26 protein-coding genes and 1 riboswitch are annotated in these 53,284 nt (G+C 28.9%); of the genes, 1 reads left to right on the top strand and 25 read right to left on the bottom strand.

Annotated features, from left to right (window positions below; genetic code table 11):
- Positions 1-592 precede the first annotated feature (592 nt).
- From ACYUE0_RS13040 to ACYUE0_RS13135, 20 genes are all read right to left on the bottom strand, one after another.
- Positions 593-1,444 (bottom strand): 3-hydroxybutyryl-CoA dehydrogenase, encoded by an 852-nt coding sequence (locus tag ACYUE0_RS13040; protein ID WP_061996741.1) that lies wholly within the window; start codon positions 1,442-1,444, stop codon positions 593-595.
- 506 nt (positions 1,445-1,950) lie between these two features.
- Positions 1,951-2,952: an electron transfer flavoprotein subunit alpha/FixB family protein gene (locus ACYUE0_RS13045; protein WP_460270921.1), complete on the bottom strand. Its 1,002-nt coding sequence runs from the start codon at positions 2,950-2,952 to the stop codon at positions 1,951-1,953.
- A 25-nt stretch (positions 2,953-2,977) separates the two neighbouring features.
- Positions 2,978-3,757 (bottom strand): electron transfer flavoprotein subunit beta/FixA family protein, encoded by a 780-nt coding sequence (locus ACYUE0_RS13050; protein ID WP_061996737.1) that lies wholly within the window; start codon positions 3,755-3,757, stop codon positions 2,978-2,980.
- Between the two features lie 13 nt (positions 3,758-3,770).
- A complete protein-coding gene (locus ACYUE0_RS13055) occupies positions 3,771-4,910 on the bottom strand; it encodes an acyl-CoA dehydrogenase (protein ID WP_460270923.1) in 1,140 nt (379 codons plus the stop codon).
- 105 nt (positions 4,911-5,015) lie between these two features.
- The gene (locus ACYUE0_RS13060) at positions 5,016-5,795 is read right to left on the bottom strand and encodes a short-chain-enoyl-CoA hydratase (protein ID WP_061996733.1); all 780 of its coding nucleotides are present in this window, start codon (positions 5,793-5,795) and stop codon (positions 5,016-5,018) included.
- A 496-nt stretch (positions 5,796-6,291) separates the two neighbouring features.
- Positions 6,292-6,933 carry a redox-sensing transcriptional repressor Rex gene (locus tag ACYUE0_RS13065; protein ID WP_061996731.1) on the bottom strand — a complete coding sequence of 214 codons (642 nt, stop codon included), beginning with the start codon at positions 6,931-6,933 and terminating at the stop codon, positions 6,292-6,294.
- 1,232 nt (positions 6,934-8,165) lie between these two features.
- Positions 8,166-10,079 (bottom strand): ribosomal protection-like ABC-F family protein, encoded by a 1,914-nt coding sequence (gene abc-f / locus ACYUE0_RS13070; protein ID WP_061996730.1) that lies wholly within the window; start codon positions 10,077-10,079, stop codon positions 8,166-8,168.
- 1,323 nt (positions 10,080-11,402) lie between these two features.
- Positions 11,403-15,206 carry a S8 family serine peptidase gene (locus ACYUE0_RS13075; RefSeq protein ID WP_460270925.1) on the bottom strand — a complete coding sequence of 1,268 codons (3,804 nt, stop codon included), beginning with the start codon at positions 15,204-15,206 and terminating at the stop codon, positions 11,403-11,405.
- 103 nt (positions 15,207-15,309) lie between these two features.
- Entirely contained in the window at positions 15,310-15,834 is a 525-nt protein-coding gene (locus ACYUE0_RS13080; RefSeq protein WP_460270926.1) for a hypothetical protein, read from the bottom strand.
- A 457-nt stretch (positions 15,835-16,291) separates the two neighbouring features.
- A complete protein-coding gene (locus ACYUE0_RS13085; protein WP_460270927.1) occupies positions 16,292-19,846 on the bottom strand; it encodes a S8 family serine peptidase in 3,555 nt (1,184 codons plus the stop codon).
- Positions 19,847-22,203: 2,357 nt separating this feature from the next.
- A complete protein-coding gene (gene kamE, locus ACYUE0_RS13090; protein ID WP_061995461.1) occupies positions 22,204-22,992 on the bottom strand; it encodes a lysine 5,6-aminomutase subunit beta in 789 nt (262 codons plus the stop codon).
- Entirely contained in the window at positions 22,992-24,548 is a 1,557-nt protein-coding gene (gene kamD, locus ACYUE0_RS13095) for a lysine 5,6-aminomutase subunit alpha (protein ID WP_061995460.1), read from the bottom strand. Before kamD ends, kamE begins: the two co-directional genes overlap by 1 nt.
- A 130-nt stretch (positions 24,549-24,678) precedes the next feature.
- Complete coding sequence (gene kamC, locus ACYUE0_RS13100) at positions 24,679-26,151, bottom strand: lysine 5,6-aminomutase reactivase ATPase KamC (protein ID WP_199870320.1); 1,473 nt, start codon at positions 26,149-26,151, stop codon at positions 24,679-24,681.
- Between the two features lie 2 nt (positions 26,152-26,153).
- Entirely contained in the window at positions 26,154-27,176 is a 1,023-nt protein-coding gene (gene kamB, locus ACYUE0_RS13105) for a lysine 5,6-aminomutase reactivase subunit KamB (RefSeq protein ID WP_460270928.1), read from the bottom strand.
- A 73-nt stretch (positions 27,177-27,249) separates the two neighbouring features.
- Positions 27,250-28,539: a lysine 2,3-aminomutase gene (kamA, locus tag ACYUE0_RS13110; protein WP_061995458.1), complete on the bottom strand. Its 1,290-nt coding sequence runs from the start codon at positions 28,537-28,539 to the stop codon at positions 27,250-27,252.
- 146 nt (positions 28,540-28,685) lie between these two features.
- Entirely contained in the window at positions 28,686-29,729 is a 1,044-nt protein-coding gene (kdd, locus tag ACYUE0_RS13115) for an L-erythro-3,5-diaminohexanoate dehydrogenase (RefSeq protein ID WP_460270929.1), read from the bottom strand.
- 126 nt (positions 29,730-29,855) lie between these two features.
- Positions 29,856-30,686, bottom strand: a complete 831-nt coding sequence (gene kce / locus ACYUE0_RS13120; protein WP_460270930.1) for a 3-keto-5-aminohexanoate cleavage enzyme — start codon at positions 30,684-30,686, stop codon at positions 29,856-29,858.
- Positions 30,687-30,974: 288 nt separating this feature from the next.
- A complete protein-coding gene (gene kal / locus ACYUE0_RS13125) occupies positions 30,975-31,355 on the bottom strand; it encodes a 3-aminobutyryl-CoA ammonia lyase (protein WP_010293644.1) in 381 nt (126 codons plus the stop codon).
- Between the two features lie 175 nt (positions 31,356-31,530).
- Positions 31,531-31,708, bottom strand: a riboswitch (Lysine riboswitch).
- Positions 31,709-32,388: 680 nt separating this feature from the next.
- Positions 32,389-33,876 (bottom strand): cell wall-binding repeat-containing protein, encoded by a 1,488-nt coding sequence (locus tag ACYUE0_RS13130; RefSeq protein WP_460270931.1) that lies wholly within the window; start codon positions 33,874-33,876, stop codon positions 32,389-32,391.
- Between the two features lie 1,581 nt (positions 33,877-35,457).
- A complete protein-coding gene (locus ACYUE0_RS13135) occupies positions 35,458-36,588 on the bottom strand; it encodes a complement C1q domain-containing protein (protein ID WP_460270932.1) in 1,131 nt (376 codons plus the stop codon).
- A gap of 364 nt (positions 36,589-36,952) precedes the next feature.
- Here ACYUE0_RS13135 and ACYUE0_RS13140 point away from each other — a divergent pair, with 364 nt between their 5' ends.
- Complete coding sequence (locus ACYUE0_RS13140) at positions 36,953-37,108, top strand: hypothetical protein (RefSeq protein WP_460270933.1); 156 nt, start codon at positions 36,953-36,955, stop codon at positions 37,106-37,108.
- 42 nt (positions 37,109-37,150) lie between these two features.
- On the opposite strand, the gene ACYUE0_RS13145 is transcribed toward ACYUE0_RS13140, so the two are convergent.
- The 5 genes from ACYUE0_RS13145 to ACYUE0_RS13165 all read right to left on the bottom strand — a co-directional run bounded on the left by ACYUE0_RS13145 (position 37,151) and on the right by ACYUE0_RS13165 (position 52,783).
- The gene (locus tag ACYUE0_RS13145; protein WP_460270934.1) at positions 37,151-40,120 is read right to left on the bottom strand and encodes a cell wall-binding repeat-containing protein; all 2,970 of its coding nucleotides are present in this window, start codon (positions 40,118-40,120) and stop codon (positions 37,151-37,153) included.
- 119 nt (positions 40,121-40,239) lie between these two features.
- Entirely contained in the window at positions 40,240-40,452 is a 213-nt protein-coding gene (locus ACYUE0_RS13150) for a hypothetical protein (protein WP_460270935.1), read from the bottom strand.
- An 882-nt stretch (positions 40,453-41,334) separates the two neighbouring features.
- Positions 41,335-43,605: a cell wall-binding repeat-containing protein gene (locus tag ACYUE0_RS13155; protein ID WP_460270936.1), complete on the bottom strand. Its 2,271-nt coding sequence runs from the start codon at positions 43,603-43,605 to the stop codon at positions 41,335-41,337.
- Between the two features lie 1,765 nt (positions 43,606-45,370).
- A complete protein-coding gene (locus tag ACYUE0_RS13160; RefSeq protein WP_460270937.1) occupies positions 45,371-49,546 on the bottom strand; it encodes a cell wall-binding repeat-containing protein in 4,176 nt (1,391 codons plus the stop codon).
- Between the two features lie 1,872 nt (positions 49,547-51,418).
- Complete coding sequence (locus tag ACYUE0_RS13165) at positions 51,419-52,783, bottom strand: Ig-like domain-containing domain (RefSeq protein ID WP_460270938.1); 1,365 nt, start codon at positions 52,781-52,783, stop codon at positions 51,419-51,421.
- Positions 52,784-53,284 lie beyond the last annotated feature (501 nt).

Consider the following 53,284-nt stretch of genomic DNA (forward strand, 5'->3'; position numbering starts at 1 on the left):
AATTTTATTGATAAGCTTTCGGTTTCACTGTGAAAATAACTTAAGGAAATTATACTTCGGTACGCCTGTCCTTCTTGTTATGGCTGCACATTTTGAATTTAGCTTTAGTTAGATTTATATCTTCAATTCAACATTTATGCCCTTAAATTGAAAAGAAACTGGAATCCAGTTTCAACCTTAACTCTTAACTATTAATTCTTAACTCTTAACTATTTATAAGGGACTGGCTAACTTCTCTTACTTATTGTAACTAAATTTAAATAGCTACTATCTATTTTATGGGTATACACCATTCGCGCCTGTCCCATTTGTTACGGCTGCAAAACTGAATTTTAGCTTTTCTTAGTTTTATCTCTCAAACTCAAATTTTACTCTATTAAATTGAAATAAACTAGACTAAAATCCAGTTTCCTCCTTAACTGTTAACTGTTAACTCTTAACTAACTAAACTCCAGTTTCTTCCATCATTGTCAATTGTCCTTTGTCAAATGTCAATTCCTAATTAATTGTCCTTAACCATATTTGCAATGAATATTTTTTACATAAAAAAAGAACTTGAGATGTTCTCAAGCTCTTTATATTTATATCAATTTTATTTGTGATAATCATAGAAACCTTTTTTAGTTTTTCTTCCAAGGTATCCAGCTCTAACATATTTTCTTAATAAACTGTTTGCTCTGTATTTAGAGTCTCCAGTTTCTTTATACATAACTTCCATTATTGCAAGACATATATCAAGTCCTATTAAGTCACCTAATGCTAAAGGTCCCATTGGATGGTTTGCTCCAAGCATCATTGCTTTGTCTATATCTTCTACAGTTGCTATACCTTGGTCTAATATTCCAACTGCTTCATTTATCATTGGGATTAATATTCTATTTACTACAAATCCTGGACCTTCTTTTACTTCTACAGGGTCTTTTCCTATATTTTGTGTTAATTCTTTAACTGCGCTAAATGTTTCATCTGAAGTTGCCATACCTCTTATGATTTCAACTAATTTCATTATAGCTGCTGGGTTAAAGAAGTGCATTCCTATAACTCTATCAGGTCTGTTTGTACAGCTAGCTACTTCTGTTATTGAAAGTGAAGAAGTATTTGTAGCAAATATTGTTTCTGGCTTACAGATTTCATCTAACTTACTGAAATAATGTCTTTTTGTTTCCATATTTTCAGCTATTGCTTCAATAATTAAATCAACATCTTTAACATCATTCATATCTAATGTTCCGTTGATTCTTCCTAAAATTTCACCTTTTACGTCTTCTGTAATTTTACCTTTAGTCACTAATTTAGTTAAAGTTTTATTTATACCTGCTAAATTTACATTTTGGAATTTATCCATATTTCTTACAAGCATTGTAACTTCATAACCTTTTGTAGCAAGTACTTGAGCTATTCCAGCTCCCATAGTTCCGGCACCGATTATACATATTTTTTTCATAACAAAACCCCCCAATTTTTAGTTGAAGCTGTTTAAATATATGACCCACTTAAAAATCCAATAGCTTATAAGTGCCCGATATACAAAACAACTAACTTAAACCTTATTTTTTTAAGTTTGTATTATTTTTAACTATCATAGATAAAACTTAATGATAATTAATAATCGATAATCAAAAATAAAATTTTTGATATTTTTTAAATAATTTTTATATTATTAACTTATTAATTATCTATTATTAACTACCATGTTCATTACTATTTATATAATCTTTTGAGCATATTATTACAACTCTTTATAAGAATTGTATATTTAACCTAATGTTTATTCTTTATTTTTTAACTAATTTATAAAAATTTTATGTGTTTTTTAGATTTTAAAGTGAGTCTTTATTTAAATCCATTTAATTATTTTTCATATGCTTAATTTTTAAAGATGGAATTTAGGAATAATTCCTAAATTCACATCTTATTTGGTTATTATAAAAGTGTTATATTAACCACTTATTATTTCATAGCTTTTAATTGTTGAACTAATTCTGGAACGATTTTTTGATAGTCTCCAACTAATCCAACGTCAGCAACTTGCATTATTGGCGCATCAGCATCTTTATTGATTGCTATTATATAGTTACTATCTTGCATTCCAGCTAAATGTTGGATAGCTCCAGATATACCACAAGCTATATATATTTGAGGTCTTACTGTTTTACCAGTTTGTCCAACTTGTAGTGCTTTATCTATCCAGCCATTATCAACAGCTGCTCTTGATCCTGATAAAGTTCCGCCGATTTCATCAGCAAGTTCTTTTAATATATCAAAGTTTTCTTTGCAGCCTACTCCTCTACCACCAGATACTAATATATCAGCTTCGATTATGTCAGCTACTTCTTTTAATATTTTCTTAACTTCTAAAACTTGAGTTCTGATATCAGATTTTTCTAATTTGAAAACAGCTTTTTCTATTTTAACTTCTTTGTTTGTATCTTTTTCAAGTTTTTCGAAAACTCCAGGTCTAACAGTAGACATTTGTGGTCTATTGTCTCCACACATGATAGTAGCCATTAAGTTACCACCAAATGCAGGTCTAGTCATTAATAAGTTTTTGTTTTCAGGATCTATATCAAGTGCTGTACAGTCAGCAGTTAATCCTGTTGATAATCTAGCAGCAACTCTTGGACCTAAGTCTCTACCTATAAATGTTGCTCCTATGAATATTACTTCTGGTTTATGACTATTAGCTAAATCAGTTATAACTTTTGCATATCCATCAGTAGTATAATGTGCAAGTTCTTCTTTATCAGCTAATAAAACTTTATCTGCTCCATAAGCAGTTAATTCTTTAGCCATACCTTCAACATTATGTCCTATTAATAAAGCTGTAAGTTCAACTCCTAATTTGTCAGCTATTTCTCTACCTTTTCCTAAAAGTTCTAATGAAACTTTTTGTAATTCTCCGTCTCTTTGTTCTGCAAATACCCAAACACCTTTGTAATCTGCTATATTCATGGTTTTACCCCTCCTATTTTTCCTACTAAATTAAGTGTTTCTCTTTTAGTTTACCTATTGCAATTGAAGCTGCTTCTTTTGGTGAAACTGTAAATATTTCACCTTCTCCTTTAGCTTCTTTAGCCCAAGATTTTTTAACCTTTGTAGGTGAACCTTTTAATCCTAGAAGGGCTACATCTACATCTATATCTTTAGCAGTCCATACTTTTATTTCTTTATTTCCTAATTCGAATATATTTCTTATATTCATATATCTTGGTTCATTTAAAGTTTCTATTGCTGTTAATAGAACTGGTGTTTTAACTTTGATGTATTCATATCCATCTTCCCAAGCTCTTCTAACTTTTAATCCCTCTTCTAAAACGTCAACTTCTTCAACGTATGTTATTTGTGGTAAATCTAAATGTTCTGCAATTTCAGGTCCAACTTGTGCAGTATCTCCATCAATTGCTTGTCTTCCAGCAAATATTACATCATATTCTAATTTTTTGATTACTCCAGCTAATGCATGTGATGTAGCTAAAGTATCAGCACCAGCGAAAGCTCTGTCTGTTACTAATATTGCTTCATCAGCTCCCATTGCTAAAGCTTCTTCTAAAGCTTTTTGAGCTTGTGGAGGTCCCATTGTAACAACAGTTACATGAGCACCGTGTGAATCTTTTAATCTTAATGCTTCTTCTAATGCACTTTTATCATCTGGATTTATTATTGAAGGAACACCATCTCTTATTAGAGTTCCTGTTTTTGGATCTATTCTAACTTCAGTTGTATCTGGAACTTGTTTTATACAAACAACTATTTTCATCGTTAATTACCCCCTATTTTACAAGACTTCCTGCAATAACCATTTTTTGAACTTGAGAAGTACCTTCATAAATTTCAGTTATTTTAGCATCTCTCATCATTCTTTCTACAGGATAGTCTTTAGTATATCCGTATCCACCAAAGATTTGAACAGCTTTAGTTGTAACATCCATAGCTGTATTAGCAGCAAATAATTTAGCTCTTGCAGCTTCTACTGTGTATGGTAGCTTACTATCTTTGTTATAAGCAGCTTTATAAACTAATTGTCTAGCAGCTTCTATTTGAACATCCATATCTGCTATCATCCATTGAAGACCTTGGAATTTAGATAATGATCTTCCGAATTGTTTTCTTTCTTTCATGTAAGCTACAGCTTCGTCTAAAGCACCTTGTGCAATTCCTAAAGCTTGAGCAGCTATACCAATTCTTCCTCCATCCAATGTTTTCATTGCGATTTTGAAACCTTGTCCTTCTTTTCCAAGTAAGTTTTCTTTTGGAACTATACAATCTTCAAATACTAATTCTGTTGTTGAAGAAGCTCTTATACCTAATTTTTCTTCAACTTTTCCTATTGAAAATCCTTTGAATTCTTTTTCAACTATAAATGCTGAAATTCCTCTTGTTCCTTTAGATTTATCTGTCATAGCGAATACTATAAATGTATCTGCAACTCCACCGTTAGTTATGAATATTTTAGAACCATTTAATATATAGTTATCTCCATCTAGAACAGCAGTTGTTTGTTGTCCTGATGCATCTGTTCCTGCGTTAGGTTCAGTTAAACCAAATGCTCCTATTTTTTCACCTTTTGCAAGTGGTGTTAAATATTTTACTTTTTGTTCTTGAGTTCCGAACATATCTATTGGAGATGCACATAATGAAGTATGTGCTGATAAGATAACGCCTGTTGTACCACAAACTCTTGATAATTCCTCAACAGCCATAGCATAAGAAACGTTGTTTCCACCTGCTCCTCCAAATTCAGTTGAAAATGGAATACCCATCATATTGTATCTTGCCATTTTCTTTACATTTTCCATTGGAAATTCTTCTGTTATATCTATTTCAGCGGCAATAGGTTTTACATCTGTTTCTGCAAACTCCCTTACCATTTGTCTTACAAATTCTTGTTCCTTAGTTAATGAAAAATTCATATTCCCCATTCCTCCTATTTAATTTTTAAAAGGCTAATTTTTTTATTTTTTTAAACTTCAAACTTGATTTTCCATTACAATTACGTATTAAAATAAGTTAAAGGATTACATATTTTTAAAGTTTTTATCCCTTTTCTCTAAAAACGCTTTCATACCTTCTTTTTGGTCATAAGTACTAAAACACATACCAAAAGCTTCTGATTCATAATTTAATGCACTATCAATGTCCATTTGCATACCTTTGTTTATTGCTTCTTTACAAAGTTTAACTGCTACTGGTGCATTGCTACATATTTGTTTTGCCATATTCATAGCTTCTTCCATTAAAACTTCTGGTTCTACAACCTTATTGATAAGGCCTATATTAAATGCTTCTTCTGCTTTTATTATGTTAGCTGTGAATATCAACTCTTTAGCTTTGCACTCTCCCACAAGTCTAGCTAATCGTTGAGTTCCACCAAAACCTGGTGTTATTCCAAGGCCAACTTCTGGTTGTCCAAACTTAGCTTTTACTGATGCGATTCTAATATCGCAAGCCATAGAAAGTTCGCAACCTCCACCTAGAGCAAAACCGTTAATAGCAGCAATAACAGGTTTGTCCAAAGTTTCTAATCTTCTGAAAACTCTGTTTCCAAGTATTCCAAAGGCTCTTCCTTCTAATGCATTTAACCCTTCCATTTCTGAAATATCGGCTCCTGCAATAAAAGCTTTACCTTCCCCAGTTAAAATAACAGCATAAATCTCATTGTCTTTTTCAATTAAATCAATAACATTGTCCAACTCTTTTAAAGTTTCTGAATTTAAAGCATTTAATGCCTTAGGTCTATTAAATTTTACAATACCTATGTTTCCATCCTTTTCAAGGATAATATTTTTAAATTCCATAATGCTGTCCCCCATGAATATTTTCCCACAAATTGTTATATAATTCACAATTTTTACTAAAAATAATAATTGAAGTCCATCAACTTCAATTACTATTATATCCTCACTGGTATATATTTGCAACATAAGTTGATGATTTTTTCTGAATTATTTTAATTAATTATTAATTTTAGTAATTTTATTTGTTTTAAAAATTAAAACAATTTGTGTTTTTCTTTAACAATGTAAAGGCTCTACACACTTTATCAGCATATTCTTTAATTAAGATTAGTACAGAAAAGTTTTATAAAACCTGATTTTCATTACATCTCATTAAATAATGTATGATTTATTTTTTTTATTATGTATTAAAATTCTTTCATTTTTTAAACATTTTGTGTATTTATTAACAAAATATTTACTTTTATTTTTTAACCTTAAATCTCTTTTTTTCTACAAAAAGTGAAAAAGATCATCTTAATTTCAGTTTTTAGTTTTGATGACCTTTTCACAAAAATTATTCAGTTATTTTACTTTCATTTAGTAAATAACTTAAAGTCATTAAACTTTCGCTTAAATGAACATTTTCTACTATTACATCATTTGGCACTTTTAAATCTACTGGTGCAAAATTCCATATAGCTTTAATTCCTGATGATGTTATAATATCGCAAACTCCTTGCGCTCTTTCTTTTGGAACACAAATTATTGCAATATCCACTTCATTATTTTTAATAAAGCTTTCTAAATTATCTATATCTTCTATAGATACATCTCTTATTCTTAAACCAATTAATTTAGGATTTATATCAAATATTGCCTTTAAATCAAAGGACATTCTTTGAAAATAAGTATAATTTGCTATAGCTTGCCCTATATTACCTGCACCTATAATTATTGTGTTATATTCTTTATCTAATCCTAAAATTGAAGATATTTGTGCTAATAGTTCCTTTACATTATAGCCATATCCTTGTTGACCAAAATCACCAAAACAATTTAAATCTTGTCTTATTTGCGATGCTGTAAACCCTATTTTTTCACTTAATTCATTAGATGATATTCTATCCACATCATTTTCTGCAAGTTCTTTTAAATATCTATAATATTTAGGAATTCTCTTTATAACTGCCATTGATATATTTTTCTTTCTATCCAAAAAAAACACCTCCAAAAATATATTTTTAAAAGGTAAATTTAATAAAATAATCGTCTATGATTATTTCAAATCTTTGTACCTAATCACAAAGATTCTTTCCTTTTTACTTTTAAATTGTATCTATAATAATTAAATCTAATATAGGTCTCAAAATAATATCTTAACTTATACATTTTAAAGTTTAGAAGCATGGTTATAGGATTCCAATATAACCTTTTAAATTATTCATTAAAAATTTTGGACACCTTTCAAAGTGAGTACATACTCAATAATGTCTAAAATTTTAAAATATATATAAACTAAAATTTTTCTATATTTTATAGGATTCCAAGTTGACTTTTAAAATTACCCATTCCAAAATTTGGATATCTAAAATAGTGAGACATGCTCTGAATCACTTAGAATTCAACACTACATTTTGTATGAAAATATTTTAAAGTTATTGAATAAATTTAAATTCGAGCTTGTTTCCCTATATCAATAAGTTTAAATTAGAGTTGTTTCACAAATATTTCAATTTAATTATTGCTCGATTAAAGTTTATTTTACAATTTTACAGAATTATAGTATTACTTTATTCATATATTATGTAAAATAATATTTTTTATTTTATAATTGTAAGTTTCATTTCAAAATTATTGTATCCATATTTAATAATATGTATAATTTAAATCTAAAAATTTATATAGTAAGACCATAATTAATAAAATATCGTTTATATTTTACCATATTACTTGAAATTTGTTTATATATATTTTCAAAATTGTTTCATTCTTTTCTTTATTTTCTCAATATTCACCTTGTTTTTTCAATAAATTTAAACATTTATATATAAATCTTAATTTTTTTGTTATTTATTAAACTAATCCCAATGCATCAAATTTTAATTTTAAAATAGACGAAACACATACTATAAATATATGTTTCTAAATAGAAATATACCTTAACTATACCTATTTTCCATTTATTTATACATTAATTTAAATTAGTCATTATATCTTAATTAAATAATTAAGATGCAAATTTTTGTACAAATTAAAAGAAACATAAAAATTATTGGTTTTAACATATAAAAAAACTTTTAGTATTACTATAAGTATAGCAAATAGTTATTATATTACCTATTTACTATATACTTTATCACTTTAACTGCATTTTTACATAACTGATTTAGATTAATTTAAATTTAAAAGAAACTGGACTAATCCAGTTTCTTCATAAATTCTTAATTATTATAAATTCTCTTCCCATTCTTCATATAAGTTAGATAATAATTCTTCCTTTTGCCCTAATAATTCATTTACCTCTACACTTTTTTCTGGATTAGAATATACTTCTTCTTTGCAAAGTAATTCTTGAAGCTTTTCTATTTCACTTTCTGTTGTTGCTATTTTTTCCTCAAGATTTTTTAAATACTTTTGAACTTCTCTTTGTTTTTTCTCTTCTTCTCTTTTTTTCTTTTTATCTAATTTCATTTGAGTTTTCGTAATTCCACTACCTTGTTCTTCTTGTTCAAATCTTAATGGATTATTTTTTTTCTCTATATAATAGGAATAATTTCCTAAATACTCTTTTATTCCATCTTCATTAAGTTCAAAGATTTTATCTACTACTTTATTTAAAAAATATCTATCGTGAGATATCACAAGTACTGTTCCATCATAAGATAATATAGCATCTTCTAAAGCTTCTCTTGAAACTATATCTAAATGATTTGTAGGCTCATCTAGAAGTAAAAAGTTATTTTGCGATAGCATAAGTTTTAGAAGGTTTATTCTACATTTTTCTCCTCCACTTAACTTTTCAATCTTTTTAAATACATCGTCACCTCTAAATAAAAATGCTGCAAGATATGTTCTTATTTCGGTTGTGGTTAATTCAGGGAAATCATCCCAAACCTCATCTATTATTGTTTTATTTAACTCTAAATTAGATTGTTCCTGATCGTAATAACCTATGTTTACATTTTTACCTAATACCTTAGTTCCACTATTGGGTTGTATTTCGTCCATTATTATTTTAAATAATGTAGTTTTCCCTCTACCATTTTCACCTATAAGTGCAATTTTATTTTCTCTTTTTATATCCATATTAACGTCTGTAAATAATACTTTTTCCCCATAACTTTTGCTTAATTCTTCAACATATAAAACATCATTTCCACTTTTTATTTTAGTTTCAAAATTAATTCTAGATGCCTTTTGATCTTTATGTGGTGCTTCTATTCTTTCAATTTTATCTAATGCTTTTTGTCGACTCTCTGCTGCTTTAATACTTTTTTCACGGTTAAAAGACTTATATTTTTGAATTATTTCTTCTTGTCTTTTAATCTCTGCCTGTTGCAAACTAAATGCTTTTAGTGCCACTTCATAATTTTTCTTTTTCAAATCTATAAATGCTGTATAATTTCCATTATATATTTCAGCCATACCATGTGATATTTCTATAGTTTTATTAGTAACTGCATCTAAGAAAAATCTATCGTGGGAAATTATAACAATGCTACCCTTGTAGCTTTTTAAATATTCTTCTAACCATTCTATAGCATCTAAATCTAAATGGTTTGTTGGCTCATCTAAAAGTAATATTTCTGGCTTTCTAAGTAAAAGCTTACAAAGAGCTACTCTAGTCTTTTGACCACCGCTTAATATGTTTATTGACTTTTCAAAATCTCCTTCAAAAAATCCTAGTCCTTTTAAAACTCTGCTTATTTCACCTTTATAAGTATATCCACCTCTATGCTGATATAACTCTGTTAAAGTTGTATAATCCTTTATTAACTTATTATGATAATCAGCTTTAGCCTCGTCATATGGTTCATTCATTTTTTCTTCTAATGTCTTCATCTTTCTTTCCATATTTAAAAGTTCTTCAAAGACTAATAGTAATTCACCATATATGGTATTATCTGACTCTAGCGATAGATTCTGAGATAAATACCCTACTTTTTTACTTTTATCTATAAAAAGTTCTCCACTATCATATTCCATCTGTGAAGTTAGTATTTTAAATAATGTAGACTTACCTGCTCCGTTGGCCCCTATAAGACCTATCTTTTCTCCTTCATTAATACTAAAAGTAATATCTTTTAAAATAACATCTATTCCAAAACTCTTATGAATTTTATTACAACTTAAAACTATCATTGTTTTTTCTCCTTTACTATAGTAATGCTAATTTGTATATATTTAAATTCCTACTTTATCAATTGTAGGTAACTGTTTTTTTACGCATAATTATATTTTACTATAATACCATTATTTTTTACATTACTTTATTTGTTTAGTTAATATTTTGATATAAAATTAAAAACATTAACTTCGATTTGTATGTATTACTACTCACTTCGTTCATACTAATACTAAACGTACCTTTAAATCTACAAAAATAAAACTTCTAAATAAGTAATTATCCAAGATTTTTATGCCATCACAAGAGGGACAGGTTCGTTTGTATCTATTTTCTTCGTTTAAACTATAGATTCCACAATTGCTGTATTCCCATAATAAAATAAGTGAAGAACCAGTACCCCTATTTGGGTTTTAGTGAAATTTTTAAACAAGCAATTGCCCCTAGTGTTGACTCCATTACAAATGGGACAGGCACGGTAAGTTTATTTTCTTCACTAACATCTGATGCTCTCCTAAATTTATATTACTAACACAATAGCTCAAAGCCAGTCCCGAACAATTCCAAAGAAACTGGCAGTCCAGTTTTAACCTAAACTCTTAACTGTTAATTTTTAACTCTTAACTAACTAAGGGACTGGCTAACTTTTTTATTTATATAACTAAATTATAAGAGCTACTATCTATTTTATGGAACTACATTAGTCGTGCCCGTCCCATTTGTTACGGCTGCAACCCCTGAATCTAACTTTGTTTAATTTAATATCATAAACTTAGAATTTACTCCCTCTAATTCAAAGAAACTGATACTTCAGTTTCAACCTAAATTGTCAAATGTCCATTGTCCATTTTCTAAGACTCTCTACCTCAACTAACCAATCAATATTACAAGTATCACTTCCACCACAAGAGGGACAGACGCGTAATTGGTTACTTTACTATCCTTTAGGCTTGATACTTTTGTTAATTTTAGTTTCTCTCCAATACTGCTCCAAGTCGGTCCCCAACATCTACGCAGCAAAGCTGCTATCTTAAGGACCGGCTTTAATTGCTTTAGATTTTATTGATAGCCTTTCGATTTCACTGTGAAAATAACTTATGAAAAATATACTTAGGTACGCCTGTCCTTACTTGTTATGGCTGTGAACTTTGAATGTAACTTAATTTAATTTAATTTCTTAAATTTAGAATTTACTCCCTTAAATTCTAAAGAAACTGGTAGTCCAGTTTCAACCAACATTGTAAATTGTCCTTTGTCCATTATCAATTTTTAACCCAATTGTCCATTGCCAATTTTTTTAACTCTTTCCACTAAAAAAAGCCCCGAAGGGCTCTTTTTTGTTATCTAACTACTTGTAATTTTAATTCTGTTTCATTTCCATTACTATCTACAGCTTTTAGTAATATAAAGTCTCCATTTTTAACATCTTTCACATCTACTGAGAAGTCATATCCGTTTACTTCTGGTCCAACAGGTGTTGGATAATCTGATACTTTAATAAGTTCACCATTTACATAGAACTTATAACCCCATAGATTATCATAAACCCTTCCTTTTAATGTAACAACATCACTAGTTGCAGTTATCTTATTATCTACTACTTCTGGACTTTCTATTTCTATTACTGGTTTAATAGTATCACAGCTAATTTTATATGCATGATCTTGTAAAACCTTGCCATTATAATCTACAGCTTTAATATTTACTACATTTATTCCTTCACTTAATTGTAATGATTTAGAGAAATTAACTGTTCCATCATTATTTATAGCTAAATTAATTTTTTCTCCATTTATAATTAAGTCTTTTATTGGTCTATTTATCTTACCACTTATAGTATATTCATTTTGATTTACAGTGATTTGACCTTGACTAAATACTTTATCATCAAATGTTATTGATGCTGGTGGTATTTTTCCTACTGGTATAACAGTTGAAACTCCACCTAAGTTATTTGCATAATCAAATGCACCTATCTCTATTTGATTTAAAGTGTTAGCTTGCAATCCAGTTATAGTTTTGCTATAAAGTCCTGTCTTGCTATCATAAGTTGTTTCTGCATTAGTAGCTTCAACATTTAATGCCCCATTTATAACTACAGGGAATTGACCTTTTTCATTTACTCCAGATAACTCATCATTAGCTTTAAAGTAAAGTTTTATAGAACCATCTTCTAAATTTTCATATTTTGCGACCTCAACATTTGGTCCAACTGTATCAACTTTAACTGGCATTTCTACTACTTGCTCCTGTGCACTTTCATAATCTACTTTTAATTTAACTTTATAAGTGTAACTTCCATCTGAAACATTTACATAACTACCCTTAGATTTATCAAATACTTTACCATCCCAAGCTAACTCATCAGCTACTGCTGGAGCTTTTCCATCATTTTCTGAAATTATTTTCTTTGTATAATTTTCTGTAGTTCCTAAATTTCTAACTAATTTTCCATTTGCATCTACTATTTCTACTGATACTGATTTGGCATTTCTCATTAAATATAATGCTGGGTAAATTATGTCATTTACAGAATCCTCATTAGGACTTATAGCTATTTTAGAGCTATCATATTTATTAGTTTTATCTTCATTTTTGCCTACAATACCCATTATAGAATCTTCTGCATTAACTTTAGTAACAGCTAAGTTTTCAATTAATACGCCTGGATATTCCCCAGTTGCTTTTAATGTTTCAACTAATATATGCTTATCTTTATCCCATGCATTATTAGTTGTTATACTTTCCTTACCCCAATCACCATAGTATCCTAAATATGGTATTGCCAATGCTGGTACTTTTTCATTCTTAGGTGTAAATTTAATAAATCCTTCTAAATATCTATCTTCTGATAATCCACTGCCTATCTTTAATGTTACATCTACTTTAGCATTTCCCTTAGCTGGAACTTTAATTTTATCACTGCTAAATTCTAGACTAGCATCTTTTTTATTCAAAGCCTTATCTCTTATCATTTCACCATATTCAGTATTTTCATCTTGAGTTAAAACTCCACCTAACTCTTCAACTTTATATTCTATATCTTCACTACCATAGTTTGTTAAATCTAAAGTAAATGTAGCTTTATCTCCTCTTATTTCTTTAAGTGCAACAGATGCTTCCCCATTGTTTGTTACAGTAACTCTATTTCTTATAGCATCTTCAACTTGAACAAGTCCTGCACCTTGTCTTCTTGGAGAATAAGGAACATTCTTTAAAAATTTATCCATTTTAACACTTGAAGTATTCATCATTATATTTTTAGCATAATCTATAAGTTCTCTACCTTTAAGTTCTGGTGCATATTCTTTAATAGCTTCCATTAATAAAGCCATTGAACCTGCTGCATGTGGAGCTGCCATAGATGTTCCGCTCATAACCCCATGCTCACCTTCATTTAAAGTTGAGAAAATTTGTCCACCTGGTGCTGCCACTTGAGGTTTAAATTCTAAGCTAGGTGATGGACCCCAAGACGTAAAATCTGAGAAATCTGAACTATTACTGTTTTCACCTATAGCATTTTTTAAATCTCCATTAAATAAAATTGTATCTTTTTTCATAGCATTTAATAAATTTTTACCAGTAGTATTTCCTACACATATAGCTGGTATTTTAATATTTGGATCTGTAGCCATGCTTATAAGTGATTCATCACCATCTTTATTGTATATAATTATACCAACGGCACCGTTCTTTTGAGCATTTAGTATTTTATCAATAAAGAACAACTCACCTCTTTTTACAAGAGCTATGTTTCCCTTAGCATCTTTAAGTTCTTCTGGCTTTCCAAATCCACAATCAACTATTTTATGATTTTTATTAAACATATCTTTATAATTAACTTGATGATCTTTAAAGCTTCCTTCAGTTACAACTTTTCCTTTACCATCTTTAAATACAATCACTTGTTCTGCAACGTTACTATTTTCATAACTTGCAACCATTAATGCATCCTTAGCTAATGCAGGAGATCCTACAGTTATTTGATCATTTAACATGCCAAGTCCATAAGGATCTGTTGATGCAGAACTATTTCCTGCTGAAACTACAACCATAACCCCTGAATTTGTAGCTCTTGTAATTGCATCTTGAACTGGATCTGAATCCTCTCTATATCCTGATGGAGAACCTAAACTCATATTTATAACATCTGCACCTAATGTAACCGAATCATCTATAGCTGCTAATTGGTCATCTGAATAAGTATATTTTCCAAGTGGTCCATTAGAAAATATTTTCATAGCTAACAATTGAACTTCTGGTGCAACCCCTTTTACTGATTCATTAGTATCAATTAATTTATCATCTCCATCAGCACCAACTATCCCAGCAACGTGAGCACCATGAGGGCCTTTTGAATCCCTTAAATCTACTATTTGTTCATTTCTATCAGCATAGTTATATCCAAAAGGAATTTTTTCAGTAAAATAAGTATTAGCATTCTTATCAGCCTTTAAAATTCCACTTTCCTTAACTTTTTCAACTTCATCTTTCTTTAACTTCAATTTACTATTATCTTCTGGATTTTTGAAATCCTTATGTTTATAATCTATTCCAGTATCCAGTATAGCTACAACCATACCTTCACCTTTTAAACTATATTTTTTCCATACATCTTCTATTTGAGTAAGCTTCTTTGCACTATTCATATCTTCAGTATATTTTTGTGCTTCTGTAACTTTTCTTACTCCATTTACTTCTTCTATTTGTTTTATATCTTTTCTTTTTACCTCAGCGCTAAAACCATTAAATACATTAGTATAACTATGTCTTACTTCTACGCCTTCTATAGTTGCAACTTCATCTCTAACAGGTTTTTGAGCTGCTTCTACCTGACTAGATTCTTTTTCTGTTGGTCTTAATCCCTTAGGAATCATTTCTTGTGCTGACTTTCCATTGACTTCAACAATTACTCTAACAACTTCTTCCTGATTTTGATTATCTTTAAGTATAGTATCTGACTTTACTAACTCATTTTTAAAGTTGTTAATTATTTGTTCTTTACTCTCCACTGTTAATGGCATATTTAGAAGTTTTTCAACTTCTTCTGCCTTTGCCATACTTGGAATTGAACCTACTGTCAATGATGCTAACAGTGCAACTGTCATAACTTTTGATAAATTTTTTTTCAATTTGTTATTCATAAAAGACGATCCCCCCTTGAATCTTTACATATATTAAAAAGAAATCTCTTAAATTTAAGAGCTTCCTTAATATTCTTGACCATTACCCCTTTATATTTAGTTTTTATTCATATTCAACCTTATTACTTTCAACATATTGAAATAATACGTCTCCCTCCATTATTGGTTGAACTTCGCTTGTTGTTCCAACTATTCTTGCTCCAAAATTATCTCCAGTTTTAGTTATTTTTTTATATGTTATAGTTTGACCTTCTTTGAATTCCTTTTGATTTGAAACATCATATTCTAAAACTTTAATTTCACTTCCGTCGTAATTTAATTTTTTTAAAGATGTAACAATCTCCCCATTCTCATTTCTTTCATACTCTATAATATAAATCTCATCATTTTTTTTACTCTCTATAGCTTGTATAAAATTATCCATTAAATTCATATTTATAATTTCTTCTGAATATCCTTCTTTTATCTTAATTAAAAAATTTTTCTTTGTTGCATTCTTTATGCTATATTCTTCTTGAACAAACCCAGATACACCCTTTGTCTTATTATTTTTCATATAATAAATGCCTCCTATAATCACAACTATCAATATAGTTAAAATTATAATTAAACTTTTTTTATCTTTCACAAATTTACCTCCTATTTTTAACTACATTTTTTAAAAACATATAAAACTGATATACCTTTTTCAATTAATAAATATTAAAATCTAAATCTAAAATCATCCTTGAAATTATATACATTTTTCAAAAATTATATATAAATTATATTTATCTTCTTTACTCTTTATACCTTTTACTTTCACAGTAAATTATATAAACATTATACTTTAAAGTATTTTTTTTACAATACAATTAAAGAAAATTTTATCTTTCGTTCATTAATGATGTAATTTATTAGAAATCATTTTTTATATTACTAAAAATTGAATAAAATTATACATTTTACATTTTAAAATGATACTATCACTTCATATTTTTGTTTCTTCTTTAATTTTACTTTAAATTAAAGAAGAAATTGCAAAAGCAATTTCTTCTAAAACCTTTTTTGTTAACAAAAATATAATTATTAATTAACTTTTTGTTCTACTTCTTTATTTCGTAGTTTACCTTGTATTGATTTTCTATAACTACTTTGCCATTTGAATCTTTACATACAACTTTAACTACGTTTTCTCCCTCTTTTAATTTAACATCATACTTAAATATTATTTTCTCTGAATCGTCTTTTACTAATTCTACCTTTTCATTATTTATTGTCATTTCATTTATGCTTTCATTAACTTCTCCTGATATTTTGTAAACTTCATTATCTGATAAAACTTTATTTTCCGCAAAGTTCTTATCAGCAAAATTAATTAAGCCCTGTCTACCTTCTTCTTTAAGCTCTTGTTTAGGTTCTTCTTTTGATAAATCTATAGAAACTGTTCCACCGCCTAAATTATTAGCATAGTCTAAAACTCCTATTGTTATTTCATTATTACCACTTGGGTTTAATCCAGTTATAACCTTGCTATATAATCCAGTATTGCTGTCATATTCTACTTTAGCCTCTGTTGCATCCTTATTTAATTCTCCATTTATTAAAACTGGGAATTTAGCTCTATCTAAAATTCCTGATTCTTCATCTACTGCCTTAAAGTAAACTTTTACCTTTCCATCCCCAAGGTCTTCATATTTTTCAGCACTAAACCAAGGAGACTTAGTATCTACTTTTACTGGAATATCAACCATTTGATCTTTTGCTCCAATAAAATCTATTTTCATTTTTACTCTATAGGTGTATTGTCCATTTGATGCAGTTACAAATCTACCAGTAGAACTATTAAATACTTTTCCATCCCAAACTAAATTAGGAATAACTGTTGGAACTTGACCTTGTTCTGTAGATATTAAATTCTTTCTTAAATTATTAACTTCTCCTAAAGTTCTCACAACTTTTCCATTTGAATCTAAAATTTCTACTTTAACAGATTTAGCATTTCTCATTAAATATAATGCTGGATAAATAACATCATTAACTTTATCACCATTTGGACTTATTGCTATTTTAGATCCGTCATATTTATAAGTTTTATCAGGATTTTCTCCAACAACACCTAAAATATTTATAGAATCTTTACCAAGTCTTCTAACATTACTTAATGCTAAATTTTCTACTAAAACTGAAGGGTATTTTCCATCTGCAATTAGAGTATTTACCAATTTATGCTTATCTTGATCCCAAGCATTATTAGTTATCATACTTTCTTTGTCCCACTCACCATAGAATCCCATATAAGGTATATTTAATGATGGAGCCGCTGAATTTTTAGAATTTAATTTTATATAACCTTCTAAATATTTGTCTTTTTCCATGCTAGAGCCAATATTTAAAGTAACTTCAACTTTTGCACTTTCTTTTGGAGCAATTGAAATTGTATTTTTATCAAAGGTCAAATTTGCTTCCTTATCTGAAAGTATAACATCTTTAATCATTTCGCCGGCTTTATCTTCAGCCCTTTGTGTTAAAACTCCGCCTAAACTTTCTATATTGTATTCTACTTTTTCATTACCATAATTTTTAATATCTAAAGTAAAGGTAGCTTTATCACCTTTTATTTCTTTTAATGCTACAGCTGCTTCACCATTATTAGTCACCATAACTTTATTTTTCACAGCATCTTCAACTTGTATAAGTCCTGCGCCTTGTCTTCTTGGTGAATAAGGTGTGTCACTCTTATCCATCTTCACAGCTGAAGTATTCATCATTATATTTTTAGCATAATCTGTAAGCTCTCTTCCCTTTAATTCTGGTGCATATTTTTTTATAGCTTGTAATAACAATGCCATTGATCCAGAAACATGAGGTGCTGACATTGATGTTCCACTCATAGTTCCATGACTACCTTCATTTAAAGTAGAGAATATTTGTCCACCTGGTGCTGCAACTTGAGGCTTAAATTCTAGACTTGGTGATGGACCCCAAGACGTAAAGTCTGAACAATCTGCTGCATTTGGATTTTCTCCAGTAGAAGATGTTATATCTCCGTTAAAATATACTTTACCATTTTTGCTAGCATCTAAAACTTTTGCTCCTGCATTATTTCCTACAAATATAGCTGGTATTTTAATATTTGGATCCGTAGCCATATTTATAAGTGACTCATCACCATCTACATTATAAATAATTACGCCAATAGCACCTTTAGATTGAGCATTCAGTATTTTATCTGTAAAACCTAATTCGCCTCTTTTTATAAGTGCAACTTTACCTCTAACTGAACCTAAATCTGTCTTATTACCTACTCCACCATCTACTATTTCATAGTCTTTATTGTAGATACTCTCAAAATCAACTTGATGCTCTTTAAAACTTCCTTGTGATACAACTTTACCATTTCCATCTTTAAAAGATATTACCTTGTTAGCAATATTTGAATTTTCATAACTTGCTACCATAAATGCATCTTTTGCAAGTGCTGGATCACCAACAGTTATTTGGTCATTTAAAGTGCCTAGTCCATAAGGGTCAGTTGAATATCCACTATTACCAGCTGAAACTACAACCATAACACCTGCATCTGTTGCTCTTCTTATTGCATCTTGAACTGGATCTGAATCCTTTCTATATCCAGCTGGAGCACCTAAACTCATATTTATAACATCTGCTCCTAGTGAAACAGCATCATCTATTGCAGCTAATTGGTCATCAGAATAAGTGTATTGACCGTTTGCTCCATTTGAAAATACCTTCATTGCTAGTAATTGAACTTCTGGTGCAACACCTTTTACTGATTGATTGCTTTCCATTAATTTTTCATCACCATCTGCACCAACAATACCAGCTACGTGAGCACCATGTGGTGATTTAGCATCTCTTAAATCTACAATTTCATTATTTTTATCTGCATAATTATATCCAAAAGGAATTTTTTCAGTAAAGTAAGTTTCTGCATTTTTATCAGCTTTTAAAACGCCACTTGCTTTTATTCCTTCTACTTTTTCTTTATTTAATTTTAATTTTGAAGAATCATCAGGGTTCTTAAAGTCTTTGTGTTTGTAATCTATTCCAGTGTCTACTATGGCAACTACCATTCCTTCGCCCTTCATGCTGTATTTTTTCCAAACATTTTCTATTTGAGTAAGTTTTCTTGCGCTATTCATATCTTCTGTATATCTTTGAACTTCTACGACTTTTTTAACACCAGGAATACTTTCTATAGTTTTTATATCTTTTCTTTTTATCTCTGCACTAAATCCGTTAAATACATTAGTATAGCTATGTCGTATATTGACATCTTCCAAATTAGAAACAGCATCTTTTACTGGTTTTTGGGAATCTTCAACCATAAGCCTTTGGCTTTGTGTAACTTCTCCAGTTCCTTTTAACATCTCTTGTGCAGATTTTCCTTTAACTTCAACAATAACTCTTATAACTTCTTCTTGGTTTTCATTGTTTTTTAATATAGTATCTACTTCTGGTAAATAAGATTCAAAATCTTTTAAAATCTTTTCTTTTGTTTCTACTGATAAAGGCATATTTAAAAGTTTATCTGCTTCTTCTGCCTTTGCCATACTAGGAATTGAACCCATTGTTAATGATGCTAATAATGCCACTGTTATAACCTTGGATAAATTTTTTCGGAATTTATTGTGCATAAATTCTCTCCCCCTTAGATTTTAAATTTTTTAATAAGGCATATGAAAAGAAATAAAAAGTCAAAGATTCCAAGCATATTTGTCACGAGACAAAGAGATGAAATCTAGCCATAGTAAGGCTATGTCTGGATTTTACCAACAAAGTATTCATGGCAAATAAATAAGAATACTAGCTTATTATTTATTTGATTATGCCTAAACATATAAAAATAAAATATTTTTTAAATTCATATGCTATGTACATATGGGGATCTAAACTATTAACTAACTACAGTTGTACTTATTTTTCTCAACTGATAACAAAAATTTGATGTATAAATTTAAATTGGAGCTTGTATCCCTATAAATATATCCTAATAATAGTTAAATATTTTTAAGACATGCTGTGAATTTTGGATACAATTTTAGTTGTTTTTATATTTAAAATTAACTATCTAATCTATTAATTATTTATAGATCCAAGTATAGCTCCATAGCAAGTGGAATATATTCATTTTAAAATATCTATAACCATTTAAAAATTTTCCGTTAAGTTTGTGTATAAATATTCCATTTGTTAAATTTACATTAACTTTTTGTTGTATATTTATTAAATTAGATTTACTAATAATTATGTTGGGATTTTAATGTACTTTAAATAATTACAGTAAGACTTTAAGATGTAATTTTAAAGTAAACTATATGTGCTTTCAAAATTTTGATGTGATATACTTTTTAGCAAAACAAACTTCTAAAAATATATTTAAATATGTCTTTAATTATTTTTTATACCTTGTAATACTTAAATTCATGTTATATTTTTATTATACTTCGCTACTTTTTCTTTGCAATATTGTTTCTTATGATTTATTTAGATTTTTATTTTTTTATTTTGTTACTATTACTTTTTCGACATTTTCATATTAAATTTTGTTTTTCCCTTTATTTGATACATTTTTACATTTTAATTTGTATCTTATTCAATTGCAACACTACATAGATACATTCTTATTTAAAATTAACAATATTAATCCTGTTTATTTATTCGTGAATACCTTATATTTAAACAATATAATTTCCAAAATAATTTTACTATTAGTACTGAATTACCCATTTTTTTTAGTTAGAATCCAATACTTTATACTATGTTATAACTTTGAAAATACCATTTCAAAAAATTTTAGTACTTATATATAATAAGATAAAATGCCTGAACAACAAATATTTTTATTTTATCCCCATAATAAAATAAGCAAAGAACCACTACCTCTATATTAGTTTTAGTGAAATTTTTAAATAAGCAATTACTACTAGTGTTGGCTCCATCACAAATGGGACTTCTTTAATTAAGAGTTAAGAGAGTTAAGAGTTACTAATTATGGTTATTACTACTCACTTCGTTCCTAGTAATGCTAAACGTATTTTTTTAATTTGGTTTTACTAACAAAATCTAAGCAAGCAATCACTCAAAGTTCTATTTCCATCACAAGAGGGACAGACGCGTAATTGGCTACTTTTCTGTACTTTAGGCTTGATACTTTTGTTGATTTTAGTTTTTCTCCAATGATACTCGAAGTCGGTCCCAAACCTCTATGCAGCAAAGCTACTATTTTAGGACCGGCTTCGATTGCTTTAGATTTTATTGATAACATTATGATTTCACTTTAAAAATTACTCATGGAAAATATACTTAGATACGCCTGTCCTTCTTGTTACGGCTGCGAACCTTGAATATAGCTTTTGTTTGTTTAATATCATAAACTTAGAATTTAATCCCTATATTTCAAAGAAACTGATACTTCAGTTTCCTCCATAATTGTCAAATGTCAATTGTCCTTTGTCAATTATATAATTTGTTACGGCTGCACACTTTAAAAATATTACATATTTTCAGTTAAGAATTAAGAGTTAACAATTAATAATTATTGTTATTACTACTCACTTCCTTCCTAGTAATGCTAAACGTATTTTTTTATAAATTTGCAAAGCAAATTATATTTATAGATTAAAAAGAAAGTGGTTTCCACTTTCATCCTGAACTTCTAACTATTAACTCTTAACTATTTAAGGGGACTGGCTAACTTTTTTTATTTATGATAACTAAATTTGAAGAGTTACTCTTTATTTTATGGGTATACACCATTCGTGCCTGTCCCATTTGTTACGGCTGTGAACTTTGAATATAGCTTTTGTTTGTTTAAATATCATAAACTTAGAATTTAATCCCTATAGTTCAAAGAAACTGATACTTCAGTTTCCTCCATAATTGTCAAATGTCAATTGTCCTTTGTCAATTCCTAAATAAATTGTCAATTTGTTAAACTCTTGTTTTCCAATTAAAAAAAGAGCTATCCTAAAGATAACTCTTTTCATATATTTTATTGTAGGCCTCTTGCCACTATTTCTGTAACAGCAAATGATGCAACATCATCAGCATATTTTCCTGGTCCAAATCCAGCATCATAACCAAGTTCTTTAGCTAACTCGTGAGTTATTCTTGGTCCACCACAAACTAATATAACTTTATCTCTTAATCCTTCAGCTTCTAAAAGCTCTACAAGATTTGTTAAGTTTTGTATGTGAACATCTTTTTGAGTTACTGTTTGAGAAACTAATAAAACGTCAGCTTTAAGTTCTATAGCTTTTTTAATAAATTCTTCATTTTCAACTTGGCTTCCTAAGTTGTAAGCATCTATCATGTCATATCTTTCAAGACCATAATGTCCTGCAAAACCTTTCATGTTCATGATAGCATCTATACCAACAGTATGAGCATCTGTTCCTGTACTTGCACCTATAATTACAACTTCTCTTTTTATATGTTCTTTTATATATTCGCCAACTTCTTTCATGTCCATTGTATCAACTTCTACAGTTTGTACATGAATTTCTTCATAGTTTACAGTATGAATTAATGACCCATAAACAACATAAAAAGTAAATTCTTTATCTAGTGCTTCATGATGAGCTACGTTAGGATCTTTAAGTCCCATAGCTTTAGCTAATTGTATTGCAGCTTCAACACCTTTTTCATTATCCTCAACTGGAAGGGTAAAACTTGTTTGTACTTTTCCGTCATTCATTGTATCGCCATAAGGTTTAAGTTTAGTCAAATCAAGAGTTTTATCAAAATCTTTATTTTCTGTTGAATATAATCCACCACTCATTATTTGTCCCCTCCTAACATTAATTCTATAAATGGGTTGAAGTAACCTTCTTCTCTTTCCACAACACCTTGAAGTCCTTTTCCACCATTGAAAGGTCTTCTGATTCCTGCAAATTTACCTTGTTCTATAGTAGTAAATAGACCTTCTTTTTCTATCTCATTTAGTAAATCAGCAGCTTTTCCTAGAACTTCTTCTACTCTTCTGTCCATTATTCCGTCTTTTTTGAATGTGACTTCGCTTCCTAAATCTTTCATTGTATTAAATATATATTTAGCATTTTCTATTGAAATAGCTCTATCACTCATAAATGGAGTGTGTATAGCTTCTGTTAACATTCCAAGAAGATGTAATTTTTGTCCTGTCATTATTGTAACCATGTTAAATAATGCATCTTGAACTTGTCCTTTAAATATGTCTCCAGTCATAAATTTAGTTGGAGGCATATATTTTAATGGAGCTTTTGGGAATATTTCTCTTGCCATTTGAGCTTGTGCAAGTTCATATAAAAATCCATTTTCAACATTTGGATTAATTTCAAAAGCATGTCCAAGTCCCATTTGTTCTTCTGGTAATCCTGCGAATAAAGCAAATTGCTCATTTATAAATTGAGAAGCTAAAACAGTATGTGCCTCTTCTACTGCATCTGCTGTTGTTAAGTAGTTATCTTCTCCAGTATTTATTATAACTCCTGCATAACCATTTATTATTCTTGAGAAATATTGATCTACTAGAGTTCTTTGCATGTTTATATCTCTAAATAGTATTCCATAAAGCGCATCATTAAGCATTACATCTAGTCTTTCCAATGCTCCCATAGCTGCTATTTCTGGCATACAAAGTCCTGAGCAGTAGTTACAAACTCTTATGTATCTGCCTAATTCTTCTCCAACTTCATCTAAAGCTTCTCTCATAAGTCTAAAGTTTTCTTGAGTGGCAAAAGTACCACCGAAACCTTCAGTTGTTACTCCATATGGTACATAGTCTAAAAGACTTTGACCTGTAGTTCTTATAACAGCTATTATGTCTGCACCTTGTTTTGCAGCCGCTTTAGCTTGTATTATGTCTTCATGTATGTTTCCTGTTGCAACTATAACATATAAATATGGACCTGTTTTATCACCAAATTCTTTTAAATAATCTTCTCTTTTTCCTCTGTTAGCTTTTATTGTAGTTACTGTTTCTTTAGCAATTTTAGATATAGCCATTTTTATTTCAAAGTCATCATGCATAGGTAATTTTGTTAAATCTAATTCACCTTTTGAAACTTTTTCTGCTATTTCTTGTGGAGAAAGTCCTGTCTCTACCATAGCATTACCAATAAATTTAGATGCTCCAATTCCTAAACCATTTCCATTTTTTATGTTCTCTACAACTACATTTGGTAGTGGAACCCCAAATTCATCTACATTATCAATTCCAAGTAATCTACAAATTGTTCTTTCAACTGCAACAGTTGTATGTCTATCTATAAACTCTTGAGTATCCTTAGCAATATTTTTTGCTGATTCTCTAGCTTTGTTTACAAGTTCCCAATTTAAGTTTAATTTGCTTTCCATTGCCATACCCCCTATAAAATAATAATAATAATTAAAATTAAGAATTAAGAATTGAGAATTTTATTTTTATTAGACAAGAGACAAATGAAACAAAATGAAATTTTATTCCCAATTCTTAATTATTTCTAGCTTATGCCTTTTGTTCTTCATAAAATTCTTTTGCTATATCAACAATCTCATTATCAAGACCTAATAACATAGCTATGTTTAAAGCATCTTTAGGAACTTTATCTTCCTTTGATACCTTTTCTAATCTATATTCCATATGCTGTTGTATAGTCTCTACTGATTTTGTCTTATTTAAATCTATCTTATATTTTAGACTTTCAAAGTCCATATTTTTAAGTCCAATAACTTGGTAATGTTCCATGTTTTCTTCAACAATTCCATCATAATGAGTGGATATTAAACTAATAGTTGAAAAGTTATTTAAATATAAAGCTAAGGATTTTACAAGATAAAAACCTTCTTTTGGATTTGTTCCTCTAGCAAATTCATCTAATGCTACAAATCCATCTCCTCTTTTTACACATTCAACAACTTCTTTTAACTTTATAATCTCTGCTCCAAAAGTACTAAGACCTTTAGATATAGATTGCATATCATCAGATATGAAATGTATAAAGTCTAAAATTGGGAAGGTGGCCTCTTTTGCAAATACGAAGAATCCCATTTGTCCTAAAAACAAATTTAGAACTATAGTTTTTAAAGTTACACTTTTTCCTCCCATATTTGCTCCAGTTATTACTGTTGTGCCGCTTTTTATAGTAATTGTTTGATTGGTAAAATTCTTTCCTTTTTTATTTAAAACACTTTTTACTTCTGGATTAAAAGCCTCTACAAGTTCAATATTCATATGGTCTATAATATTAGGCCTTATAGCATTATAATCAATTGCCATTTTAGCTTTTGCTATTTTAAAATCAAGGATTCCTATACATTTTATGTTATATAATATGTTCTCTCCAAACTCTTTCAAGGATTTTGTAAGAGCTTGTCTTATTCTTAGTTCCTCATTTTCCTCTTCAATTACAAGTTTTAGTCTTTCTTCTTTTAAAGTACATACTGTATCATCATCATCTGTTGAAAATATCTTCTTTTCTATATTTGATTTTTTTCTTCTAACTTCTTTTAAATCATTGGAATAATCGTCATATATATAAAAAGTAGGTATATTCTTATCTTCTGGATCTAAAATTTTTATAACTTCTTTAAGAGAAATAAAGTTTATGGATTCAATTTGTAAATTTAAGTCTTCTATAATTATTTTTAGTTCTTCTATAATCATGGAAAAATATTTTATTTCATATAATTCTACTTCATCTAAGGTTTCTTCTTTTAGCATTCTTTTTATAGAATTCTTTATATCTTTTACTTTTCTTAAAAGTCTTTGTACTTCACTAAATTTATCTTTATTGTCATTTATAGCCTTTATAAGCTTATCTAAATCATCAAGTTCAACAATTAAATTAGCTCTTTCATCTTTTTTATATGGTTTTAACTTCTTTTTTTCTTCTAAACCATAAAATGTTATAGTTTGTAATTGTTCCATAAGAAAATCAAAACCAATTTGTTTTTTCTGTTCATTATCTAAAAACTTCATTACTATACTCCTCCAATTACATCAAAAACAGGTATATCAAGTTCTTCTTTCAAAGCATCAACAAATTTCTGCTTATCAAACTCATATCCATATGGAGATTTTGGATTTGTTGTAACACACAAAACCTTTATAGGACTTAAAACCTTAATAACTCCTCCTTGTTTTGTAAATTTGTATAAATTATCTTTTGATAAAAATAATTTAGTTCCATCTTCACAAAGGAAAGTTATCTTTTTATAAAAATTAGTAGATTTCATAATTCCTTCTATAACGCTATCTGTTAAAACTCCTCTTATAAGGACATATGCTACGTTTTCATCTAAAAGTGATGATACTTCTTTTGCTGCTTCTAAAGAAGTTTTTATATTTAGAGATTTAAAAGTCAAATCTTTAAATATAATTCCAACCCTTTTATCTTCAAACTCTTCATTGCATATCTTTAATATATCTTCATTTGTTTCATGGGGTAAACTTAGAAGATTTACAGTATGCGAAGTTTCCTCAACAACTTTTCTCATGCTCCTTGAAAGTGCTGCTCCGGTGGATAAAATAGTAGCTTTTGTTATCGTGGGAGATGCAAAAGTCTTTCTACTTAAAGCACCATCAACAATTACTAAGTCGCATCCAAAGTCTAAAAGTTCATTTTTTATATCTGCCATATAAGAGTTTACAGAAGGACCTCCTAAATCAACATATCCGTCACTTAAGGCCCTACATATAACAATCTCACCCATTGGAGTGTGTATATTAGTAGTTTTTAAAATTTCTCTAGTTATATCGCTATTGAATAAACATTCTTTAGCTGTAGCTATAATTGTATTCTTTTCAACATAAATCCTTGGTTTTTCAGTTGCTGTAACTCTATCTAGTTCTTCTCCATCACGGCCAATTGAAGTTAATCCAAGAGTATACTTGCCCCTTGTATCTTCTAAAATTTTATTTAATGTAGTGGTTTTTCCTACATTTTTGTTCATGCCAATGATAGATAAACTTTCATAGCCTCTTATTAAATCTAAAATATTCACTAAACTCTCTAATTAAGTTAAATTTTAGAGAAAAGAGAGAATACTCTCTCTCCTCTTTTAATTAACTTTAATATTAGTTTGTTTTACATGAAGCAACTTCACCACAGCTACATTCGCTTCCAGCATGTCTTTTATTTCTTTCAAGACCTACTGGTTCCATAGCCATTGCTTCTCCATTTAATAATCCAGCAACTCCAACCTTATGAGTTTGTTTTTCGCCTCTGCAAGATTCGCAGTGACAATCAGATGTATAATCTGAAGGTTGAGTATAAGTAGTTATAACACCTTCAAAGTTTCTTAATATAACTTTTTCTGGACTTTGAGAGATAACGTAGTTTGGCATAACTGGTGTTTTTCCACCACCACCTGGAGCGTCAACAACAAATGTTGGAACACAGTATCCAGAAGTATGTCCTCTTAAAGCTTCCATTATTTCTATTCCTTTAGAAACTGGTGTTCTAAAGTGTTCTAATCCCATTGATAAGTCACATTGATAAATGTAGTATGGTCTAACTCTTATTTTTACTAACTCATTAACTAGTTTTTTCATAACATGAGCACAGTCATTAACACCTCTTAGTAAAACACTTTGGTTTCCTAGTGGCACTCCTGCATCTGCAAGCATAGCACAAGCTCTTGCTGAATCCTCAGTTATTTCATTTGGATGGTTAAAGTGTGTATTTAACCATACTGGATGGTATTTTTTAAGCATAGAAACAAGCTCTGGAGTAATTCTTTGTGGAAGAACTACAGGTGTTCTTGAACCTAATCTTACTATTTCTACATGTGGAATTTCTCTTAATTTACTTATGATATACTCTAAAGTTTTATCATCAACTAATAAACAATCTCCACCAGATAATAATACGTCTCTAACTTGAGGTGTATTTCTGATATATTCTATTGCTTTATCAATTCTTGCCATTGGCATAGCATCATCGCTTTGTCCTGCAAATCTTCTTCTTGTACAGTGTCTGCAATACATTGAGCACATATCAGTTATTAATAATAAAACTCTGTCTGGATATCTATGAGTAAGTCCAGGAACTGGTGAGTCTGTATCTTCATGTAATGGATCTTCAAGATCTGCACAAGATTTATTAAGTTCTAAAGCTGTTGGTATAGCTTGTTTTCTTATTGGATCATGTGGATCACTAGGATCAATTAATGATAGATAGTAAGGAGTTATAGCCATTCTTAAAGTTTTTAAGCATTGTCTAGCTCCTTCTTCTTCTTCTGCAGTTAAAGGTATGTATTTTTTTAATTCTTCAACTGTTTCTATTCTGTTTTTAACTTGCCATCTCCAGTCATTCCATTGCTCGTCAGTAACATCTTTAAATAATTCATATCTTCTATTTACCATGATTATTTTCCCCCATTATTAAAATATTTTTTCTATGCTTTTAAAAAATATTATTTTGACAACCCTGTTTTTACAATGTTTTTATTATTTTATAATTGAAACCAAAAATTTCCCTATATTATTAAAATAAATCTTCAATTATTTAATTAAGCGTATAGTTCTGTGAACATTTTTCTTAAGTTCTCATTTTCTCTTATTTCTTGAAGAGTTATTTCTGCATGTCCTATAGTATAGCCGTTACCAACCATCATAGTTACGTCTTTACCTACACCTTCAGCTCCTAAAGCTGCTTTTGCAAATCCTGTTGCCATTGAGAAGAAGTAAACTGTTCCTCCATCTCTAACAGGTAATATTGTTGACATTTCTGTATTTTGTACATTTACACAGTTAAATGAAACATCAACTTCTTTTCCATCGTTATGAGCTAAAGCTTTTTCCATAACTTCAACTGGTTTAGTTGCGTCTCCTATAACTATTTCTAATGTTGGTCCAAAGTCTAATTTTTTAAGTCTTGCAGCTTCATTTTCATCTCTAACTAATGCAATAACTCTTCCTGTTGGTCCAACTCTTTTAACTGCTTCATAACAGCAAAGCATTCCTGATTTACCAGCTCCACCTAGTATTACTACTGATTCACATGGTTTAACAAGTTTTGCAACTTGTGCTGGTGCTCCAGCTACATCTAGTGCAGCTAATGCTAATGTTTCTTCCATATCTTCTGGAAGTTTTGCATATATTCCACTTTCAAATAATACAGCTTTTCCTTTTATTTGAACTCTGTCTATTTCTGGTTTAATATCTATTATTTCTTCTATTTTTAATGGAGTTAATGATAAAGATACTAGTGTTGCTATCTTATCTCCAACTTTTAAATCTATTTTTCCATCTAATTCTTTTCCTATTTTTTCTATAGTTCCTATTAACATTCCGCCTGATCCAGTTACTGGATTTTGCATTTTCCCTCTTTCAGCAACTATTTCTAATATTTTAGCTTTTATTTTTTCAATATCATGTCCTGCTTCTTCCTCTATTTGTGTAAAACTAGCAGAATCAATATTTAAAGCTTGTACATCTATTAATATCTCGTTATCGTAGATGTTCATATCATTGCTTATTTTTAATGCTGGTTGTGGTAATACACCTTTTGGTTCTATAACTCTATGTGTTCCGTATTTGCAACCTTTATTCATAATTATCCCCTTTCAAAATCACGTTTTTTAACTACGTTTTTTCTATCCGTTTTTTATAATATTTCTCTATATAATTAAATTCCCCAAAATAACTATATTAAACTTAACCTAACCCTAATTTTTACCTTACTCACTTAGCGGTTTAAGGTTTAACAATTCTCTAGCTTCAGCTGGTGTTGCTATTTCTCTGCCTAGTTCTTTTGCTATTCTAGCTACTTTTTCAACTAATTGAGCATTAGATTCTGCAGGCACACCTTTTGATATATATACATTATCTTCAAATCCAACTCTTACATGTCCTCCAGCAAGCATTGACATTGCAGCTAATGTAAATTCATTTCTACCTATTCCTGAAACTGTGTAAGTACTTCCTGCTGGTATACTGTCCTTCATGAATAAGAAATCTCTCATGTCTGCGCTTATACCACCGTTTACACCCATTACAAAGTTAAAGTGCATAGGTTTTTTAATATAACCTTTTTTTTCTAATCTTATTGCCATATCGATCATACCTTTATCAAAAACCTCTATTTCAGGTTTTACATTAAAAGCGATCATTTTTTCTCCGAATTCTTTTATTGTATTTTCTGTATTAACAAAAATTTCATCTCCACCGAAATTACAAGTACCACAATCAAGTGTTGCCATTTCTGGTTTCAATTCAACTGGTTGAAGTCTTTCTGCATTAGACATTCCAACCGCTCCACCTGTTGAAGGTTGAATTATAACATCTTTACATCTTTTTCTTATTTCATCAATGCAAGCTTTAAATCTATCTTTACATTGAGTTGGTTTACCGTCATCTTCTCTAACGTGTAAGTGAATTACACTTGCACCTGCTTTATATGCTTTATAAGCTTCTTCCCCTATTTCTTCAACAGTGTAAGGAACATTTGGATTATTTTCCTTTGTTACTTCTGCTCCACATATAGCAGCTGTAATAATTAACTTATCCATATTTTTCCCCTCTTTTCAAAACACATTAATAATTTAATTTGGCGTCTGTATACACATACAAATAAATTATTGTTATTTTTTTAACAAGTTTTTTATAACTAAACGTTATCATAGTCTGTTTAAAATTTTACTTTATTCAGATAGTCTTTAGAACTTCCCTGTAATAAAGGTTTTTTCCATAATCTATTGATATTTTTAACCCTTTTAAACGTTCTTATTGAAATATTAATATATTAAACAATTTACTAAATCTTTTTATATAAAACTTTCATTCTATTTCTTATTTTCTTATTTTCTTTTTTTATCTTTTGGTACTACACAAGTTCCGCTAGCTTTACAAACAACTATTGGTTCTTCTAATACGTCACAAGCTGAATCATTTATATCTGGTCTTGGAACTATAACTTTTCTAGCTTCAAAAACCATTTTTCTTGAACTATTTCCTACTTTAACGATTTCGCCTACAGCTTCTATATAATCCCCTGCATAAACTGGTGCTAAAAATTCTACGCTATCATAAGCTTTAAATAATCCTTCATCACCATCATTAATGATTAATAACTCTGTTGCTACGTCTCCAAATAATTGTAACATACGAGCACCGTCAACTAAGTTTCCACCGTAATGTGCGTCATGAGCACTCATTCTCATTCTAATAATAGATTTCATATGTAATCCACCCCCATATAATAATTGAAATACAATGTTTTGTATAAAATAACTTTATACAAAATAAAAAAGCACTGAAAATTTCAGCACTTATCAGAGCATTATATAACATATTCTTTTAATTTCAAAAGATTATATAATACCCATTGATGCAATGAAATTTAACATAATTCATCACACAAATAGCGCACCATAAAATCTTATGACAGTTGCAGAAATATCCTTTCTACACCCAAGATTAAATTTAAGAACAATTTTAATCTTTCGGCAAATAAACCCTTCACAATTATTATCAGTGGTTCTTCACTTTATCACATAATTGTTAGCCTATTATTTGCTCCTCTATTTATGTACAATATTTAGTTTGGCTATAGAATAAATTCAAACGGTAAATTCACCGTCTATATATATTATAATATTCATTGTTTTAAAAATCAATATTATTTTCAGAAAATTTATTTTTGTTTCGACAATTTTAAGTTAAGTTAAGTATTTTTCGATTAATTTTTTATATATTTTTTTATATATTTGAAATTAAACAGCTTTTAGTTTAGTATCATTTTAATTTTTTTTAAATATTTTATCGCTCTAAAGTTTTAAATCCTACCATTTTTCTATTATAATATCTTGTTTTTTACATATTACTTAATTTTTTACTTAAAATTATTGTGCCTCCTACAATACTCGATATCAGATACAATCCCTTTAGTTTTAATAATAATTTTAATTGTTAATTTTATAGGGAAATAATTTTTCATTTAAGATTCTCACTTCATAAAATTATAGAGAAACAAGCTCCAATTTAAATTTATACATCAAATTTTTGTTATTAGTTGAGAAAATAAGTACAAATACAGTTAGTTATTGATAAAATATTAATTTGAATTTTCTCATTTGATAAATGAATAAGTTTAAAATTTAATTTGGAACCCTATATAAGTTAATGTTAAAATTTTAAACTTTATACAAAAAGCGAGACAGGGTTAAAATTAATTTTAACCCTGTCTCATTTTCTATTTCTAATTGTTTTTATTTATTTAATATCTAAAACCCTAAATATATCTTTTACTGTAACAGTTAAATTTACTTTTTTATCTTCACCATCTATTGTACCTATAAATTTGTAAGTACCAACTTTATTGCTATCTAAAGCAGTGCTATTCCAAACAATATTAAATTCTTTTATAGTATTATCACTCATTGTAGCTTTAACTGTTGTAGGGAATGTAAAGTTATCACCTTTTTCTATTACTGCACTCATGTCATCTAGTTTTTCTATTACTGGAACTACTTTAACAGTTAAAGTAACTTCTTTACCCATAGCTACTCCAGTATAAGATTTTGTTCCTATTTTTGATGTATCAATTGATCTTACATCCCATTCAGCAAAAATTTCTTTTTCTCTTCCGTCCGTAAGTAATGCTGTCACCGTTGTAGGTAATTTAGCTTGTGACTTATGCTTTACTTCAATATCCTTATCTATAACATGCTTTATTTCACCATATCCCATTTCTTTTTTTAACGTATCCATTACAGAATCATTTATTACAGTTGGTCCACCTAATATGTATATTTCTTTTGACATTTGACCTCTTATATATTCAAAATTATCATTTTCTATAACACTTCCATTTGTTAATATTAATGGTGAATTAGTTTTTCCCGCTAATGCACTACCTGCTAATGCGTCAGGATAATTCATACCAGTTGCAACATAAGCAGTATCAAAACTTATGTCACTAATAAATTTTTTAAATATATTAGCATTTGTTTCAAACCTGTTTGCACCTGAAATTCTTTCTACATTTTTAAACTCATTTGCTACATTTTCAGAAACTGCTGATGTTCCTCCAATCACATAGCTTTTTGAAATACTATTTTCTGATATAAAGTTTTTCACTTCTGATGCAACAGAATCCTTAGGTGTTAAGATTATTGGCATTTGTAAATTAGACGCTATAGGTGCTATTGAAAGTGCATCTGCAAAACCCATACCATCAGAAACTGTTATACCATTTTTCACTCCAATTTCTTTTGCTATACTTACAGAAGTTTCATACCTATTAAGTCCTTGTATCCTTCTAATTTTTCTACCAAACTTATTTAAACAATTTTCAACATTAATATCTATAACAGCAGTTCCACCAACTATAATTATTTCATTAGGGTCTAATCTACTGATTTCATTTAAAACACACTGTGGAACTTCATTAGATTGAGTTAGTAAAATTGGTGCATCATACTTTCCTGCAAGAGGAGTTGCTGAAAGTGCATCTGCAAAACCATTTCCAGTAACTAAAATTACTGTATTACTTCCCTTTTCCCATCCTTTTTGAGATATACCTACAGCAGTATCATATCTATCACCGTTTGGAATATTAGGTATTCTTTCACAAATTACAGGTTGTACACTTTTGCTTTTACCAAATAAATCAAAAGCTTTAACATTTACAGGCATTACCGAAACTGTAGCCATAATTCCTATTAGAATAATGGATAAAAATTTACTTCTCTTTATCATTTTCATACTCCTTACTTTTATTTTTATTTTAATTTTACTTTTTTTAAATTTAAAAATAACAATAACTATCTTCTATATTAGATTTTACCATTTTTCGCAAATTATCTAAAGTCTTTTATGTAATAATCTATTTCTCTACATTTATTTCATAGCTAAAGTACTGGTTCTTTGCTCGGTAATTTATTTTATCTAGCCTTTTTATTGAGTACTAGAGTTTTTTATGATGATACAACTAAGTGAACCTGTCCTTCTTGTTACAGCTGCATACTTTAAAAATATTATATATTTTTAGTTAAAAGTTAACAGCGAACAGTTGCAACGCTTTGCTAATTAAAAGTTAACAGTGAATAGTTAACAGTTATTGTTATTACTACTCACTTCATTCCTAGTAATTTTCAACGTACTTTTATATAAATTTGCAATGCAAATTATATTAATAGATTAAAAAGAAAGTGGTTGCCACTTTCCTCCTGAATTCTTAATTCATAATTCTTAATCCTTAATTTTCTAAAACTTTCTCCCTCAACTAAGTAAGCAACTATATCAAGTTCTACCTCCATCACAAGAGGGACAGACGCGTAATTGGCTACTTTGCCATACTTTCATATAGATGCTTTTGTTGATTTTAGTTTCTCTCCAATAATACTCAAAGTCGGTCCCCATCACCCATTTTAGTAACACACCTAAACAATCAGATCTTTACAGTATTAATTCCATAACAAGTGGGACAGGTTCATTTGTGGCTACTTTCTTCGTTTAAATTGTAGATTCCACAATTGCTGTATTCCTATAATAAGACAAGTAAAGAACCAGTACCTAACAGGTACTGGTTCTTTGCTCGATAATTTATTTTATCTAGTCTTTTTATTGAGTACTAGAGTTTTTTATGATGATACAACTAAGTGAACCTGTCCTTCTTGTTACGGCTGTAAACCCTAAATCTAACTTTGTTTAATTTAATATCACAAACTTAGAATTTACTCCCTATAGTTCAAAGAAACTGGCACTCCAGTTTCCTCCTCAACTCTTAACTATTAATTTTTAACTCTTAACTATTTTAGGGGACTGGCTAACTTTTTTTATTTTTGGTACTTAAATGTAAAGAGCTCTTCTTTATTTTACGGAACTAAACCATTCGTGCCTGTCCCATTTGTTACGGATATAAACCCTGAATTTAACTTTGGCTAGTTTTATTTCTTAAACTTAGAGTTTACCCCTTCTAATTTAAAAGAAACTGGTAGTCCAGTTTCATCCTTAACTCTTAACTATTAATTTTTAACTCTTAACTACCTTAGGGACTGGCTAACTTCTTTTATTTTTGGTACTTAAATGTAAAGAGCTCTTCTTTATTTTACGGAATTAAACCATTCGTGCCTGTCCCATTTGTTATGGCTGTAAACTTTGATTTTAACTTTGGTTAATTTAACCTCTCAAACGTAAATTTTACTCCCTTAAATTCAAAGAAACTGAAGTTCAGTTTCAACCAACATTGTCAATTGTCCATTGTCAATTTTTTAAACTTTTAATTTTTAGCTATTAATTTTCACAAAAAAGGTAACCTACAAAGGTTACCCTAATTTATTATTCTAATATTTTAAATACTGTTAAAGTACAACCAAATGGAACATCGCATTGGCAACTTCCAATTACTAATGAAGAACAACATATATTAACAAGTTCTAGTTCTCCAGATTCTCTTACTTCAAATATTGCACTTCCAGAAGTTGATTCTCCACCTAAATTTCCTGCACTTGAACCAACTATTTCTCCATTTAATACTAATGCTACTGCTGATGGACATTGTCCTTGATTAGTTACATTCCAGCTTGCATAGTAAAATCCAGGAGTCTCTAATGGTATTCTGTTTGTTGGAACTTGTATGTCTTCATGACCAGTTAATGCTAATAATGTATTAAACACTATTGGATTATTTGGTCTTACTGTTTGACAAGTTTCCTCTCCTGAAAAAGCTACTGTTACTCCAACACCACCTGGAATTGTTCCCGGAGGGCCTTGTGGTCCTTGTGGTCCCATTGGGCCTGTTGCTCCTGTTGCTCCTGTTGCTCCTGTTGCCCCTGTTTCTCCTCTTTCGCCTCTTGGTCCTTGTGGTCCCATTGGRCCTGTTGCTCCTCTTTCGCCTCTTGGTCCCATTGGACCTGTTGCTCCTGTTGCTCCTCTTTCTCCTCTTTCTCCTCTTGGTCCTTGTGGTCCCATTGGACCTCTTTCACCTCTTGGTCCTCTTAGTCCTTGTGGTCCCATTGGTCCCGCACAACCTCTTGGACCTCTTTCACCTCTTGGTCCTTGTGGTCCTTGTGGTCCCATTGGGCCTATTGGTCCTTGTGCTCCTCTTGGTCCTGGATTTCCTTGCGGTCCTCTTGGTCCTACTAAATTATCTGGACACGGACAGCAATGATCGTGATGATGGTGACAATCATCATGATGAGGCTTACAATCGTCATGATGAGGTCTACAATTATCATGATGGTTATGGCAATTATTATTCCAATAATAATTTCCATTTTCTCCATTATTATAAGCACAAGATTCTTCTACATCGTAATTTTCTATAGTTTCATCTTCTATAATTTCATTTTCTGTATTTTCAGTATAATTATTTCCTTGTTGTTCATTAATAAAATTAACTATAGCTTCTAGTTTTTTTCTAGTATTATAATCTAACTTATTAACATCAATAGGTGACTTAAAACTCATAACACATATCTCCTCCTATAGTTCTCCATTAAACTACAAGTAGTTGTAATGTTTTCTCTATATACTATGACGATATTATTTAATTTGTTACATAATAGGTAATTACAATAAATTTAATATAAATACTTTATAAACTGTTTAAATTTAAAATTTCACATATATAAAATATTAAATTTAATCTTGTTAAAAAAAGATATATTATTTAAGTCAGAAAATAATTCATTAAAAGTTGCAGAAGTTAACGATTCAATCACTACTTATGAAAAATAACATCTATTTAGGCATATGAGAAGAAATAAGAAATCAAAGATTCGAAACATATTTGTCATGAAACAAGGATATAAAATCTAGTCATAGTGGGGCTATGTCTAAATTTTCCGAAAACCAAACAGGTGAAGATTGTTATTTATATCTTTTTCTAGAAATACTATCTAATCCGCCTAAAGAAGGTGAAGTTTTTAGCCATTATATCAATCAAGTAAAAGAAAATACAATGTTATTTTTTTTAAATCATAAATAAAATAAAACTGATTAGAAGTCAACGCTTCTAATCAGTTTTCTTTTATTTTATTTGTATTATTACATCTTTATTATTAACTGGGTTTTCTTTTCTCCTAAACTTGAAATCAAACTTTTCCATGTCAATCTGCGCTCCATCATATGAATTCTTAGATGAAATTCCCTCAACAGTTAATTCATAGATTCCATTTGCTTCTAATTCATCATCTAATAAAAGAACTATTCCACCTTCTCTTTCTCCATCAAAATTTATTGAATTAATATTCATACTTACTTCATTGCTCTCAGATAATATATGTTTTAAAGTATAATTAGAAGTATCCTTTACGCTATCAGCCATTGCTTCACTAAAATTAAGTTTTAAAATTTTATATCCCTCTAATACTCCTGAAACCTCTAAAACTTGTGGTTTAATATCTTTTATTTCAATCTGAAATTCAGTTTCACTAACACCTACACCTGTTTTATCTTTTACATTTTTAACTGCAAGAATATATTTTCCATTACTTTTAAAATCCTTAGTTTTTAATATAGCACTACACCCTGTATTAGAATCTTTGTATTGAATTGAATCAATTCCTACACTTTCCACTTCACTAGGATTACCTGTAAGCTTAGTTAAAACATAGTTTCTTGCATCTCTAACACTTGCTGAGTCCATTTTTTCTTTAAAATCTACTGTGATTTGTTTAGATCTTGTATTCGATTCATCTAATGTAGCCTTTATAACTTCTGGTCTTTTAATAGTTTTAGTATGCATTGATACATCTTGTGTCTCTAATTCTACTCCTGTTGAATCTTTAACCCCTCTAATTGTAAGAGTATAATCCCCTTCTTCAGTTACTGTTTTAGTAACAATTGTTGCCACTCTAGTATTTGGATCATATTTTACACTTTCAATCCCAATTGAAGCATTATTTTCTGAACAAATTAATGAGTAATTTCTAATATTTTCAACATCCTTACTATTCATTGTTCTATCAAACTCAACTCTTATAACAAATTTATTTACATCTGACTTATCTGGATTATCATATGGAACTGGTCGTATAATATTAGGTCTATTTAAATTAAGTACTAACTTAGTATCATATTGTTCCATAATGTTTCCTACAGTATCTTTTATACCCTTTATTGTCATATTGCATGTACCATCTAAAGCAATATTTTCTATAACTAGTCTTACACTATCTTTTGTAAGATGGTTGAACTCTATATCCTTAATCATTTTAGAATCAGTTTTTCCTGTTGAGTCTTTAATTATATAATTACTAACAGTTGTAGCTGATTTTTCATCCATCTGCTTACTAAATGTTATATCAATAAATACTATATTAGATGCAGAAGTGTTAGTAATTTCAAAGTTTATTACCTTTGGTTTTGTCGTATCTTTTAAACTTATAGTTTTAGAATATGGGTCCATTATATTATTTGATAAATCTCTAATACCTTTTACTTCTAATTTATAATTAGATGTATCATTAACGCTTGGAGTTATTATGTTAACTTCACTCGGCACTGCTTTATCAAACTCTATTTTTAAAATTCTAAGTTCATCTCCATTTTTGTCTGTTATTTTATAATTTTTTATATTTCTTGCATCTTCTTCATTAACATCTTCACTGAACTTGATGGTGATTTTTTTCTTAACTCCGTTTGCACCTGTTCCATCAGCAAAATCTAAAACACTTATATTAGAAATTTTAGGTTTCACCTTATCTGTTACCATATCTTTTACTGGTATATCTTTTCTATCAAAACCTATTGTAATGTTTTTCCCTACAACATTACTTATTTTACCTTCTAATGTACTTATTTTACTGTCTGTCAGATCAGATTTAAATGTAAGTTGAACTTTATCATATCCATCTATACATTCTGATTTTATTATATTAGTTCCTAATATCTCATAGTTTTCTTTTATATTAGCTGGAGACTCTTTTACTATTCCATTAAACTCCAATATTATATTTCTTCTATTTAATATAGTCATACTTTTAACTTTCGTAGCAATTCTATTATCAAATATTTGAGCAGAATCTAATAAAATATTATTTTCTACCATGCCTCCAACACCTACAACTTCATTAGCTGTTATACCTTTTAAATAACTTTTCTGAGATGATAATATTTTATCTGATACTAAAAGTAATGGTGATGACTTTTTAGCTGCTAAAGGTCCTGTAGTTAGTGCATCTACTGTTCCTGGTGGTGTTCCTTGAGCAACATATACATTATCATATTCTAAATAAAAATTAAATTTATCTAAAACCTTTAAATTAGTATCATACCTATCTTTTCCATATATTCTTTCAATTCTTGGTAAATCTGCAACTGTTTTATCATCTATAGTTTTGTTTGAAGCTATTACATATGTATTGTCTGGATATTGTCTATTTATCCAACTTTTAATATTACTTTGCATTTCTTTTTTAGATGTAAGTAACATTGGCATATTGTTTAATGCAGCTAATGGTGCAACAGAAAGTGCATCTGCACCTTGGGTACTTTCCTCTCCTGATATAACCATAATATTATTTATATTTACAAACTTACTCAATTCTTTTGCAACTTCAAGAGATGTATCATATCTATTAGCTCCACCTAGCCTAGATATTTTTATACCCATACCCTTTATTTCTTTTTCTACCTTAGTGCTTACTGCACCGGTTCCCCCTATTATATAAACCCTTTTAGCTCCTAATCTTCTTAACTCATCTTTTGTATCAGTAGGTAAATTTTCCTGACTTGTAAGTAAAATAGGTCCATCTATAGCTTTTGATAGTGGTGTACTACACAAAGCATCTGCAAATCCTAACCCGTTTGCTACTATAGCAACATCAGTATTTTTCCAACCTTCTTTGCTAACTTCTACTGCTGTAGCATACCTATCCTTACCATATATTTTTTTCACATCTGTTCCAATATCTACTGCAGCAAAAGTAGGTATTGAACTCATTATTATACTTAATCCTATAATAAATGAAGACAAAATTTTAAAACATCGTTTCAAAACTTTCCCCCTCCTAACATAATTAGTTATAATTAGAATTTAAAATTCCAATTATAACTTTTATCGTAAAATATATAAATTTATTAAGCTATAATAGAAAAATGTACTAAATTAATCTTTTATCCCATAAAAAACATACAAATAACCATAATTTCTATACCTAACATTACCTTCATTTGAATAGGCAATCCTCTAATCTTTAATTTATAGCTTTTCATCTTCCCTTTAAATCTGTCTTTTAACTTTTTATCATTATATCCAATAAATGCACCACATTTATCGCAATAGCTTGTAACCCTTTTAACTTTAGTACCACATTTAAAACATATCACAAAAATCCCCCCTGCCTTATGAATTGTTCTATATGCAGCATTAGAATACTATATATTTATACTTATTAAAAATTTCAACTTTTCACTAAATTCTTTAAATTTTAAGGTTAAAATATCAAATAAAATTTTAAGAATATATATTACATATTCTTAAAATTTATTATTACAAAAGCTTGCCAACAAAATGACAAGCTTTTCTTTATAATATAAAAACAACTTTTTCATAACAACGTTTACAAATCGATTATAACTCTATATATTGGTAAAAGCAATACTTTTAGATAGAGCTTACGTACCAATAATTTACTTTACTATTTATCCTATCTAACGCTTTTTATCAACACTAAGATATTTGATTCTACAGTTTTAATTAATATTCTTTAAAATTAATATCCTACTTAATAACATTAAGTAGGATATTAATTATCTTTGAGATTAATTTAGTAAAGCTTTTCTTTCTGTTTTCTAAAAATTACTCTTAGTCACATAACTGAAAAGTTACCTATTGCGTTAGTATAATATTTGTATTCGGTTATAATATATATTTTTACTACAATTTAACTATATCATATGTCATTATATTAATTTGTCGAAACTTGTAGCGTAATCTTATTTTTTTTATTTTTTTATTTGACTTTTTATTTTTTTATTTGACTTTTTTCTTTATTATTAAATCTTAAAATTTATTTTTTATTTTTTTACATATTATAAAGTTTCCTATTTTTTAACTTATTTTAAAACTACATCGATATTTGGTGATTATTTTACTAAATAATTGAAAAATATATTTTTATATAGACATTGAATATATATATACAATTTAAAAATTGACTCAAAATAAAATATTATTTTGAGTCAACTTTTCAAATTTAAGATATTATATTATTTAACCTTAAAATGAATTTGTTGCATATTCATTGAAAAGTTTTCAATATTTCTTATTCCATCAACAGTTAAAGTATAATTACCATCAATTACATTACTTAAATATAATGTTACTGTTGATTTTCCACTGCCATAGTCATATTTAATTTCATCAATATTATGATCATTGCTAAACCCATCATAAACAATTTTATAATTTCTGGAATCTGTAGCATCATCTTTATTTAACTCTTGATTAAAGTTAAATTTAACTATACATTTTCCATCACTACCTACATTGCTTACATATATATTATCAGTATCTATTACTTTTGGTTTTTCAACTATTAAATTTCTTAATTCAAGTTTAGTTCTTGCAATAGTATTACCTGATAAATCTGTAACTCCTGAAACCTCTAAAGTATAATCTCCATCATATTTTAGATTTATAAGATCTACAGTTACTCTATCCCTAGAATATTCATCAAAAATAGGTGGAGTAACAGCATCATTTATAGGTTTTCCTTGAGCATCTAACAGCCTATAATTTCTAGTTTGCGTTGACATTATCTTATCTACTTTTTTATTAAATATAATATCAACTTTTTTAGAATTATAGTATTCTCCAGTTCTAACTTTATATTCAATAACCTTTAATGCACCTGTATCAAATATATCTATATAGTTACTATATGGTTCCATTATATTTTCTGCAAGGTCTTTAATTCCATCAATTTCTATTAAATATCTACCTGCATAATCTAAGCTTTCTGTATATAAAATTGCCTCGTCTTCTGTTTCTTTATTGAATGCAATGTCGTTTACTCTTAAATAACTTCCATCTCTTCTCTTAATTCTATAATTTTCAAATCTTCTTGCATCTGACTCCATAACTTTTTCAGAGAATTTAACTAAAAGTTTATTTCCGCCTTCTTCTATAGTATCTAAAGGTTGTACATATAAAACTCTTGGTTTATCTCCGTCAGTTACATTATCTTCTATATTAGTATTACCTTTATTAAATATATAGTTCATATTTATTCCTAATATATTTTCCGCTTCACCTTCAAAGTTTAAAAGAGCACTCTTATCTAAATCGTATTTTAATCTTAAAACAACAGTTCTATAATCTGGTTGTATTGTTGCTTCTTGAACCATACTTCCGCATATAGTATAGTTATTTTTTTTGGAAGCCTCATAACCATTAACAATTCCATTGAATTCAACTGTTATTCTTCTCTTATCATTTATGATAACTTTACTTACACCTGTTGCTATTTCTCTATTTAAAACTCTGCCTACTTGATATATGGTTTCATCTTTTAATTGTCCACCAATAGCAGTAAGATGTGTTGGTGTATATTTTGATAAGAACTTTTCTTGCGTTAGGTCTAAAGTATCACTAACTAAAACTAGAGGATTTCCCTCTCTAGCAGAAATTGGTCCTGCTGTTAATGCATCAATTACTGATGATTTTTCTCCTTTAGCCATATAAACACTGTCAAAGTCTAAGTAGTTACTAAACTCTTGTAATATTTCTAAATTAGTTTCATACCTATTTCTGCCTTCTAACCTTTTTCCATTTGGAACTTGTTTAAATACATTGTTAGAAAGTGCAGTAGTTCCACCTATAACATAAGTTGCATGTACATGTTTACTATTTAACCATGTTCTAGATGATGATGTCATAGAATTTTTAGGACTTAATATTATTGGCATTTTTGCATCTCCAGCAATAGGTGCAATAGATAGTGCATCTACCCCCTGGGACACCTGTTCACCAGATGCAACTACCACATCTTTTACAGTATTAGTTTTATTTATTTCCTTTGCAACATTTAGTGATGTTTCATATCTATCACTACCGCTAATTCTACTAACAGCTAGTCCCATATCTTTTAGTTGGTTTGCAACATTAGCACTAACTGCACCAGTTCCTCCAACTATATATACTCTTCTTGCATCTAAACGTTCAATTTCTCTTTTCGTTGAAGTCGGAAGAGATGTTTTATCTGTTAAAAGTATCGGTGCATCTAATGTTTTAGAAAGCGGTGCACTACATAATGCATCTGCAAAACCAAAACCATTAGCTATAATAACATAATTACTATATCCCCAACCATCTTTGCTAACTTCAACAGCAGTGCTAAATCTATCATTTCCATGTAATTTTTTCATTCCCATTAAATCATTATTAGCTGCAAAAACTTCTATAGAACTTAATGTGGAACCTAAAACAATAGTTGAAATTAACAAAAGGTTGGCAACAAGCTTTAACCCTTTTCTCATAAATTTTCTCCTTTCAAAGAATATGTAAATATTAAAAATTACTTTATAAACAAATTCAATACAATAACTTATAAAAATTATAATATTATACTTATTTTCCTTTAGTTTACTATAAAAACATATCAAATCCAAGAATAGCATATAATAATTTTTATAATTTAACTTCTTCTTAAATTATCGAAAGATGACATTTATAATTAATACATAAAATAGTAATTTAAAGAATTTAGTGAAATTTCCAAGCAATTAATTCTCAACATGTTTTAAATCTAGATTTGCTAATAAAATCTAAGAAAGCAATCACCCAAAGTTAAACCTCCATCACAAGAGGGACTTTTTTAGTTAAAAGTTAAAAGTGAATAGTTAAAAGTTGTGGTTATTACTACTCACTTTGTTCCTAGTAATTCTCAACGTATTTTTGAATCTAGTTTTACTAATAAAATCTAAGTAAAAAATATCTCTAAGTTTTTATTCCATAACAAGTGGGACAGGTTCATTTGTGGCTATTTTCTTCGATTAAACTATAGATTCTACAATTGCTATATTCCCATAACAAGATAAGCAAAGAACCAGTACCTAACAGGTACGCTGCTTTGCAGCTCAAGTACTGGTTCTTTGCTTGGTAATTTATTTTATCTAGCCTTTTTTATTGAGTACTAAAGTTTTTTATGGTGCTACAACCTAAGCGAACCTGTCCTTCTTGTTACGGCTGTGAACTTTGAATATATCTTTAGTTTGTTTTATCTCTCAAATACAAATTTTACTCCCTTAAATTCAAAAGAAACTGGATTCCAGTTTCTTCCTCAACTATTAACTGTTAATTTTTAACTCTTAACTAACTACGGGACTGGCTAACTTTTTTATTTATAGTAATTAAATTATAAGAGCTACTTTATATTTTACGGAATTGAACTAATCGCGCCTGTCCCATTTGTTACGGTTGTAAACCCTGAATTTAGCTTTGGCTAGTTTTATCCCTCAAGCTCAAAATTTTACTCCCTTAAATTCAAAAGAAACTGGCAGTCCAGTTTCAACCTGAACTATTAACTATTAATTCTTAACTCTTAACTATCTAAACTCCAGTTTCATCCACCATTGTCAAATGTCAATTGTCCATTGTCAATTCCTAAATAAGTTGTCCTTTGTCCATTGTCAATTTTCTAAAAATCTCTACCTCAACTAAACAAGCAATATTCCAAGTTATACCTCCACCACAAGAGGGACAGACGCGTAATTGGCTACTTTATTATCCTTTAGGCTTGATACTTTTGTTGATTTTAGTTTCTCTCCAATAATACTCGAAGTCGGTCCCAAACATCTACGCAGCAAAGCTGCTATTTTAGGACCGGCTTTGATTGCTTTAAGTTTTATTGATAATCTTTCGATTTCACTGTAAAAATAACTTATGGAAAATATACTTTGGTACGCCTGTCCTTCTTGTTACGGCTGTATACCTTGAATTTAGCTTTGTTTAGTTTCATCTCTCAAACTCAGATTTTACTCCATCTAATTCAAAGAAACTGGCAGTCCAGTTTCATCCTGAACTATTAACTATTAACTCTTAACTTTTAACTGACTAAACTCCATTTTCCTCTTCAATTCTTAATTCATAATTTTTAATCCTTAATTTTTTTAATTGCCCATTGTTAAATGTCAATTTCTAACTAATTGTCTTTTGTCTCTTGTAAATTTTTCAAACTCTCTAGTCATTAATTACAACAAAAAGTACCTAAATGACAAATCACTTAGGTACTTTTATGTTTTTTTATTTACCTTCTTCTTTTTCTGGCATACTTTCATATACCTTTAATGTAATATCTGAAGAATCTCTTAAATTTTTCTCATTTATATCTTTTATAAATGAATATTTATTATTTTCATTCATAAAGAATATTGGTTCAGCTTTTAATTTTACTGTTCCACTTTCAATATATTTTTTAAATTCACCTTCTTCAATTTCCATAGTAACAACCTTTGTATTTTCTAAATTGCTTGGACTACTTATTTTAGGATAATTTCCATTTGTAGATACAAATATATTATTTTTACTAGTGAAAAATTTAATTGAGTTAAACATCCTTTTATTCCAATCACTACTATCAACATCTATATCACCATTAAATATCAACTCTAAAGTACTATCATCTTTGTAAAATTTAGCCTCAGTTAATGTAGTGTTACCTTTATCTATTTCATCTACACTGAAATTTCCTTGTTTATCTAATTCAATTGGTTTTTCACCTTTTTCTTTAATCTTAATCTCCCATCCTCGTCCATCTAATATCGGTGATGAAGACTTTCTTGGATTTAAAGTAATATTCTCAGCAGTCATCATATATTCTAAGAATCTTTGAGATGTTTCATTATTCCCAATTTTTAAAGGTATAGTTATAAAGCCATTATTGTTTTTTATTTTATCTTTATCTATATCTGGATAATATGCCAGACTTCCTTTATTACTACTTTTAAATTCTATAGAATTAAATAAATTTTTAATTGTATTTTGGTCAATATCTTTTAAAAACTTAAGACTTAGTTCCTTATTATTATAATTATAAGTTGCATTTTCAAGTTCTGTTTCCATATTTTCTTTTAATTCAACCTCTGTACTATATTCATTAACTAATTCTTTTCTACCTTCAGCTGAAACAACATTTTTAACGATTACTGAAGCTGTTTTTTGCTCATTTACTGTACTTCTATCTATAACAGCTGTTACGATATTATCATTTATACTAATAGATTTATTGATAGCCGTATTGTCACTTAATGTAATTTCTACATTACTATGATACATTCTTGGTTTTTCGCTAAACCAAATTTCTAACACATTATCATGTCCTTTTTGAATAGTCTTTATATAGGCTATATCAAGTTCTGTTCTAGTTATTTCATTCGCTTTTCCTTCTTCAGATTCAACACCATTTTTATCCTTTTCATACCCCATGTGTTGAAGTTTCAAATCTTTTCCTGCCATCATAGATTTAAATTTATCTGATATATTAAACGTATAGGTTATAGTTTTATTATCTGCACTTATATCTACAGTAGGTATTTCTGATATATCATGATTATCATATTTAGTTTCATTAATTGTTGATGTCATTTTATATTTCTTAGTAAAATAACCATCTTCTTCCAACTCTTTTTTTGATGCAAATTGCATTGGCTCACTATATACAATAGTTAATTTTCCAGTTGATGCTTCATATCTTTGCTCTACCACATATGGCGCAGTATTATCTCTCACAGTTACCGTTCCTTTAGCTTCTTTTAAAACTCTTCCACTTTGAGCTTTTATATTATTAATATTCAAAGTAGCATCCCATTCTGGTTTACCACCATTTGTATTTCCTACATTTACAGTACCATCTCCAAATGTAACTTTTGCTACCATAAGGTTCTTTACCTTGTTTGCTTCATCTTCTATAAAGTCAATTTTTGTAGCTTTTTTAGCAATTTCTCCATTGTCATCACTAAGACTAAAACTTTCTAAAGATGGTGTGTTTATTTTTTCATTAAAATAAACTAAAAATATATTTTCTCCATCTCCCCTATGTCCCGACTTATCTGTATATATCTCTACTTTATCTACTTTAAAACCTTCATTTATAGGTTTTATATGAATTTTTTCAGGTCCATATTTTTCTTGGACATTTCCTGCAAAGTCTTCAGCTTTTTCAACTGATATTTCATAATCTTCACCATTTGGTTTATCAGGTTTAACTAATCCATGGCTTTTTATAGCTTCATAACTTACTCTTGCAGTATCTCTAGTTAATGTATCTAACGTGATTTCATTTGATTTAAACGTAATACTTCTACTAATATAACCACCAGTCATAGTTACATTGGCTATTGGATAATTTTCTTTATCTATTGGTTTATCCTTTATAGGTTCTGAAAATCTTATTATGATTTCTCCAGTTCTTTCATCATATCTTATTGATGTAACTTCTGGTTTCTTTGAATCTTTCAATGTCAATGTTTCATTATATCTAACTATGTTAGCGCCATCTGTAGTTACAACATTTTCTGTTACTAAAACATTATATTTACCTTCAAAAAATTTATTATTATTAAAATCCCTTTTTATAACTAGTGTTCTTCTATCTGGCGATAACTTACCATATAACTCATCACTAAAATCTATATTACTATCTGTTTTATTATCTCCTACAGAAGTTATAGAAATATTATTTTTTAATATCTTCCCATTTCCATCTAAAACTGTGCTTACATTTATTGGTGATGCAAATACTATTTCCATTTCTTTAGAGTTAATTAGTTTTACACTTTCAACTTTTCTTTCTTCGCTAGGTTTTACAAGTCTAATATTTTGATTGTATCTCACCATTTCTAATCCTCTATAGTCTGTTGCCCCACTTACTGCAACTTGTACAGTCTTACCTATTGATTCAAGTTCATTTAATTTTTTTCTATTTAATACAATTTTATCTTTAGTATTACTAAAAGATACATTTTGATCTTCTGTTACATATTTTCCGTCTATAGTTATATTAGGAAATTTTTTAATAGGTTCACTAAAGTTTATTGTTAATTCTCCATAAGTATCATTATAAATAACACTTTCTACCTGTGGTGCTATTTGATCTACTATTCTAAGCCTTTCCACATAAGGCTCTAATGATAATCCATCTTTTGTTTTCACCTTATCAGATACTCTTATATCATAAGTTCCATTAAATATTTTTCCCTTACTAATATCTCTTGTTATTGTTAAAGTTTTCTTATCGCTTTCAAGTCTTGCATAAAACTCATCTAAGCCATCAATATCTCCTTCTATTGTATGGTCATCAGTTGCAGAAATATCTATTACATCTCTTTTTAACTTTCCATTATATATAACAGTATTTTCATCTATAGGTGAACCAAAATGTATTTGAATTTGCTCACAGTTCTTATAATCTATAAATCCTACCTCTGTTTCCCCTACATTTTTAAAATTCAATGTAAAGTTTACTTTTTCTACAGCCTTTCTATTTAGTCCATATCCAACTTCTGTTAAGAGTTTTGAGTTTCTTGATTTTAAATATTCTTCTTGAGTACCATGTAACTCTGTACCCAACAATATAACTGGTGAATTTTCTTTAGCTGCAACTGAACCTGCTGCTAATGCATCTACTAATTGATTTTGATTTAAGCTACCATCTTTAGCTAAATAAACATTGTATAAATCATTAGTATTAAAGAAATATTCTAAAACTTCTGCATTGGTTTCCCATCTATTTTGGCCAAATAATCGCTCTGAATTATTTAGTTTATTTTCTACATCAACAGAAATAGCTGCCTTTCCACCTATAATATAGCTTTTACTTATCTTTTCATCATTCATCCATTTTTCTGAACGCCATAAGTCATCTCTTGAAGATAAAATTATAGGTATATGTCTACTAGCTGCCGGTGATGCTACCGATAATGCATCTGCTAATCCTGTTATGCCATTTACAACTGCAACTTCACTTATATCTTCTTTCTTGTCCATTTCCTTAGCTACATTTAATGAAGTTTCATATCTATCTGAACCTGCAATTCTATAAACATTGCATCCAAGTTTTTTTAAATCGTTAACAACACTATCTGAAACTACACTTTTTCCACCTACAATATAGACATTAGAAGCCTTAAGTCTTCTTATTTCATCTCTAGTATCAAAATTTAAACTATTTTTTTCTGTTAAAAGTATTGGTGCATCTTTCATCTTTGCATAAGGTGTTGCCGATAATGCATCCGCTATTGATGTTCCATTTACTAGTACAACATTACTTGCTCTATTAAAACCATACTCACTAACTTTGACTGCTGTTTCATATCTATTTTCTCCTGCTAATACATACTTTTGTGTAGATGCAAAAGTTGTACCACTAGAAAAAACTAAACATCCAGCTAAAATCATAGCCAATATGTTTCTTTTCTTCAATCAAATCCCCCCATTGGTAAAACTACCTCTTTATTTAAGAATTAAATAATTTAGTATTTATATTAATATTTAATTCTTACCCTATATTATCGGAATTTTTATAGAAAATTTTATACAAAACTCACTATAAATTGAAAATACCTCCGAAATTCAAAATTCCAATATTAAATATTATATTTTAAAGAAACCAAATTTCAGTTTCGCCCCTAACTCTTAACTATTTTAGGGGACTGGCTAACTTTTCTTACTTATGGTAACTAAATTTAAAGAGCTGCTCGCTATTTTATGGAGCTATATTAGTCGTGCCTGTCCCATTTGTTACGGTTGCAAACCCTGAATCTAACTTTGTTTAATTTAACATCCTAAACTTAGAATTCACTCCCTCTAATTCAAAGAAACTGGCAGTCCAGTTTCCTCCAACATTGTCAAATGTCAATTGTCCATTGTCAATTCCTAATTAATTGCCCTTTGTCCATTGTCAATTTTTTAAACTACCTATCTCAACTAAGCAAGCAATATCTCTAAGTTCTACCTCCATCACAAGAGGGACAGACGCGTAATTGGCTACTTTCCTATACTTTAGAATTGATACTTTTGTTGATTTTAGTTTTTCTCCAATGATACTCAAAGTCGGTCCCCATCACTAGTTTTAGCAGCACACCTAAGCAATCAAATCCTTACAGTATTAGCTCCATAACAAGTGGGACAGGTTCATTTATGGCTATTTTCTTCGCTTAACTGTAGATTCCACAAATACTCCATTTCCATAACAAAATAAGCAAAGAACCAGTACCTGATAAATACGCTGCTTTGCAGCTCAAGTACTGGTTCTTTGCTTGGTAATTTATTTTATCTAGCCTTTTTATTGAGTACTAGAGTTTTTTATGGTGGTACAACTAAATGAACCTGTCCTTCTTGTTACGGCTGCACACTTTAAAAATATTACATATTTTCAGTTAAGAGTGAATAGTTAACAGTTGTGGTTATTACTATTCTCTTCTTTCATAGTAATACTAAACGTATTTTTAATCCTAGTTCTAATAACAAAATCTAAGTAAGCAATAAACTATGGCTTAGCTCCATAACAAATGGGACAGACACGATAAATTTATTTTCTTGGCTAACACTTGATGCTCTTCTAGCTTTATATATTTCAACTAATAACACAAAGCCAGTCCCAAACCTCTACGCAGCAAAGCTACTTTATTTCAAAGAAACAAGTGATCCACTTTCATCCTGAACTCTTAACTATTTAAAGGACCGGCTTTAATTGCTTTAGGTTTTATTGATAATCTTTCGATTTCACTGTGAAAATAACTTATGGAAAATATACTTTGGTACGCCTGTCCTTCTTGTTACGGCTCTACATTTTGAATATATCTTTAATTTGTTTTATTTCTCAAACTCAAATTTTACTCCTTCTAATTTAAAAGAAAGTGGTTGCCACTTTCATCCTGAACTTTTAACTGTTAACTCTTAACTATTAACTCTCTAAAGCTCTTCTAACTTTATACTTCTATCTAAAAATTTAAAACCAGTCCCGAACAACTACGCTACATAGTAGCTACCTGGGGACTGGCTAACTTTTCTTACTTATGGTAACTAAATTTAAAGAGCTGCTCGCTATTTTATGGAGCTATATTAGTCGTGCCTGTCCCATTTGTTACGGTTGTAAACTTTGAATTTAACTCTAGTTAGTTTTATATCTCAAACTCAAAATTTACTCCCTCTAATTCAAAGAAACTGGTAGTCCAGTTTCCTCCATCATTGTCAAATGTCCATTGTCCATTATCAATTTCTAAATAAGTTGCCCTTTGTCAATTTACAAAAACACTCATATCTTCTACAGGATATGAGTGTTTTTTATATGTATTATTTCATTTTCAAATTACTATTTATTTCTTTTGGATTAGGTTTTTCTTTTTTATTTTTTAGTTCATCATTTTTATTTAAAGTTTCTTTTTCATGTTCTTTTGTTTTATTTTCATCTACTTTTTCTTCTATATTTATTGTTTCTGTCTTATCTTTATCATTTTCTTTTTTCTCTTCTATATTTATTGTTTTCTTATCTTCTTTATCTTCCTTATTTTCTTCTATATTTATAGTCTCTTTTTTGTCTTCTTTATCTTCTTTGTTTTCTTCTATGTTTATAGTTTCTTTTTTGTCTTCCTTATCTTCTTTGTTTTCTTCTATGTTTATAGTTTCTTTTTTGTCTTCTTTATCTTCCTTATTCTCTTCTATGTTTATGGTTTCTTTTTTATTATCTTTATTTTTTATTCTATCTTCTTTAGAGTTCTCTTTTTCCAATCTTATCTCCTCAATTGGTTCAACTTTTTCATCAGTTTTTCCATCCTCTGTTTTTGTTGATAAAGAATTACTGTTTCCTATCAATTCAACTTCTTGAAGCTTTTCTTTAAACATTTCATTATCTATACTTTTAACATTACATATCTTTATAAGTCCATTTTTATCTGGTTCAACTAAATTTTTTTCTACTGTAATTATTACAGTTTTACCTTCTTTTTTTAAAGTTATAGGAAGTTCTTTACCCATTTTACTCATAACTTTAAAATTTTCTTTAGTTAGTGATTCATCATTAACTTCTTTTTTAAACTTTGCTACAAAGACATTTTTATTCTTTTCACTACCATGAGTAACTCTAGGTTCTTTAATCATATTAATTTTTTCATTTTTAGCTTCTTCTTTTACATTTTTATTTTCTTTGTCATTTTCATTTTTATTATCATTTTCAGATGGCTCTTTCATATTAGCTTCTTTTTTTACTGATAAATTCATTGTAAATTCCCCAATTGGGCTTCCTGTAGCAGATTTAATATCTTTACTTAAAGTTATAACATATTCTCCATCAAAATCAGAACCATCAATTTTAGTTATTATAATTGTCTTTCCATCTTCTGATAGCTTGCCTTTTACATTTTCTTTACCCTTGCCATCTTTTAATGTTATAGCCATATTTTGACCAATTAATCTTCCATCTTTATATAAAATATAATCCTTATCTATTTTTTCTGAAAAAACTATCTCTAACTCTTTAGAATTTTTAAATTTTGCAGAGTTAACTTTAAATTCCTCAACTGGGTTAGAATTTAAAGTGTATACCATTTCAATTTGATTATTACCTTTAACTAAATTATCTTTAGCTAACACAACTTTGTAAGAACCTAATGTAACCGCAGTAGTTACTACCACTAACCCAAATAAAATTTTTTTCTTCATTGCTATATCGCTCCCTTTCTAAAAAAACATAATACCCCTTTAGTTTTCCTAGAAGCGATGAAATTATTCAGTATTTTAAATTTTTTCAAAATTAAAAACCTAGCAAGTAGGGGATTTGCTAGGTTTTTTTGACAATACATTTAGCGAACAAAATATCATCTCTATGAAGTTTATTTCTGTATTGTACATACAGATGCTACGCATCTTATGAAATATTATATACTAAGAAGTTCAAAGTTGCAATTATTTTATATTTGTTCTTCATTTAATAATAATTATCCGAACGGACTTTATCTAGTTGAATTTTACTCACTTTAATTTAAAGAAACTGGACTAAAGTCCAGTTTGAACCACGGATTGGCCCCCTCAAAGTGGACTCTAAATGCTAATTACTAGCTTATTCTTAAAATTACTATTTGTTAAATTATAAAACTCATTTGGAGTCCTATAATCAATTGAAGAATGTATTCTTTTAAAGTTATAGTTACTTACATAATTTTC

This window comes from Clostridium sp. CTA-19 (assembly GCF_054767855.1).

Bases quoted from the DNA above. Each gene is read 5' to 3' on its own strand.
- ACYUE0_RS13060 (WP_061996733.1), bottom strand. From the start codon at position 5,795: ATGGAATTTAAAAATATTATCCTTGAAAAGGATGGAAACATAGGTATT.
- ACYUE0_RS13040 (WP_061996741.1), bottom strand. From the start codon at position 1,444: ATGAAAAAAATATGTATAATCGGTGCCGGAACTATGGGAGCTGGAATA.
- ACYUE0_RS13045 (WP_460270921.1), bottom strand. From the start codon at position 2,952: ATGAATATAGCAGATTACAAAGGTGTTTGGGTATTTGCAGAACAAAGA.
- kamC (WP_199870320.1), bottom strand. From the start codon at position 26,151: ATGAAGTTTTTAGATAATGAACAGAAAAAACAAATTGGTTTTGATTTT.
- ACYUE0_RS13075 (WP_460270925.1), bottom strand. From the start codon at position 15,206: ATGAATAACAAATTGAAAAAAAATTTATCAAAAGTTATGACAGTTGCA.
- ACYUE0_RS13055 (WP_460270923.1), bottom strand. From the start codon at position 4,910: ATGAATTTTTCATTAACTAAGGAACAAGAATTTGTAAGACAAATGGTA.
- kamD (WP_061995460.1), bottom strand. From the start codon at position 24,548: ATGGAAAGCAAATTAAACTTAAATTGGGAACTTGTAAACAAAGCTAGA.
- ACYUE0_RS13155 (WP_460270936.1), bottom strand. From the start codon at position 43,605: ATGAGAAAAGGGTTAAAGCTTGTTGCCAACCTTTTGTTAATTTCAACT.
- ACYUE0_RS13050 (WP_061996737.1), bottom strand. From the start codon at position 3,757: ATGAAAATAGTTGTTTGTATAAAACAAGTTCCAGATACAACTGAAGTT.
- abc-f (WP_061996730.1), bottom strand. From the start codon at position 10,079: ATGATAGTTTTAAGTTGTAATAAAATTCATAAGAGTTTTGGAATAGAT.
- ACYUE0_RS13165 (WP_460270938.1), bottom strand. From the start codon at position 52,783: ATGAAGAAAAAAATTTTATTTGGGTTAGTGGTAGTAACTACTGCGGTT.
- ACYUE0_RS13085 (WP_460270927.1), bottom strand. From the start codon at position 19,846: ATGCACAATAAATTCCGAAAAAATTTATCCAAGGTTATAACAGTGGCA.
- kce (WP_460270930.1), bottom strand. From the start codon at position 30,686: ATGGATAAGTTAATTATTACAGCTGCTATATGTGGAGCAGAAGTAACA.
- ACYUE0_RS13140 (WP_460270933.1), top strand. From the start codon at position 36,953: ATGTCTAAATTTTCCGAAAACCAAACAGGTGAAGATTGTTATTTATAT.
- kdd (WP_460270929.1), bottom strand. From the start codon at position 29,729: ATGAATAAAGGTTGCAAATACGGAACACATAGAGTTATAGAACCAAAA.
- kal (WP_010293644.1), bottom strand. From the start codon at position 31,355: ATGAAATCTATTATTAGAATGAGAATGAGTGCTCATGACGCACATTAC.
- kamA (WP_061995458.1), bottom strand. From the start codon at position 28,539: ATGGTAAATAGAAGATATGAATTATTTAAAGATGTTACTGACGAGCAA.
- ACYUE0_RS13130 (WP_460270931.1), bottom strand. From the start codon at position 33,876: ATGATAAAGAGAAGTAAATTTTTATCCATTATTCTAATAGGAATTATG.
- kamE (WP_061995461.1), bottom strand. From the start codon at position 22,992: ATGAGTGGTGGATTATATTCAACAGAAAATAAAGATTTTGATAAAACT.